This window comes from Rhizobium sp. USDA 3886 (assembly GCF_056279785.1).
Window position 1 is genome coordinate 1131935 of sequence record NZ_JBWCDC010000003.1, and the last position, 55531, is coordinate 1187465.

The window sequence follows — 55531 nt, forward strand, 5'->3', positions numbered from 1 at the left end:
TCGCCCTCGTCGCCCGCCGCGCACCTAGCTGACCCGCATAAACAGCCGTTTCTTGACGGTGCACTCGTCCGGGGTTGCGGTGGGAAGACCGCCGTCGCTGTAAGAGCAAAAGGCGGCAGTCCAATGGTCGTCCGTTACATCCTCCTCAGGTGACGGCCCGCGAAGTGAGTTAGGGTCACAAACTCGTTTTTTTCAAATGACGGAACCCCTGTGGCGAAATAACGATAGGTCGAGTGAGGGTTCGTCAACAGCGCGGCGAGCATCCGAATGTTCGGGGGCCGTTTATTGACCGACCGTCACGTTTTCGACGGCATCAAGGCGCTGACGAGTTGGCGGACTGTGCCGCCAATGACGCGGCGTTCATGAGGATCTCCCTTGAGAAGGGCAGAGGATATGTTGCGCATCTGCTCGAAGCTGATGTGGGGCGGCAGCGGCGGCAACTCCGGGTCGGTTTTGTCCTCCGGTGCAGCCGCTACCGATTCTTCTTAGTCTTGAAAGCGTCAGACACGTTCCTGACCTTAGGATCGTTCAAATTTTCGCCATGCGCGTCGCGGTCGCGTTCAGGGTTATCCTTGGCCGGCAGATATCCGGAGGGCTTTGTCGCGGGAGGGCCTTCCCAGCGTGGCGACTGATCCGTCATGCCTGGCGTACCATTTCTAGGCTTCTTGATTGCCATAACATGTTCCTTTCGTTGCGGAACGAACACGGCAGTCGGGCAATTGTTCCGATTGCTTCACCTCCGGCCGCTATGCACTCAACCAAACTTAATCCAACGCAGGCGGTGTTGAGACGATGCTTCGCTCATCGAGGCTGGTATCGGGCAGTCCCTCGACTCGTTCCTCCGCCCCTTGGCGAGAGCCTTTGCGGTCCGACCTCTTGGAACCCGGGGAACGCTCGTGCGAGGATGGGTCGTGCAAGGTGTCGGAGGAATCGTTCAAACCGCTGTTGCTACCTTGGTCCTCAAGCTCCGTGTCGGTCGGTATCGGCTCCAGATCCATTTCGGGTGGTCTCATGTTTTGCCGACCTTCGACCGCATCGTCTTTATCAGATGGCTTTTGCATTAATTTCCTCCCGGCGACGGTCATTTCATCGGTCTCGATTGGCTGAGCGCTGTCATCGGGAAAACCTTCGGCACTCTGGCCGATCGGCGCGTTTTTAGGTCTGTCATTCAGACCATCAGTGAGCTTCTTATCTGTCATGTCAGCCTCCTCTCGATTAGAGAACTCGCAAACGAGCCTTTTGTGCCCTCGACGAGGCGGAGAAAGGGGCAACATTGAGTCGACGGATTTGGACAAGCTCCCCCCAGCATCTCCTCATATTCGATTTTCTGGAATGGCGAAGCTTGGACCTCATAGCCGGGGAAATACGAAGCCGTAACGCTGGTGCCGGTTGCGGCCGGCTCCTGCTGTTCCTTCCAACTGGAGCGCAATCGGCTCATGATGTTGAGGGAACATTTGAAGCGCTGTGATGTTTGACGGGTCTGTAATTTTAATCGACCAGTGAAGCGGCGAGAACAAGATGAAGAAATTTTACGGCGAGGAAGGCGACAATGCCGAGCTGAAGGCCTGGGCAGCGAAGATGCTGCCGGCGTTGGAGGACCATCTTCAAATGGCGCAGAGTTTGAACAAATAGTGGATGCCTGCTCGCTGCCGGAGGCAGAAAATTGTCCTTGTTCATCCAGCCCGTCGACTATCTGCTTGTTGCCTGGTTTCTCCTCGCGGCTCTGAGCACCGCCTATGTCGCTTGGGACCAGTTCCGAAACAACCCCGAGCCGGCCGTGATGAAGTGGGGTTTCATCCTCGTCACGCTCTACCTCGGTCCGGTCGGGCTTCTGCTCTACGTGCTTACGGACAAGGAACCCCGGCCCTACACCCACGAAGAGTTCGTAAGACCGCTCTGGAAGCAGGGGATCGGCAGCACTATCCACTGCGTCGCCGGCGATGCGACCGGCATCATCATTGCCGCGGTGATCACCGCCGTCGCCGGCCTGCCGATGTGGCTGGACATCATCGTCGAATACATTGCAGGTTTCGCCGTCGGCCTGTTCGTGTTTCAGGCGCTCTTCATGAAGAATATGATGGGCGGAAGCTATTGGCAGAACGTCCGCGATTCCTTCATGCCCGAATTCATCAGCATGAACGCCATGATGGCCGGAATGGCGCCGGTCATGGCGATCCTGATGATGGGTCGCGACATGCGCGCCATGTGGCCGGGAGAGATGCTCTTCTGGGGCGTCATGGCCCTCGGGATAGGAATCGGGTTCGCGGCCGCCTATCCCTTCAACGTCTGGCTGGTTTCCAAGGAGCTGAAGCATGGATTGATGACGGCACGCGGCGACCAGACCGGAGATGCGGCCGGGCAGGAGCCTTCGGAGCATCTCTCCCACCGCATGATCACAGGCCATGGATCGGAAGCCCGCCACGCTCGGCACACGTCTCGCCGGTCACCTGCGTCTCATGAGAGTCATCAGCATGGAAGGAAGCTGCCCTCGGCTCTCGCGCCCACCCGGACCCAGCTTGCGACGATGGCGGGCTTCACCCTGATCATGCTGGTTGGCGGCTACGCGTATCCGTTTACATTGGTCAACATGGGCCTCAGTGCCCACGACGTCGGAAGGTCGATCATGGCGCCTGGGATGATCATGACCTTCGATACGCCTGCAGACGCCATGAAGGACATGGCGGCCGTCGACCCGCGCGGCGTCAGCTTTGAGGCGCCTGCCGACGCCCGTGGCGCTTCCCTCCTGGAGCCCCGGATGGAAGGCGGCGTGAAGGTATTCGACCTCACAGCCTCCGTCATCCGCTGGACGATCCTTCCGGGCGTGACGGTCGAGGCCTACGCCTACAACGACCAGGTGCCGGGTCCAACGCTCCGCCTCACCGAGGGCGACCGCGTCCGGATCAACGTCCGGAACGAGCTGCCCGAGAGCACGACGGTGCATTGGCACGGTCTGATCCTGCCGAACGAAATGGACGGACCTGCGACGATCACGCAGAAGCCGATAGAACCAGGAAGGACGTTCTCGTACGAATACACCGTCGGCCAGCGCGGCACTTATTTCTATCACACGCACGACCACGTCGATCGCCAGCAGGCGCTCGGCCTCTATGGAGCGCTTATCATCGACGCGAAGAATCCGGCCGACGCGCTCGCCGCCGACGCGGAGTACATGGTTCAGCTTCAGGAGTGGATCAAGCGGGATTGGCTCACCTTCCCGTCCATGCCGATGGAGGGGGCGCTTCCCAACTATTTCACGATCAATGGCAAATCGTATCCTGCCACGGAAACGGTCCGCATGAAGGTCGGCCAGACTCTGAAAGTGCGGTTCATCGGATCCAACACGACAGCGATACACCCGATGCACATCCACGGCGGCCCGTTCGAAGTCGTCGCGATCGACGGTGAGACGTTGGCGCCATCCGCAAGGTACCTGGCCGATACGGTCAACATCGCGCCGGGCCAACGGTATGATGTTCTTTGGACTGCGCGAAACCCAGGGAAGTGGCTGATCCACTGCCATATCTCGCATCACACGACGAACAACAACGTCGAGGCGGACGGCGGCGGCGGCCTGATGGTCATCATTGAGGTTGCGGAAGGCAGGTATGGATGAGAGGCTCGTTACGTCTCATTCTCTCCCCTTCATCCATGTCCAGGCCAAAGGCGCGTCCACTAGTCAAGTAGTGCGTCGTGCTCAAGACACTATCATAGCTAGGCTCACAGACCTCGCAGCGCCTGTGCGCTTTTCGAAAGTACGGGCGTTGCTGCCCAATCTGAATCAGAGGCTTGAATGGAAGCGGCGTTACTATCGTTCGATCATGATCACATTGTGAAGCAGCACGATCGGTTGAAACGGAATTTCCAAGCGGCCGCATCCCCGGTTCCTCAGGTGGCATCGCGAGAACTGCTTCAAGCGCTGAAGGCGACGACTGCGGCAAGTCGATCGGATCATCCGGATCGGTCCAGCGAGGCGATGTTCTGGCGGAGCATCCTTGCAAATTTCTTCAGCCCATTTTGCTGAAGCGCCTCGGGAAAACGTATTATGAAGGTCAACCAGGAAATCATCTGGCGACTTGCTCATGACGCCGTAGGGACGCAGGTCTCGTCTCGGGAAATCCTTGAGGTTCCAGGTGACGATGGTAGAAGCTTTTCCAGCAATGGCAGCGGCGAGTACATGCCGATCGTCAAGGTCAGGTAGTTTAAGATCCTCGACCAACGATAATTCACCACGTCCGCCTCCGGGAGGACGCCTACGGTCGCGCGTAAGCTCCAGGCGTTCCCTGGGCAAACCCGGAGTACTAGCGGCGAGACTACACATCCACTCGTCCAGCGCGCCTCGACAAGGCCATCAAAGGCGCACTGGATCAGGACATTCCGCAGATGAAATGGATAGAGGACACAGGCATCATAGACCGCGTCAGGCGGTTTAGAGGCTATGGGTCCCAAATCTGACGCTGTTTTAGTGGCTTCTTGACGCCGACCTTTCGGCCCACGTTCCAAGCCGGTCGTCATGAGAACAGTGATGGGCCGTAAGCTGACAGAAAGGTTTGGAGGCTCAAATTAGTCAGAAGCGGACCTTCAGGCACTCTGCGTGCGTCGTCGCGAGCTGACCCGGTGCGGACCTACGATTTCTCCGCTCAAATGTCCGCCTGCAGATACCCAATCTGCTCTTTCCGGCTCCACTTCGATCGTAACATGCGAGAGCCTATGGATTTCGGCCAGCAGCGCCTTGTAGTGCGACGGTCGTCGCGGCTCCACGGATGCCAGCGCGATGATCGCCGCGTGATGGCCAGGCCCGAGCTGCCTGATAAGCAGATCGGTGATGCGGTCACGGTTACGCTCGATAGCTTCGCGGATTTCGCCAGGGAGATACTCATCGTCGGGCATGCTGTCCATCATTCAGAAGTAGGCTCTCCGGCCGACCGCCAAACCAGCACGACCTTTCGCCGTGCTGTTTCTTTCTCCGCTCCTGAGCCGAATAGATCAGGGTCCTAGTCGGTTCGGCCAGCGTCTGACGCGTCGTTTGACAGGGAGCCGGGGAGGGCAGCAGCCACAAGGCAGCCCTGCCATCCTTTCCATCGCCATACCCGCTCGCATCAGGCCATTCGCCGATTTCTTGGATAGCTGACTGATGGGTTTGTGGGTCAGGCGGCACGCTCTAGTGCAGCCCGGATCTGTGCTTCGGTGGAGGCGATCGCAGCCTTGGCTGCGTCCGGGCTTACGAGTGTTCCTTCCACGCGGACCACTTCGATATCCTTCAGTCCGATAAAACCGAGAAGATGCGCGAGATAGGTGGTCTGGAAGTCGAACGGGGCATTCCTGCCTTCCGAAAAGACGCCGCCAGTTGCCGTCACGAGATAGACTTTCCTGGCTGGCAACAATCCCATCAGACCGGTTGCGTCGTAGCGAAAGGTGACGCCAGGCCAAGTGATGTAGTCAAACCAAGCCTTGAGCTGCGTCGGCGGGCCGAAGTTGATCATGCCCGAGCCAATGACAATCACGTCGGCAGCCTGAACCTCATCAACGAGGCTTTGAGCGAGATTGACGGCTTCGATCTGTTCGGGTGTACGTGTCTCGGGCGGCGCAATGCGGCCGTCGATATAGGCTGCTGTAATATGCGGCAGAGGTGCCGCCCCAAGATCACGTTCGACAATTATGCCGGCAGAACGGGCGTTGAGGCTTTCAGCGATGTCACGGGCAAATCGGGTGGAAAGGCTCTGAGGACCGCGTGGGCTAGAGGTAACGAGGAGGATGTTGGTCATTGGTGGCTCCTTGGGGGTAGTATCAAATTGTGACCAACACTATTAAGGTGACTATTTGACTGTTCGCAAGAAGGCACATCCATGACACTCAGTGACATAGAGTTTCCTACCCCAAGCGAAGACGCCGACTGCCGTCCCGTTCGGGAGATCCTCGATCGCATTGCCGATAAGTGGAGTCTTTACATCTTTGTGGCCCTAAAGGATGGGCCGGTCCGCTTCAATGCATTGCGACGGCAGATCGACGGGATCTCGCAGCGGATGCTCACGATTACGCTTCGTCAATTGGAACGCGACGGTTTGATCAGTCGCACCCACTTTCCGACGATCCCACCGCGCGTGGATTACGAGCTGACTGCGGTCGGCAGGTCGCTTCTCGCCCCAGTCATGGCCTTGGTGACCTGGGCAGATTCAAATCGGGAGGTGATCGAGGAGGCGCGCCGGCAATATGACCACTAGATGGACTTGAGCCGAGCTGGCGCTTGTCGCTCATAACTAGCTCAAGCAGAGGTAAAATCCGTGAAGAAGAACGCACCGGCCGCGTTAGCACCGATCGTCGAAAAACGCATGGACGCTGACAAAGATCAAGGCCGTCCTCCCAATCGTAGCAGCAGCGGAAAACACGACGACGTCGACTTCATCAGGACTGACCCGGCAGCGATAGACTGCCGTCGGACGCCAGCGGCAGCCGCACCAGTTACTGTTCATGGCCTCCCGTGCAATGCGGCGATGTATGTTATACCGGCCTCTATCCCTCAAAGACTGCGAATCCGCCGCAATGCGTCGTTCAGGGCGCTTCTCGCGAGGTTTTGGAAATGGCGCGACTAACGATGTCCAAGGTCGTCTCCGGCAACGTCTGCTATCAGGCGACGGCAAAGATCACCTTAACGGCCGACCTCGGCGCAAAGCGGTCGGCCCAACTACGAATATGCGAACTCTGCCGAGGGCAAAAATACGTCATTCGACCGTTAGCGATTCGAACTTTTTCACCGCCGATCACCGCCGTTACCACGCTTTCTCGCCCCTTGGCTGTTTCCCGCTCTTCGCGGGCGGGTAAACTCCGGGTGCAATTTTCGGCGTTATTGTAGCAAAAATGGCAGATTTGGCGCCCCAGCTTAAATGAAACAGATAACTACGTTTGCGCTGGATCACTCTGATATTGCGACCGCAGGCACGAAAATCTTACCAATCGTATCCGAGGCCCGCCAAAACCACCACGCTCGAGCCCGATGTCCGGCCGGGAGACGCCATGACGAAACTTACCCTTACCCTGTCTGCGCTTTACATGGCCCTTGTCGGGCTGGCGCTGATGCTCTTTCCGATGCAGTTCGGCAGGGGTGCCGTGCCGACGGATGCTGTACCCGAACTGCTTGCGCTGCTGCGACTTCTCGGCGGACCGTTTCTCGGCATCGCCGTGCTTAACTGGCTGTCGAGAAATGCCGAGCACTCCACGCTCCGTGTCGTCCTGCTCGCGAACATCGTCGGTTTCGGCGTCGTCGCGGCCAACGACATTTGGGGCGTCGCCAGCGGTGAAGCGCGGGACATAGCCAAGCTCTTTCTGGTTATCCATCTGCTCTTCACGTTGGCCTTCGTGATGGCGGCTGCTCGCGGAGGTAAATTCTGAGGTTCTGTACCCACGTCCGCTTCACGACCAGTTCCGCTCGGCCTCATTCAAACTGTTGGTCTTCGATACCTTTCGGATAGCGATCGAGCGTCAGGTTCAACTGGATACCGTGCTCGAGCCATGCCTTCAGCCCCGCAAGCAAAAGTGTGAAGCCTTGTGTGGAATCAGCAACGTAGCGCGTGAGCTTATCGGCATCTCCCGTCCATCCGGACTCCTGCACGCGTACAAAAGTCGTGCCATCCGGAATGGATTGGAACGTCCATTCCACAGTCGTTGGGCCGCTGTAGCCAGGCCATTCGATCACGACGCGCTTGTTGGGCTCTATGACCTTTGGCGTGACCTCGATGGAGACGTCGTGGCTCTCCCAATCCCACTTGACGGCCTTACCAGTCTCCAGCCTTCCGCTGCCTTTGCTGAACCAGAATTTCGTCGTGATGTCCGGGTTCACGATCGCTTCGAACACATGCTCGACCGGCTTGCGGACGAGCATTCCGGTCTTGGCGATCGGTATACGCGTGATCTGCGGATTGTTCATCACTCTCTCCTTCTATCTAGTGAAAAACATTATTTCATATGGCTAGCTCCTCTCCGCAGCCAAGGGTCTGTCTTGGGCCGTTATTCAGTGTTGCTCATCGCCCAGCATGTGATCCGCCAGGCTGTAGCAATGGCTCGCCTGATAGGCGTTCCGGCCCCGGTTCATGTGCGTGAGGTTGAACGCCCGGATGGGCTGCAAAACACGGCGCGTCGTCAGGAACTTGCTGATTGAGGAGAAACCGCGGACCTTGATGCCGAACATGTCCTTGCCTCGGGGGAAGAAATAGCTGACGTCTTCCGGCGTCACGACACAGCGGTCAAGAAAAGCTTCGTCCAGCCGGCCGTGATGGAGTGAACGATCGGTGGTGAAATCGGAAAGATGCACCACAAAAAGCGCGCGGATGTCCTCGCCGTCCGCATAGAGCGAAAAAAGCTCCATCCGCGCGCATTGATGCGAACGAGAGCCTTGCCCGGAGTCGAGGGCAGACAGGAAGCGGACCAATAGTATCGCTCGGTCCGGCGCGGGATCGGGATGCAGTCGCGGCCGTAATGCCGGAGAATCTCCGGAACCTCTGGCGCCTGTGGCCGGCGCAGCAGCTTCTCAAATCGCGCGATATACTTGAAACGCAGTTCGAGGGGCTCCAAGCGCTCGTCGGCATCGCGCAGGGTCGTTTTGCCCTCCATCCAATCGTGCTGGAGCTGGAGATCCAGGAATTGGCGCAGACCAGTGCTGCTTGGGCGGCGAGCGGCGCTCATCGGTGGTCCAGCAGTCTCGCCACCGCCTCGCGGACAAGGGCGGGGACGCTTTCGGCATCATCCAGATAGGCACTTTCCAGCAGGCCGTCCGAAAGCGCGACGAGGAGGGAAGCGGTGACGGAAGGAGCGGGATCGCCCTCCTCCGCGAGAAGGTTCTCGAGGCTATTGTGATACCAAACGCGGCGCGCATTGATCGCCTGGCGCACAGGGCTGGCTGGATCGGGGTATTCGGCCGCCGCGTTGAGGAACGGACACCCCCGCCAGCCTCCCGCGGTCACAGCCTCGCTGGTACGCAACATGATAGCCGAGATCATTTTCCGACGCTGTTGCTTCGGAAGCGCCGCCACTGCCCCGCGCCCTAGCCGGTCTATCTCTTCGAGATAGGCGACGATGAGGCGATCCTTCGAGGGAAAGTGATTGTAGAAGGTCGCCTTGGCCACGCCGGCCTCCGCGATGATCGTGCGCGTCCGGGACGGAAAGATCGTCGAGGGTCTGGGGTACGCTGACGTTCCGATCGCGAACGGCGATCCGCGCCGGCCTCAATCCCGAGCCTCAGCATCTTCTCAGCTGTCGCGGGTCCGACACCGTGGAATTTCTTGACGGGCAGGGCCTCGACGAAGGCTGGACCCTGCTTCGGCGTGATGACCGACAATCCGTCGGGCTTGCGCTGGTCGGAGGCCATCTTGGCGAGGACCTTGTTGTAGGAAACGCCGGCCGATGCGGTGGGGCAGCCATCGCATTCCCGCTCCAGCGCGATCAACATGCATTTCCTTTCACTCGAAGACAAAGGATGGGCGAGCGCGCAATCGCTGGGCCGTTACCAGCCTAGATCCGTTTCGGTGAAGTCGTTGCCCTTGTAGGCAATCTTCGTCCGATACGCTTTTGCGCAGGCATAGGAGAAGCAGTCGCCCATATTGAGCTTGGCAGGATGATTGACGACCTTTCCAAACTGCTGGGCTGCGTCGAGAGCTTTCGTACCAACATCGCCGGAAATCATGGTTTCGCGGGCCTCCAGATCGATAATGAACTGATCGACCATAAGGCGGGCCTGCGACAGCATCTCCCGGTTCGCCGGCCTATCGCGGCCTTGGGCCCCGGCCAGACGCCGCGTCAAAGAAAGCGAAGCTTCCATGCGCACAATGGCTGACACGAAAAATTGCCCGTGATGCTTTTCTAGCCGCTCCATTAGGGCGTCCGCATCGTCTTCTTGGGCAAGTATGGCGACAATTACTGATGCGTCGATGAACAGCATCAGTCTTCGCCCCACATTTCATCGGTTTCGCGCTTATGGTCGCCGGGCGCAAATGGTCCCGCTGCGCGGGCCATCGCAAGGGACTTGGCAAGCCGATCTCGAATCGGCAAGCTGCGCTTGCGAGTGGCGATTTCATGTTTGAGAGCCGTTTTAACGGCATCAACCTTGGATGTCTTTGTGAGGCCGATCAGTTCGTCGGTGAGCCTGTCGACTTCTGGATCCTTGATGTAGAGCGGCATATGGGCATATCCTTTCTAGGATATTATAATATCCAAAATCGCATATGCTTGCAACGAGACCCAGCCGCAGGCCTTCACCAACTCATTCGATATGATCTAAATTCTATAAATCGCTGTTATCCCACTTTCAGTCCGTAGATGGTATATCTGTAGTGAAATGCGTGATGCTTCATCACCAACGGAAACGACTGCGATCTTCGCGCGCGGAACACAATCCAGTGCTTCGGCGCTGAAATACTGGAACTTTTCAGGCTGTGATCAGTTAAGAAGCTTGGATCAGGAGAAATCTTGAGAGGGCGTCTGCATGCCGAACCTCCGGAAAATGGATCCAAAGAACAGGAAGTTCGATCCGCGCGACCGGCTGATCGTGGCGCTCTATGCGCAGCTGAAGGCAGAGCGGGAAACGCGCGAAACGCTGGAGTGGGTGATACGCAACGGCGCGCTATCAGACGAAGTGCTCGAGGCGATCGCTTCCGACCCCGTGCGGCCCGTTACCAGCGACGATATCGCTTCCGTCGAAAAGATCATCGCGCTGGATGAGCGCCGCAAGGCAGCGCCGCGCGATGAGGACTAAAGAGAGGACTTGGAATATGGTCGACATCACCTATCAGATCGTGCCGCATGATGCGGGCTGGGCGTACAAGCTCGGCGGCACGCTCTCGGAAACCTATGCGACCGTGGAAGAGGCGATCAATCACGCCAAACACGCAGCGGCCCGCCAGAAGATCGGCAACGGCGACGCCACATTGGCTTTCCCAGCCCCGGACGGCGGGTGGAGCTTCATGCCGCTTGAAACGGACAAGAGCGGAAGCAGGCTCTGACCGGTAGCATAGGAGACGAGCATGGCAGCGCGGGCAAGCTGGAAAGGTCATTTGAAGATCGGCGATCTTGTCTGCGCCGTCGGACTCTATACGGCGATCTCGTCATCGGACCGCCTCTCCTTCAATATCATCAACCGGAAGACCGGCCATCGCGTCGAGCGTCAGTTCTTGGATAGCGAGACGGGCAAGCCTGTGGAGCGCGAGGATCAGGTCAAGGGCTACCGCATGGAGAATGGCGAGTACATCGTCATTGAAGGCGACGAGATCGCCAGCATCATGCCGGAAAGCGACAAGGTAATGGACGTTCAGGGCTTCATTGCCCTCGATGAAATCGACAAGCTCTATTTCGACCGTCCTTACTATCTCGCGCCAGTCGATGAGCATGACGAGGAGGCGCTGCGCCTGATTGCCAGGAGCATGCGCGAGAACAACGTCGCAGCGCTTGCCGAGGCCGTGCTTTTCCGGCGCAACCGGACGCTGCTGATCCGCCCGCGCGACGACTGCGTCGTCGCGACGATGCTGAACTTCGACTACGAGGTTCGTGCTGCCGGTCCCGTCTTCAAGGACATTCCCGATATCAAATTCGACAAGGAAATGCTTGAGCTTGCCGGCCATATCATAGGCACGAAGCAGACTGCATTCGAGCCGGGCGAGTACGAGGACCGCTACGAGGCGGCGCTGACCGAACTGGTGAAGGCCAAGATCGAGGGCAGAGTGCTGCCGAAGAGGAAGCCGAAGCCGGAAGGCAAGGTCGTCGATCTGATGGAGGCGCTGCGCCAGAGCGCCAAGATGAGTGGAAAGAAAGCACCTGCGAAAGGGACGGCGCAACGTAGCGCCTCTGATAGCCGACGCAAGAAGGCTAGCTGACCATGGCGCTCGAAGCCTATCAGGCAAAACGCAATTTCGGGGCCACACCCGAACCGCGCGGCGCCAAAGGCCGCAGTCAGGGAAACAGTTTCGTCATCCAAAAGCACGATGCTACGCGGCTGCATTACGACTTCCGGCTGGAGATGGATGGCGTCTTAAAAAGCTGGGCGGTGACCAGGGGACCGAGCCTCAACCCGGAGGACAAGCGCCTTGCGGTCCATGTCGAGGACCATCCGCTTTCCTATGGCGATTTCGAAGGCATCATCCCGAAGGGCCAATATGGCGGCGGGACGGTGATCGTCTGGGACCACGGTACCTGGACACCGCTCGGCGATGCGACGAAGGCCTATCGAAAGGGCCATATCGAATTCGAGCTTGATGGCGAAAAGCTTAAGGGCCGCTGGCATCTGGTGCGAATGCACGGGCAGCCGGGCGAAAAGCATGAGAACTGGCTGCTGATCAAGGGAGACGACACCGAAGCCCGCCACGACGGCAAGGATATTTTGAAACAACGGCCGGAATCGGCAAAGACCGGACGGCGGATAGAAGAGGTTGCTAAGAACCCGACCGATACCTGGAACTCCAAGCCGAAGGGCGGTGGCAAGGCTGTAGCGGCGAAGACCAAGAAGGCCGGGCGGCAAATACATGATTGGCCCAAAGGCGCCAGGAAGGCGGCGATGCCGGATTTCGTGGAGCCGACGCTTGCCAAGCTGAAGGCCAAGCCGCCGGCCGGCGACGGCTGGATCCACGAGATCAAATTCGATGGTTATCGGCTGCAGATCCGGATCGAAAACGGCGAAGTGAAGATGCTGACCCGTACTGGGCTTGATTGGACGGAAAAGTTCGGCAAGGACATCGCCGATGCTTTCAAGGCATTGCCGATTCAATCGGCGATTATGGACGGCGAGCTTGTCGTCGAGCAAGATAGCGGCGCTTCCGATTTCTCAGCGCTTCAGCAGGACTTGAGCCAGAGGCGCTACGATCGTTTCGTCTTCTACACCTTTGATCTGATCTATCTCGACGGCCATGACCTGAAGGGCGTGCCGCTGATCGAGCGCAAGCGTCTGCTTGAAAAGATGTTGCCTGCCGGGAACGACAAGCTGCGTTACAGCGAGCATTTCAACGAGAACGGCAGCCTGGTTCTGGATCACGTCTGCAGGCTGAGCCTGGAGGGCGTTGTCTCAAAGCAGCGCGATAGCACATATACTTCGGGCCGCAGGGGCGAGTGGATCAAGGCCAAGTGCTCGCAGCGGCAGGAGCTTGTCATCGGTGGTTATGTGCCATCGACCTCGATGAAGAATGCGATCGGCTCATTGGCGATGGGTTTCTACGACAACGGCAAGCTGAAGCATGTCGGGCGCGTCGGCACTGGCTATACGGCGACGGTCGCCCAGGATCTCTATGAGCGGCTTTCGAAAATCGAGCAGGAGGAGAATTCCTTCGACGACAGGCTGACGCCGGAGGAACGCCGGGGGCTTGTTTACGTGAAGCCGGAGCTTGTCGCGGAAGTGGAATTTCGCGCCTGGTCCTCCGATGATAAACTGCGGCATGCCGCGTTCCGCGGTTTGCGCGAGGACAAGCTGGCGAAGGACGTGGTGCGTGAGATGGAAAAGACCACCGCAAAGAACCTGCCGAAATCGACTGTCACGCTGACGCATCCGGATCGCATCTACTGGCCGGATGAAGGGGTGACCAAGGAGGGGCTTGTCAATTATTACGCGCAGGTCTGGCGCTTCATGGAGCCTTACGTCGTCAATCGTCCTCTAGCTCTGCTGCGTCTGCCGGACGGCATCGAGGGGCATCAGCGTTTCTTCCAAAAACACGCCTGGAAGGGCATGAACGAGAATATCGAGCAGATTACCGACCCGAAGGACAGGGGCGGCGAAAAATTCCTGCGCATCACCGATTTCGATGGCGTGGTGGCACTGGTGCAATCGGCCGTCCTGGAAATCCATCCCTGGGGGACGACGACGGATAGCTGGGAGAAGCCGGACATGATTACCATGGATCTCGATCCCGGCGGCGAGGTTCCGTGGGAGAGTGTCATCGCTGCCGCCCTGGAGATTAAAGAGCGCCTGGAAGCGGAAGGACTTGCCGGCTTCGTCAAGACGTCCGGCGGCAAAGGACTGCATGTGGTCACGCCGCTGAAGCCGAAAGCAGGCTGGGCGGAGGTGAAGGCCTTTGCGAAACGGCTGGCGGATAGCATGGCTGCAGAAAATCCGGACCGTTACATCGCCAAGGCGACGAAAGCCGAGCGCACCGGCAAGATCTTCATCGACTACCTGCGCAATGGCCGCGGCAACACCGCAGTCGCCGCCTATTCGACGCGTGCCCGACCAGGAGCGACAGTCTCGATGCCACTTGAATGGAGCGAACTCACCGCCGATATTGGCCCGGCCTACTTCACCGTCGACAACACGCCACCGCGGCTCGACGCGCTGCCGAAGGACCCGTGGGATGGGTTCTTCGCGGCCGCAAAGCCGCTTGAGAAGAGGAAACGGTAGCTCACAGCGCAACCGCTCGCGGCGAATCCCTTCTCCCCAGTGGGGAGAAGGTCCGGCAGACGGATGAGGGGGTCGCAAGTTCGACTTCGCCTCGTTCCGTCGTCGCTCACCCCGCTCCGTTCACGCCGCCTTCGCCACTTCGCCATGCGGGTCGAGCACGAATTTCGTGGCGGCTCCCTGGTCGAAGCTCTCATAGCCTTGCGCGGCATCCTCCAGCGAAATCACCTTCGCGTTGACAATGTCGGCGATCGGCAGGCGGTCGTGGAGGATCGCCTGCATGAGCTGGCGATTGTATTTCAAGACGGGTGTCTGGCCGGTGTGAAAGGATTGCGCCTTTGCCCAACCGAGACCGAAACGGAGCGAGAGGTTGCCATGCTTGGCGGCGTTGTCGGCGGCGCCTGGATCTTCGGTGACGTAGAGGCCCGGAATGCCGATCGAGCCTGCTGCGCGGGTGATCTCCATCATCTGGTTGAGCACGATTGCCGGCTGCTCGCCGCCTGAATGGCCGCGGGCTTCGAAGCCGACCGCATCAATGGCACTGTCGACCTCATTGCTGCCGACGACCTGAGCGATCATGTCGCCGAGACGGTCGCTCTTCGAAAGGTCGATCGGTTCGAAGCCGACCTTGGCGGCATGTGCCAGACGATCCTTGTTGAAATCGCCGACCATGACGACGGCAGCACCGAGGATGCGGGCAGACGCGGCAGCGGCCATTCCGACCGGACCGGCGCCTGCGACATAGACGGTCGAGCCGACGCCGACGCCGGCGCGCACTGCCCCGTGGAAGCCGGTTGGAAGGATGTCGGAAAGCATGGTGAGATCGCGGATCTTCGCCATCGCCTGATCTCGGTCGGGGAGTTTCAGCAGGTTGAAGTCGGCGTAGGGTACCGTCACGTAGCGGGCCTGCCCGCCGATCCAGCCACCCATATCGACGTAGCCATAAGCGCCGCCGGCACGCGCCGGATTGACTGTCAGGCAGACGCCGGTGTCCTGCGATTTGCAGCAGCGGCAGCGGCCGCAGGCGACGTTGAAGGGCACGGAAACGATATCGCCGACGCTCAGCATTTCGACGTCGACGCCCTTTTCGATGATCTCGCCGGTGATTTCGTGGCCGAGAACGAGGCCGGGCATAGCCGTCGTGCGGCCGCGAACCATATGCTGGTCGGAACCGCAGATATTCGTAGAGATTACCTTCAGGATGACGCCGTGCTCGATACGGCGGCCATCCGGCGCTTCCAGTTTCGGATCATCGATGTCGCGGACTTCGACTTTGCCGGGCCTTAGATAGACAACGCCTCGGTTTTTGCTCATTTTCGTCTCCTCCATTGAAAATGTGACCAGCCATGCATGGCTCCTCTCCATGCAGGCCTCTTCGGACAGATTAGTGCAGAACGGCCGGCGCGCCGTTCCGTTTACGACGGTTTGGGGCTGGAAATGGCCGCTACGCTCAGCGGGATCTCGGCGACCTCGGCTTTTCGTCCTCCGCGGCCAAGCTCTTCTTCAGGGCATCCATGATATTGATGACGTTGCCGGTCGATTTGACGGCGGGCCGCTTCGTTGCCGATGGAGCCTGCTTGAGGCTCTTCGTTTTGTTGCGGATCATTGTCCTCAGCCGTTTCTGGATTGGATCCTGCACCATGGAGGCACTCCACTCCTTCGTCTCTTCCTTGACAAGGCGCTTCATCATGGCAAGCAGCTTGGTATCGACCTTGGCATCGATATCCAGATGCGAGACCGGCTCTCGCACTTCATTGCCGTAATGCAGCGTCCAGAGAATGATGCCCTTGCCTTGAGGCTCCAGAAGGACGGCCCGTTCGCGGCGATACAGCACCAGCCTTGCGATGCCGACCACATTATTGGCCCTCATCGCCTCGCGAATGACGCAGAAGGCCTCGGTACCGACCTTGTCTTCCGGCGCCAGAAAATGCGGCTTGTCGTACCAGATCCAGTCGATCGAGCCGCGCGGCACGAACGTGTCGATATCGATGGTGCGGGTGCTTTCAAGCCCGACCTCCTCGATCTCCTCGTCTTCGAGTATGACGTAATCGTCCTCACCCTTCGGATAGCCCTTGACCTGCTCCTTCTCGGGCACGGCCTTGTGGGTGACGCTGTCAACGTAGCGGCTTTCGACCCGGTTGCTGGTCTTGCGATTGAGAACATGAAAGCGGACTTTGTTGCTCTCGGTCGTGGCCGGCGTCAGCGAGACGGACGCCGTGACGAGTGACAGCTTGAGATAGCCTTTCCAGAATGTCTGCCGCGCCATGGGCGATCTCCTTAAGCCGCCTTGTCGAGTTCGGGATAGTGCCGGAAGATGCCATCCTCGTTGAAAGGAATGCGCCGCTCCGATTTCAGATAGGCGGCGATGTTCGGACGCCTGGCCACGGCAACATGCAGGGCAGACAGCGCCGGATATGTCGTTTGATAACCCGCCATGCCATTCGGAAACGCGTAGTTCAGGCCTTCGATGATCTGAAAGAGGGAGAGATCCACATAGGTAAGCGCATCGCCGAGGATATGTTGCGAGCCCTTCGGATTCTGCTGCAGCACACGCTCGAAATAGCCAAGGAACTTCGGGACCCGCTCCTTGATGAATTCGGCCGAGCGTGCCTTTGCCTCCTCCTTCTGATCCTCGTAGTAGAGCGAGGTGGCAATCGGATGATGCGTGTCATGAGCTTCGGCGACGAAATCGGTGATCGTGAGTTGCAAGCCGTTCAGCACGTACCGCAAGCCTTCATCCTCAGGCGCCAAATGAAGCTTCGGGCCAAGATAGAGCAGGATATTGGCGACGTGCGGGATGATGAGGTCGCCGTCCTTCAAGAAGGGCGGAGCAAACGGGATATGCGGCTCCGAGCCGCTTCGCATGAGCCTCATCATTGCGCTGGTTCCCCGGCCGCTGCCGGATTCGCGTGTGACGTCGATATAGTCCGCGCCCGCCTCCTCCAGCGACAGTCGGACAAATTCTCCGCGTCCCTGGATGCCATCCCAGTAATAAAGCTCGTAAGCCATCCATTCCCTCAATGCCGGGTTTCGCGGCCGAAATCTTTCCGCAGTTCGTCCTTCGCCTGTTCAAGTGTGTCCTTTTGCTTCTTCGTCAACTGGTCACCGGCGCGATTGATGTAGAAAGTCAGCATCGACATGGCCGAGCGATAGGGGCTTGACTTGCGGCGGTGGCTCGCCTCAGCCGATTGTTTGATCGAGCGGGCGATCTTCTTCGGATCGCTGGATGTGAAGACGCCCTCCTTAAGGTCCATGGCGTCACTGCGCTCGGTAACCTCTTGCGACCATTTCTTCTTCGCCTTGGTCATCGGCAAGCTCCTCGATCCGGGACGGCGCACCTTCGAAGCGCGCCCGTCTAGCGATCAGTGGTGGGTATGATGTTCCTTGCGTTTGCGCGTCGCGGCCGCTTTCTTGGCGGATGCGGAACGTTGGGCTGCCGAGCGCGACGCGGATGCTGCACCACCCTTGCGGCCGCCTTTTTCGGAGGCTTCGTGCGTCTCCTTCTTGCCGCGGCCCGAACCGGACTTCTTCCCGCCGCCGCTTTCCTTGTTGACGGTGGCCCAGGCCCGGCGCTCTGCCTCCTGGTCGGAAACGCCACGTGCCTCGTAGCCTTCCTCGATGTGTTCGGCCTTGCGTTTTTGCTTGTCCGTATAAGCGGATTTGTCACCTCTTGGCATCTCTCTGCCTCCTCTCGTTGCAAAAGAGGTTGAACCGCCAGGAACTTCAAAAGTTCCAGCCTTTAGGCACCGAGTTCGGATATTGAAGCAGAAGCCAGGCGTTTGGTGGAAGCTAAGCGATAGGCCTCTGCCTGACGGCGGTCTTCACCGCCTGGTCGAGGGCCGAACTGCTGAACGGCTTCAGAAGCAGAACCGAGCCTGAGAAGCGGCTTGCATCCGGAAGGTGGTTGTTTCCAGTCGCAAAGACCAATCCCACGGATGGAAATATCTCTCTCGCCTTCGCGGCGAAAGCAGGCCCCGACATTCCCGGCAGGCCGACATCGGCGACGATGATATCGACCGCCGTATGCGTCAGGATCTCGACGGCCTGCTCGCCGCTTTCGGCGTCGATCACATCGTAGCCGAGATCCTGAAGTATCTCGGCCATGTCCATGCGAATGAATGCATCGTCCTCCACCAGCAACAACCTGGTTCTGTCATGCGTGCCTTCGCGCGACGTGGTGCCTGGCGCTTTGCCCGGTCCGGGTGTTGCCTGGCGGCGCGAGGCGCTGTTGGCAAGCACATGGCGGATCTTCCGGGAAAGCGCGTCGCGCGTATAGGGCTTCGAGACAAGTTCGAGGCCGGGATCAAGGCGGCCGCCGTGGACGATCGAGTTCTCCGTATAGCCGGACGTATAGAGAACCGCGATGTTCGGCAGGCGTTCACGGGCCATGCGCGCGAGTTCGGGGGTCTTCAGCGGGCCGGGCATGACGACGTCGGTGAACAGCAAGTCGATATGCGCACCGCTTTCGAGGACGGTGAGCGCACTCTGCCCATCGCGGGCCTTCAGCACGTGATAGCCGAGGTCAGTCAGCATCTCGACGACGGTGGCACGCACGCCCTCGTCGTCCTCTGCAACGAGGATGGTTTCCGTACCGCCGGCCGGTGGCGCCGCCTCGTTATTGGCGACGCGGTCCTCGGTCTGGAACGAACGGGGCAGATAAAGCTTGACCGTTGTACCTTCGCCGACCTCGCTGTAAATCTTCACATGCCCGCCCGATTGCTTGACAAAGCCGTAGACCATCGAAAGCCCAAGGCCGGTGCCCCGGCCCTCGGGTTTGGTGGAGAAGAAGGGTTCGAAGGCTTGCGCCATGGCCTCCGGCGTCATTCCGGATCCGGTGTCGGTGACCGCGAGCACGACATACTGGCCCGCGGTCACCTCCGGATGGGTCCGGCTGTAGGAATCGTCGAGAAACGCATTGCCGACTTCGACCGTCAGCTTACCGGACCCTTCTATTGCGTCCCGCGAATTGATGGCGAGATTGAGAAGAGCATTTTCGATCTGGATCGGATCGGCGAAGGTGTTCCAAAGGCCGCCGGAGACCATGGTCTCGACTTCGATCTCCTCGCCAAGCGCGCGGCGAAGCATGTCATCCATCCCCGCAACGAGGCGGCCTATGTTGACGACCTTCGGCTCCAGCGGCTGACGGCGGCCGAAGGCGAGCAAATGGCTTGCAAGCCGTGAGCCGCGTTCTACAGCGGCAAGCGCATTGGAAATCCGCTCCTTGGCGCGGCCGTCGTTCGAGATGTCCTTCCCGAGGAGCTGGAGATTGCCGGAGATCACCTGCAGCAGATTGTTGAAGTCATGGGCCACCCCGCCCGTGAGCTTGCCGATCGATTCCATCTTCTGTGACTGCTGAAGGGCAGCCTCCGCCTGCTGGCGCTCCGCGATCTCGCTTGCAACACGCATTTCCAGCGTTTCGTTGAGCTTGCGGAGCCTATCTTCGATGCTGCTGCGCCGGGCGATCTCCAATTCGGCTGCGCGCAGCAGCCGGGCGTTGTCGATCGCGACAGCCGCCTGGCCGGCGAGGCTGATCAGACTTGCCTGGGCGGCATCCGTAAAGCGGCCGGGCTGCGCATGGCCGAAGAAGAGGCCGCCGATCACTGCACCGCTTCGGGATTTCACCGGTACAGCGAGATAGCTTCGAACCGGAAGATGACCCATAGGCATACCGGAATACGGAGCGTTCTGTCCGTAGCGTGGATCGAGCAGAATGTCGTCGGAACGCACGACACATTCGCCGCTAAAGGTCGGCGCGAAGACCTTGGTATTGCGCGGCATCGGGAACTTGTCGAAGTTCTTGCGGTCGACACCCGAAAGTGCATAGAGCATGTAGCTCCCGCCTTCGCCGTCATCGACATTGTAAAAGAACGCGCCGAATTCCGCGCCCGTCAGCGCGACGCCGGCATCGACCGCAATCTTTGTTAAACGGTCGACATTGAGTTCGGCCGTGATTGCAGCACCTGCTGCATTGACGATCGAAAGCGCCTCGGATTTCAACCGCAATTCCTCGAGCGCGTGACGCTCGCGCCGTTTCGCGATGACTTGCGTCGAAACTTCCATGGTTGCACAAAGCAGGCCTGCAATAGCTCCTGCTTCGTCGCGAAGCGGCGTGTAGGAGAAGGTGAACCACGTGTCTTCGATGCGACCGTCCCGGCGCATCGGAATCAGCAATTCCTCGAAGAGCTGGGATTCTCCCTGGAGTGCGGCGCGGACGATCGGCTCGAATTGCGGCCAGATATCGCTCCAGACTTCGGCGAAGGGTTTGCCAAGCGCGCCCGGATGACGTTCAGGGAAAATCGGCACATAGGCGTCATTGTAGATGAAGGCAAGCTCCGGCCCCCAGACGACAAAATTCGCCTGCCGCGAATTCAGAACGAGCTCGACAATATGCCTGAGAGAAGCCGGCCAGCTCTTGACCGGGCCCAGGCTGCAGCCGCTAAAGCCCGAATTCCGCAATATATCGCCGATGCTGCCGCCACCCCTCGGCCAAACGCCGTCTTCGAGCCGGGTCATTCCAACCGCTTTCATGATCAGACCGCAAACGATGTGAATCGCACGGAATTCAGCCCATCTGCGAAAGGCAAAATAGAGGCTTGGGAGATTTCGGGAAGGGCAGGTCGGAAATAAGCTTAACGGCACCGGAGGCCGCCGTTACTTATCCAAACTTTCGCTTTTGCTATTTGCGATGGAGCCATTGAGAGCCGGTGAATGCCTTGCTGAAATTAAAGAAGCGGCTGGAACGGGAACGGGTTTCGGGGAATACAAAACCAACCATGTTGTCGATCGCGACGACGAGGCCGAGGGCCAGAACCAGATAGAGAAAGGCGGCGAGGGATAAGATCAGCATCTCCGCTCTCACATCGGCGTCAAGAACATGTAGCAGCCTGCTACGACAAGGGAAACGAGAATGGCGTCGAAATAACCTCTGCTCATGACAAGCCTCCCACTTTCGCCGTTAACAGCCGAAGCGAAAATTGGTTCCGCCACTCGTGGCCATTTTGCAGCCTTTTTTTCGAAGGTGCCCCGCTATGGTGGTCATTCGGCCCGATCTATTCCTCATGTCAGTGCCATCTGCACTTAATAAACACCATAAAACGCAACTAATTCAAACATATGACAACACTTTCCGAAGGCGCTGCCTTTGCAGCGTCCACACGAGGTAGGAGTTTCGGTATGAATGCGTTCAGACTGACTTGCGGCTGACGGCGCGCTTGGGAGCCGGTTTCACGGTGCCGTTGCTTTTGGTCCCAGCGGCTGCCGTGCGTTTGGTCCTAGTCTTGACTTCCTTGCCGTCCTTGGACGCAGCAGAGCGTTCGAGCTTTTCGCGCTCTTTTCTCGCCTGCTCCCAATGTATGGAATCGCGTCCGGTAGGATGCCCCTCTTCTTCCCAAAGGGCGTATGCACGTTTTTTAATCCACTCTTCCCGAGTTTCTGTCATCGCTGATCTCCAGTCACATCATCCCGCAGCCAAACGCTAGACTGGGGGGATGGTTCCAGAGGAACCGGCGATATTCAAGAAGAATTTTGACACAGTGCAAAATATTATTTGCGCCGCAGCATAAACGCCCGTCAGTTGGTCTGAAATGCCGTGGCATTCGTCAAATCCTTGACGAAATTCGCGCGGCTTACGTTGGCGTCTTCCTCGTCACGAATGCGCAGAAGGTAAGACGGGTGAATGGTCACCAGGACGGGCGGATGGTTTGCCGGCGGCTGAAGAACATGGCCGCGCTCGGCGGTGACCTTCACTTTGGGACCAAGCAGCGAATAAAGTGCTGTAGCGCCCAGCGCGACAACCAGTTTCGGCTGCAGGATCTCAAGCTCGGCGCCGAGCCACCATGCGCAACGCTGGATTTCTCCGGCATTCGGCTTGGAATGCATGCGCCGCTTGCCGCGCGGCTCGAATTTGAAGTGCTTGACGGCATTGGTGACGTAGCAACGGGACCGGTCGATGCCCGCCTCTTCGAGACACTGATCAAGCAGACGTCCGGCGGGGCCGACGAAAGGTTTGCCCGCCAGGTCTTCCCTGTCGCCCGGCTGTTCGCCGACCAGCACAATGTCGGCCGTGCGCGGGCCTTCGCCGAAAACGAGCTGCGTGGCGTTCTTGTAGAGGTCGCAGCGCGTGCAGGTTTCGGCCTGAAGTTTCAGGTCATCGAGGCCTTTGGCGTCTGCAGTTTCCAGTTCGAAGGCCGGGCCAAATTCGGGCGCGATGTTCATAAGTGCTTCCTTCTCCAGTCTTCAGCCTCAACCGATCGGCAAGGCGTTTGTTCCGGCGCGGGGAACAAGCGCAGCATTCATGGATTTGAAGGAGTGTTCGAGACGTCCAAGCCAGTCAGGGGATATGCATGAATCAGGTTTCGAAAGTCGACTCTATTGCAGGAATTCGAAAGAGCTGGGGTGCCGAGATTGGCGCGGATGGCGTCCGTTTTCGCATTTGGGCGCCGCGGCAAAAGGAGATGAGGCTTCGCTGCTCCGGCAAGGATCGGCCGATGAACCGCTCTGACGGCGGCTGGTTCGAGCTGACCGTTGCGGAAGCAAGGGGTGGCGACGCCTACGCCTTCGTCCTTTCGGATGGCAAGTCAGTGCCCGATCCCGCCTCTCGGGCGCAGGCCGGCGATGTGCACGGCCCGTCGCTGATCGTCGATCCTTCCTACCGCTGGATGAATACCGGCTGGAAGGGCAGGCCCTGGGAAGAGGCGGTGATCAGCGAAATCCATATCGGCGCTTTCACCAGGGAGGGCACCTTCAAGGCGGCCGCCGAAAAGCTCGGTCACCTGCCTGGGATGGGTTTCACGGCAATCGAGGTGATGCCCGTCGCGCAATTTTCCGGAAAGCGCGGATGGGGTTATGACGGCGTGCTGCATTATGCGACGCATTCGGCTTACGGTACGCCGGCCGATTTCAAGGCATTCATCGACGCCGCGCATGGCCACGGTCTGGTGGTGCTGCTCGACGTCGTCTACAATCACTTCGGTCCGGATGGAAACTACCTGCACGGCTATGCGCCGGAATTTTTCCACGCCGGTCGCAATACGCCGTGGGGTGCCGCGATCGATTTCGGGCAGGAGCCGGTGCGGCGTTACTTCATCGAAAATGCGCTTTATTGGATCGGCGAATTCCAGCTCGACGGCCTGCGGCTCGATGCCGTAGAGCAGATTTACGATATCTCGAAACACCACATCCTCGCGCAGTTGTCGACGGAAGTACGCGACGCCTTTGTCGATCGCGAAGTGCATCTCGTCGTCGAGGATCAACGCAATCTCGTAAGCCTGCTGGAGCGCGACGACGGCGGGAGAGTGAAGACCTTTACCGCGGAGTGGAACGACGACTTCCACCATGTCGCTCATATCATCGCAACCGGCGAAACAGCCGGCCACTATAAGCCCTTCGCATCCGAGCTCTGGGAAAAGACGAAGCTTTCGATGCTGTACGGCTTCGTCTATCCGGACCGCGCCGATCCGCCTGAGCTGCCGAAGGATGAACGGGTCTATTTGCCACCCGAGGCCTTCATCAATTTTCTCCAGAATCACGATCAGGTGGGTAATCGCGCTTTCGGCGAGCGCTTGATCAGCCTTGCGCATCCCGACATGACAGCGATGCTGACGGCGGTTCTGTTTCTATCGCCGCAGATCCCCTTCCTCTTTATGGGCGAGGATTATGGCGAGACGCAGCCGTTCCACTTCTTCTGCGACTACACCGGCGAACTCGGCGAGATCGTCCGCAAAGGACGGATGGCAGAGGCGGAAGGCTTTGGCGGTTTGAAGGAAGGCAAGACAGCCGGCGATCTGCCGGATCCAAACGCGATCTCCACCTTCGAGCATTCGAAGCTTCGATGGGAGCGTTCCGACAGTGATGAAGGAAGACGACGGAAGGCCTATGTACGAGACCTTATCGGTCTGCGGCAGAAGTATGTCGTGCCGTTGCTGAAGAGACCCGGCCGGGTCACAAGCGCGGCGTTGCAAAGCGTCGATGGCGTGCTGGCTGTCAACTGGACCTTCGGCGGCAGCAAGCTGGAACTTCGAGCCAATCTGAGCGACCGTCGACTTCCGGTACCCCCGTTCGAAGGTGCAGTCATCTTCGATCTGCTGCCTCGCAGCGAGCCGGGGGACTGCAAGCTTGCCGCCCATTCGGTGGTGGTTGCGCTCGATCCCAAGCTGGCAAAATAGCAGCGCGAAAATTTCGCGCTTCGGGTGAGCGGCGGCGAATTGAACGCCGCCGTTTTGCAGCTATATCTTCTTCCAATGTTTTATCTCATATCGACCTACTGGGCGCATATCCTTTTCGTCATTTCGCTCGCGATGGGAGCCGCCGCGGCGATCCATGCCGCCATGACGAAGGAGGAGGTACGCGCTGCAATCGGCTGGGTCGGCGTCATCATCCTCTCGCCGATTGTCGGCGCGGTACTTTATGCGATCGCCGGCATCAATCGCATCCGCCGGAAATCCCTGAGTCTCCGTCGCGATGCCCTGCTGCCGGCAGCCGACCTTGACGAACTCGAAAGTTTCGATGCGGAGCCGGAGAAGATCATCAGCGCTTATGGACGGCGCTTTGCAGCGCTGCAGACGCTTGGCGATCGCGTTGCCCGCTATCCGCTCACCACCGGCAATACGATCGACATGCTGGAAACGGGCGACGATGCCTACGCGGCGATGAAGGCCGCGATCGACGGAGCCGGGCGGAGTGTTCTGCTTGAAACCTATATTTTCGATCGCGACAAGATCGGCATCCAGATTGCCGATGCGCTGATTGCGGCGGCAAAACGTGGCATCGAGGTGCGCGTGCTGATCGACGCCGTCGGGGCGCGCTATTCTGTGCCCAGCATTCTCGGCTACCTCGCTGATGGCGGGGTGACGGTTTCGGTCTTCAACGGCAATGTCATCATGGGCCTCCGGCTGCCTTATGCGAATCTCCGCACTCACCGAAAAATTCTGATCACCGACGGGCGTCTGGCGCTGACGGGCGGCATGAATATCCGACAGGGCTTCAGCCACGCGATGACGGGCGATGATTTTGCACGCGATACGCATTTCTCCGTAACCGGCTCCGTGGTTGCCGATCTCTTTGATGTCGCGGCCGAGGATTGGCGCTTTACGACAGGTGAGATTCTGAGCGCGGACGCGTGGCGGATCGAAGCGCCCGAACGCCAACCGGGCGATCCGGTCTTCATGCGCGTGGTTGCCTCCGGACCGGACCGCAGCGTCGAGACGAACCATAAAGATGCTGATAGGCGCCTTTTCTGTCGCGCGGAAATCGATCCGCATCATGTCACCTTATTTCCTGCCCGATCGTGAACTGATCAGCGCGCTGACAACTGCCGCGCGGCGCGGCGTCGAGGTCGATATCGTCGTGCCGGCCGTCAACAATCTCGTTCTCGTTGACCGGGCGATGACGGCGCAGTTCGACCAGATCCTCAAGAACTACTGCCGCATATGGCGCTCGACCGGCAGCTTCAGCCACTCCAAGCTGATGACGATTGACGGGGTCTGGGCCTATGTCGGTTCGTCCAATCTTGATCCGCGCTCGCTCAGGCTGAACTTCGAGGTGGATCTCGAAGTTCTGAACGAGGGGTTTGCGGCGGAGATCGACGAACATATCGACGGGATGCTGAAATCTGCAGCACCGGTGACCTTGGAGAGCCTCCAGGGGCGGCCCTTCCTGGTGCGGCTTGTCGAAAAATTTCTGTGGCTGGGTTCGCCCTATCTTTGATTTTCTCGGATCGGACATGGCAAGTTTTACCTGTGGGCCTATACTGCCAAATCAGAGCCGATTTCGACCAACGGAGCGCGCGTAAACTCCGATGCTTGCCAGGAAAGACAGCCTGCCCGCCAACATTCTCGCGTCGATCCGTAACCGCAAAAAGCGGTTGGATGCCGTGCTTGCGGCTGCAAAGCCCCGGGCGGAAGGTACACTGATCGCCTCCTACAATGTCCATAAATGCGTCGGTGCCGACAGGCGTTGCGATCCCGAGCGAACAAGCCGGGTGATCCACGAGATCGGCGCCGACGTGATTGCCTTGCAGGAGGCCGACACGCGCTTCGGGGAGCGGACCGGCATCCTCGATCTGGCGCGGCTGGAGCGCGAGACGGCACTTATTCCGGTTCCGGTCTCGGGCATGTCGAAGGCGCATGGCTGGCACGGCAATGTCGTGCTCTTCAAGAAAGGCCTGGTACGCGACGTGCACCAGATCAAACTGCCGGGCCTTGAACCGCGCGGCGCGCTGGTTGCGGAACTCGAACTGGAAAATGGCGGAGAGCTTCGGATCATTGCCGCTCATTTCGGGCTTCTGCGGCACTCACGTGCGCGGCAGGCGCAGATGCTGGTCGATCTGATGGCGGATCGGAGCGAGGTGACGACGGTCCTGCTCGGCGACCTCAACGAATGGCGGCTCGGCGACCGTTCGTCGCTTAACACGCTTCAATCCGCCTTCGAGGCGCAGCCTCTTGCGGTCGCAAGCTTCCCGGCTCGCCTGCCGATCTTGGCGCTCGACCGCATCATGTCGAACCGGAAAGGTGTGCTGACGAACGTCGAGGCGCATGATACGCCACTTGCGCGCGTCGCCTCCGATCACTTGCCGATCAAGGCGGTTCTCAACCTGAAGAGGGTGGAAGAGCTGACGGCGTCCGCCTGATCCCTCATCCACCTGCTCATTTTTGATATCAGCTCCGGGGTTTCAAATTTTCCGGATCGTAGAGCGGCCTATAGCCGACGGCGGCGACGTCGACCGGATAAGTCTCACCGAAATATTCGATGACGAGCTTGCGGCCTTCCTGGGCATGGGACCAGGGCAGATAAGCGAGCGCGATGTTCTTGCCGATCGTCGGGCCATAGGCGATCGACGTCGTGTAGGAGCGGCGGCCGAGCTCGTCGATAAGGGTCTCGCCGGTTTCCGGATCCATGACCGGCAGCGTGCCGACCGGATAGCGGGCAACGCCTTTGCTGTCGATGTTATCGGTCATCACCAGCGTGCAGAGCATCGCCGGCTGGTGCTCGCGGGCCTTATATTCGAGATGCCTGGCCTTGCCGCGGAAATCGGCCTCCTTGACCTTCGGACGAGCGAGGCCGGCTTCGATGAGATTGTACTGCGTGATGAGGTCGGCATTCTGCAGGCGCAGGCTCTTTTCCATGCGACGGCTGTTGGCATAGGTCTCGACGCCGAAGGCCATGACGCCGGTCGCGCGCAGCGCATCCCAGACGGCAAGGCCATCCTCGTACTTCATGTGCAGCTCCCAGCCCTGCTCGCCGACATAGGAGATGCGGAAGGCCGTGACGTGCCTGCCGGCGATCTCGATCGGCTTGATCGCGGCGAAGGCGAAGTTTTCCGGATCGAGGGCCGCCGGATCGGCGACGACCTTCTTCAGCGTGGCGCGGGCGTTCGGCCCCCAGATGCCGATGGTGACGTATTTTTCGGAGACGTCGGTGACGGTAACGTTGAAGCCCTTATCCTCGGCAATCCGCTTGATGTAGTGGAAATCGCGCGGGCCTGCGTCCGCCCCGTCGATCACACGGCAGCGGTCGGCCATACGGATGACCGTCAGATCGGCGCGCACCATGCCCTCGTCGTCGAGGAAGTGCGTGTAGATGCCCTTGCCGATGTTGGCGTCGCCGCCGATCTTTGCGGCGCAGACCCACTCCATCAGCTCGACATGATCGGGCCCTTCGACGTCGAACATGTAGAAGTGGCTTAGGTTGACGATGCCGCAATCCTCGCTCATCGCTAGGTGCTCGGCATTGGAGACGCGCCAGAAGTGACGGCCGTCCCATTCGTTTTCGCGCACCGGCACGCGATCGCCGTACTTCTCAAGCAGGTGCTCGTTGGCTCTGTAGCCATGGGCGCGCTCCCAGCCGCCAAGCTCCATGAAATAGCCGCCGAGCTCGACTTCGCGCTCGTAAAAGGGCGAGCGCTTGACGTCGCGGCTGGTGGCATAGGGCTCGCGCGTATGAACGGCCGGGAAATAGATCTTCTGGGCGGCCTCAAAACAACGGTCCTCGATGAACTGTTCCGTCAGCTGGTGCGCGTAGAAGCGTGAATAGTCGATGCCGGCGTGGTCGATCCCGGTGCGGCCGTCGGTCATCCAGTCGGCGATCAGCTTGCCATAGCCGGGACCATCCTTGACCCAGATGGCGACGCAGTACCAGAGGCCGCGCACCTTCTGGCTCTCGCCGCAGGACGGGCCGCCGGCGGCGGAAACCTGCAGCAGGCCGTTGAAGGAATGGCTTTCGTTATAGCCGAGTTCGCCGAGGATCGGGGTGAGCTCCATGGCGCGCTCGAGCGGCGCGATAATCTCATCCATTTCGAGGTCGCGCTGCGAGGGCGACAGGCGCGCCTCATGCTTTTCGAGCAGCTCGCGGGGATGGCACATGCGCGGACTGGTCTGCTCGTAGTAACCCCATTCGATCTGGCCGCCCTCGGTGGTCTTCGGGTCGCCGGTGTCGCGCATATAGGCGGAGTTGCCCTGGTCGCGCAAAAGCGGGAAGCCGATTTCCTTGCCTGTGCCTTCGAACGCGTTGTAGGGGCCGAAGAAGGTGAGCGGATGGTCGACCGGCATGACCGGTAGGTCCTCGCCGACCATCTCTGCGACCAGACGGCCCCACAGGCCGGCGCAGACGATGACGTGATCGGCCATGATCGTGCCGCGATGAGTTACGACGCCCTTGATGCGGCCGTTCTCGACGATCAGCGACTTGGCCGGCGTATTGGCGAAGGCCTTGAGCTTGCCGGCCTTCTCGCCGGCATCGACCAGCTTGCCGGCAACCGTCTGCGAGCGCGGGATGACAAGGCCAGCGTCGGGATCGAACAGGCCGCCCTGGACCATCTCTTCCTCGATCAGCGGGAACTTTTCCTTGATCTCGGCGGGGCTGACGTAATGGGCGCGTGTGCCGAAGGCCTTGGCCGAGCTCAGCTTGCGTTTGATCTCCTCCATCCAGGTGTCGTCGCCGGTGCGGGCGACTTCGAGGCCGCCGATGCGGGCGTAGTGTCCCATCTGCTCGTAGAAATCGATGGAGTACTGCGTCGTCCAGACCGACAGATAGTCGTGGCTGGTCGTATAGCAGAAGTCGGAAGCATGTGCCGTCGAGCCGATATCGGTCGGGATGCCCGACTTGTCGATGCCGACGATATCGTCCCAGCCGCGCTCGATCAGGTGATGGGCAATCGACGCGCCGACAATGCCGCCCAACCCGATAATTACGACTTTCGCCTTGTCTGGAAATTCTGCCATCACATGCACCCTCGAATTTTGTTGCGCCGAATCTAGTACACGCTATCTCGCAGCTACAGTCGATCCACGACATTAAGATGTAGCGATCCGCCAAAAGCATCCTTCGTTCAGGTTCAGCGTCGCTGGCATCCCCCGTTGGGGACCCGAAGTTATGTAGGCCTTCGCGATCGCCGCGTTAACTGTTTGTTAACCATGTCGGCGATAGACATGGTCAACGATTTCTTAACTCAGATGACCAAAGTGCTAACAGACGCTCGCTCGATCCGAATCAAGGGCCGCTCCTTCCTCGCGGTCATGCTTTCTCCGGACCTCCCTTTCGATGATTGGCTGGCGAGGCTGGATGATCTCGCAGCCCGTTCAGCCGGATTCTTTCTGGGGCGGCCCGTCGTTCTCGATGTCACGGACCTGCAGATCGACAGGTCGCAGCTGAAGGAACTTATCGCGGAACTGACGCGACGCAATGTGAGCATCATGGGTATCGAGGGCGGGCGCCCTTCAATCCTTGGGCCGGGCATGCCGCCTGCGCTTAAGGGCGGTCGTCCTGGTTCCGACTTCGAGCTGCCGAAAGCGGAACCAGTTATCGATCTGCAAAACAAGCCGGCGGCGGCCGAGATTCGTTCGGCACTACAATCCATCGTGATCCGGGAGCCTGTGCGTTCCGGTCAGTCGGTGATCTTCCCGGAAGGCGACGTCACAGTCATCGGATCGGTTGCCTCGGGTTCGGAGATCGTCGCTGGAGGGTCGGTCCATATCTACGGGGCGCTGCGGGGTCGAGTCATGGCAGGGTCGGTTGGAAATGCGTCCGCGCGTATCTTCTGCCGAAAGCTTGAGGCCGAGCTGATTGCGATCGATGGCATTTACAAGACCGCCGAAGACATGGCCTCGCACCTTCGTGGGCAAGCCGTCCAGCTCTGGCTCGAAGGCGATACGATCATGGCAGAGAAACTTATCTGAGCCGAAAGCCGGCTAGGACAAAGGAGAGCAAGATGGGGAAAGTCATCGTCGTCACTTCAGGCAAAGGCGGAGTTGGCAAGACAACCTCGACCGCCGCGCTGGGAGGGGCCTTGGCACAGAGAAACGAGAAAGTGGTCGTCGTCGATTTTGATGTCGGGCTGCGGAATCTCGACCTAGTGATGGGCGCGGAGCGAAGGGTTGTCTACGACCTGATCAACGTCATACAGGGTGACGCCAAGCTCTCGCAGGCGCTGATACGCGACAAGAGGCTCGACACGCTGTTTCTGCTGCCGGCGTCGCAAACGCGGGACAAGGACAACTTGACCCCGGAAGGTGTTGAACGGGTCATGGCTGATCTGAAGCGCCACTTCGACTGGATCATCTGCGATAGTCCGGCGGGCATCGAACGTGGCGCGACCCTTGCAATGCGCCACGCCGATGTCGCGGTCGTCGTCACCAACCCGGAAGTCTCGTCGGTACGCGATTCAGATCGCATCATCGGCCTGCTGGATGCAAAGACCGCCAAGGCCGAACGCGGCGAGCGGATGGAAAAGCACCTGCTCCTGACCCGTTACGACGCCAACCGGGCGGAACGGGGCGATATGCTCAAGGTCGACGACGTCTTGGAGATCCTGTCCATCCCGCTCCTCGGCATTGTTCCCGAAAGCATGGATGTTCTGCGCGCCTCCAATATCGGCGCTCCTGTGACACTCGCCGATAGCCGCAGCGCACCTGCGATGGCTTATTTCGATGCCGCCCGCCGGCTTGCCGGCGAGGATGTGCCAATGACAATTCCGGGCGAAAAGCGAGGCATCTTCGGCAAGATATTCGGACGGAGGGCCGCATGAACATCTTCAGTTTTTTCGGCAGAAAGCAAACCGCACCCGCGGCCCGTGAACGCCTGCAGGTGCTTCTGGCCCACGAACGCTCGTCGGTGGGTACAGACCTCGTGTCGCTGCTGCGCGAGGAGATTCTGGAGGTCATCGCCAAACACGTGCAGCTCGACGCCGACAAGGTGCAGGTAAAGATGGATCGCAACGAGCACGTCTCGATCCTGGAAATCGACGTCGAAATCCCGCTGAAAGTAGCTGCAGAGGCAGCTTGAAGCAGTCCGCTAAGCCGTCTCGCTGGCGCTAGTAAAGACCTGAAGCCGCCCGGTGATATCAAGAGCCGGGCGGCTTTCGTAAGCGAGGATTGTGCCCAGGCAATCGTTTCCTACTCGAACATCCCCCTCGGCGTCTCGCCCTTCAAGAAAGGTTCGATGAAGGCATGCAGCAGGTCGGACTGGTTGATGACGGCGGTGTGTGACGTCGCCGGCATGACGGCAAGACGAGAGGCAGGAAGGGGCTTGCCCATATCACCCATGACGCCGCCGCCGAGCAACCGGAACATGGCAACCGAATGTTCGAGGGTTGCAACATCGGCGTCGCCGGAGATGAGCAGCACCGGTATCTTCAGCGACTTCACGTCCTTTTCCCATGCCATCGGCTCGTGCTCGAGGGCGATCAGTTTCTTGACCAGGGCAGGGAAACCGTCGGGATTGGCGGCAAGCTTGCGGTAGTCCTCGGCGAACGGCATGCCGACAAACATTTCCACCGTCATTTGCGGGATGAAGGCCCTGAACGCCGGCTGCCAGCCCTCGGCATCGTAGGCAACGGAGGCTGCAGCAAGTTTGTTCACTTTCTCCGGATGGCGGACGGCGACTTGCAGCGCAGCGGCCGCACCCATGGAGTAGCCGAACACATCCGCCTTCTTGAGGCCGACCGCGTCCATGAAGGCCGCGACGTCGTCTGCCAGGTTTTGATAGGTAATGGGCCGGTCGATGTCGGTGGTGCGGCCGTGGCCCTGGAATTCGAGCGCGTAGACCTTGTGGCTTTCGGCGAGCTTGGGGATGATCGCGCCCATAGACGGGATGTTCATATAAGCGCCGTGCAGCACGATCAGCGGGTCACCGTCTCCAGACACTTCATAATACATCTGCATGCCGTTGACCTCGACCCGGTCGCCTGTCGGTTTGGGCTCGGCCAAGGCTGATCCTGCGATAAACAAGCCGACTGCGGCAATGAGGGCGGTGTGGAACATGGGGTGTGTCTCCTTTCGTCTCATGCGTTTTCATCAACGCCGACAATAAGACGAAAGGCCGTTCCTCAATCCGACATGGCCGGCTCAAGATTTTCGGCGCCCTACGGCTGCGGTGCATGCTTGCCTTGCGACCTGATCCGCGGACTTTGTAATTGCGAATAAGTCGCACTTGCAAAAATGAATTCCTTTCCTTAAGACTGTAATGCAAGTCATTCGCAGCAAGGAGCGTGAGGATGTTGAAACGGGCAGGGCGCCTATTGGCCGGATTGATAGCGGCAGCAATCGTGTCGGTCGCGGCGATGGGCCCGGCAGCGGCTGAGGAGAAGTTCAAGGCGGTGACAACCTTTACCGTTATTGCAGACATGGCCAAGAACGTGGCGGGTGATGCGGCAATCGTGGAATCGATCACCAAGCCGGGTGCGGAGATTCACAATTACTCCCCGACGCCCGGTGACATACAAAGGGCGCAGGGCGCTCGCCTCATCCTCTGGAACGGGCTTAACCTTGAGCGCTGGTTCGAAAAGTTTTTCGTCAATCTCCATGACGTTCCGGGCGTCGTCGTCTCCGAAGGCATCGAACCGATGAGCATTGCCGAAGGACCTTATTCCGGCAAGCCAAACCCGCATGCCTGGATGTCGCCGAAGAATGCTCTGATCTATGTCGACAACATCCGCGATGCCTTCGTGAAGCACGATCCGGCGAATGCCGCTGCCTACGAGGCCAACGCTGCCGCTTATAAAAAGAAGATCGAGGCGACCATCACGCCGATCCGCGAAAAGCTTGAGCAGATTCCGGACGACAAGCGCTGGTTGGTGTCGAGCGAGGGCGCCTTTTCCTACCTCGCTCGTGACTTTGGCCTGAAGGAACTCTATCTCTGGCCTATCAATGCCGACCAGCAGGGAACACCACAACAGGTCCGCAAGGTGATCGATGCCGTTGAGGCCAACGAGATCGTTGCCGTCTTCAGCGAGAGCACGGTGTCCGACAAGCCGGCCAGGCAGGTCGCACGCGAAACCGGCGTACATTACGGTGGCGTGCTCTATGTCGATTCCCTTAGCGAGGAGGACGGGCCCGTGCCGACCTATATCGATCTGCTCCGCGTAACCTCCGACACGGTCGAAAAGGGCCTGGTCGAAGGCCTGTCGCAATGAATGAGCCGCTTAAAAAGCTTGCCCGTCCCGCGGATGCAGGATCGGGCATTGCGGTGAGCAGTGCGACCGTCACCTATCGCAACGGCCATACCGCCCTTCGCGATGCGAGCTTCCAGATCCCGACGGGCACGATTACGGCGTTGGTCGGGGTCAACGGCTCCGGCAAATCGACACTGTTCAAGGCGATCATGGGCTTCGTGCGCCTTGCCAGGGGCGACATAAGGATACTCGGCATGCCGGTCGGTGAGGCACTGCGCAAGAACCTCGTCGCCTATGTGCCGCAAAGCGAAGAGGTGGATTGGAACTTTCCAGTCCTCGTCGAGGACGTTGTCATGATGGGCCGCTACGGCCACATGGGCATGATGCGCATCCCGAAGGCGGCCGATCACGCTGCCGTGTCAACGGCACTCGCACGCGTCAACATGAGCGAATTGCGCACGCGCCAGATCGGCGAGTTGTCGGGCGGGCAGAAGAAGCGGGTTTTCCTGGCTCGCGCGCTGGCGCAGGACGGCCGCGTCATCCTGCTCGATGAGCCCTTCACCGGCGTCGACGTCAAGACCGAAGACCAGATTACCGTTCTGCTCCGCGAGTTGCGCGACGAAGGCCGGGTCATGCTGGTCTCCACCCACAATCTCGGCTCGGTACCGGAGTTCTGCGACCGCACCGTTCTCATCAAAGGCACCGTCCTCGCCTACGGCACGACTGCCGAAACTTTCACTCCGGCAAACCTCGAGAAGGCTTTTGGCGGCGTGCTGCGCCATTTCATGCTGACCGAGGCTGACGACCGCGGGTTACATCCGATTGATGTGATGACCGACGACGAACGCCCGCTTGTGATGCAAGATGGCCGGGCCGTCGGGCACGAGCCACGGGGTAATGGGGGCCGGCGCTAATGGTCTTCCTTACCGAGCCGTTTACCTATGAATATATGCTCAATGCCATGTGGGTTTCGGCTCTGGTGGGCGGTGTCTGCGCGTTTTTATCCTGCTACCTGATGCTCAAGGGCTGGTCACTCATCGGCGACGCGCTTTCCCATTCCATCGTGCCTGGTGTTGCCGGCGCCTACATGCTGGGCTTGCCTTTCTCGATCGGCGCCTTCTTCTCCGGCGGCCTTGCCGCCGCCGCGATGCTCTTCCTCAACCAACGCACCAAGCTGAAGGAGGATGCCATTATCGGTCTGATCTTCTCCTCCTTTTTCGGTCTCGGCCTCTTCATGGTGTCCCTGTCGCCGACCTCGGTGAACATCCAGACCATCGTGCTCGGCAACATTCTCGCCATCACGCCGGAGGACACGCTCCAGCTCGCCATCATCGGTTTCGTCTCGCTCGCTATCCTTCTCGTCAAATGGAAGGACCTGATGGTCACCTTCTTCGACGAGAGCCATGCACGTTCGATCGGCCTCAACCCCACTGCGCTCAAGATCATGTTCTTCATGCTGCTTTCGGCATCGACGGTGGCCGCCCTCCAGACAGTGGGTGCCTTTCTCGTCATCTGTATGGTGGTGACGCCGGGTGCCACTGCCTATCTCCTGACAGATCGCTTTCCCCGGCTGCTCGCAATCGCAGTCGTCATTGGCGCAGTGACCAGCTTCGTCGGTGCCTATGCGAGTTATTTCCTGGATGGCGCGACCGGCGGCATCATCGTCGTGTTGCAGACCCTCCTCTTCCTCGCCGCATTCCTCCTTGCGCCCAAACATGGAATGCTGGCGGCGCGTCGCAGGGCGGCCGAAGCACAGGAGGCCAGTCAATGAATATCCTTGAGACGCTGCTCATGCCTTTCCAGTTCAGCTTCATGATCAATGCGCTGGTCATCTCAATGCTTGTGGCGGTGCCGACGGCGCTTCTTTCCTGTTTTCTTGTGATCAAAGGCTGGTCGCTGCTCGGCGATGCCATCTCCCATGCGGTTTTTCCCGGCGTAGTCATCGCTTACATCGTCGGCTTCCCTTTTGCGCTCGGCGCCTTCGTCGCCGGCATGTTCTGCGCCGTTGCTACTGGTTTTCTGAAAGACAACAGCCGCATCAAGCAGGACACGGTGATGGGTATCGTGTTTTCCGGCATGTTCGGCCTTGGCCTCGTGCTTTACGTGAAGATCCAGTCCGAGGTGCATCTCGATCACATATTGTTCGGGGACATGCTCGGCGTTGGCTGGCGGGACATCGGCGAAACGGCGATGATCGCGATTTTGACCGCCGGTATCATCTGCATCAAGTGGAAGGATTTCCTGTTGCATGCCTTTGATCCGGCGCAGGCAAAGGCGGTCGGCCTTCGCGTTAACCTGCTGCACTACGGATTGCTCTGCCTGATCTCGCTTACCGTTGTCGGCGCGCTGAAGGCGGTCGGAATCATCCTCGCCATCGCGATGCTCATTGCACCCGGCGCCATCGCCTTCCTGCTGACGCGCAGCTTCGGCATGATGCTGGTCCTGTCTGTGGTTATCGCCATGATCGCCTCGGCTGCCGGAATCTATCTGTCGTTCTTCATCGACAGCGCACCGGCGCCAACCATCGTGTTGTTGCTTTCCATCTTGTTTGCTGCTGCCTTTGCCGCCACCGTCCGAAGGGCGGAGCGATCCGAGACGGCACAGCAATAGATCCTCGGACATTGGAACCTGTGCAGACTGTCAGGGCCTCTTCCGGCACGTCGAAGACACGACGCCTGATGACGGATCGATGACAAAACTGAAAAACAGCTGAAAACCACCGCTGCCTGTTTGACATGGGAGCCTTCTACAGAGGTCGCGAAGAAGCGACGGTCGTTCTGAAGGGCGTTCGGCGCTCCGGCGACTTGGAGAAGCACCCCATGAAAATCATTCAGATCACCGATACCCATTTCAGCCCGAACAAGCCGCATTTCAACGGCAATTGGGCGCCGCTGCTGACATGGATCGAAGAAACGGCTGCCGATCTGATCATCCATACCGGGGATCTTACCGTCGACGGCGCGGACAAGGATGAGGACATCTCCTTTTCGATGGACCTCATGCGTCAGGTTTCCGTCCCGATGCTCATCGTTCCAGGCAATCATGATGTCGGCGATCTCCCAGGCTCACGCCAGCCGGTGAATGCCGAACGGCTTCAGCGCTGGCGGCGGCTGGCCGGCGAGGACCGATGGCTTGAAGACGCGGGCTCCTGGCGCTTCGCCGGTCTCAATTCGCTGCTGCTCGGCCACGAGGATGACGAGGAGGAAGCGCAATTCGAATGGCTCCAGAAGGCGTTGGAAGACCGCGGTGGCCGCCGCGTCGCGCTTTTCGCGCACAAACCGCTTTTCGTCGATGAGCCGCATGAGGGCGATACCGGCTACTGGAGCGTCAAGCCGTCCCAGCGCCGCCGGCTTTATGACCTGATCGCGGCACATGACGTCGCGCTTTTTGCCAGCGGCCATCTGCATTGGGCCTGGCAGGGCCGCTACGAACAGACAGCGCTGACGTGGGGGCCTTCGGCGGCGTTCATCATCGACAAGATGGAGCGCGAGATGCCAGGTGAGCGCCTGATCGGCGCTGTTATCCACGAACTCGGCGATGATGCCGCAAGCCGCATCGTCGCTATTCCCGGCATGACCGCGCATGTGCTCGACCAGGTGGTGCACGAGGTCTATCCGCATGCGGCAAAGACGCAGGAGCCGGTCGAATGAGCGCGCTGTTGCTTCGCGGCATCACGAAGACCTTCGGCGGCAATCTTATCCTCAAGGGCGTGAGCCTCGATGCCGGACCTGGCGAGTTCATTGCGCTTGTCGGTCCCTCCGGCTGCGGCAAGAGCACGCTGCTGCGCATCCTTGCCGGCCTCGACCATGCCGATCAGGGCGAGATCTTGATCGGCGGGCGGGAGATGTCGGCGGTGGCAGCGGCCAACCGCAATATCGCGATGGTTTTTCAATCCTATGCGCTCTATCCGCATCTGACGGCATCGGAAAACATCGCCGTGCCGCTTGCGATGCGCAAGCTTTCGCGGGTGCAGCGTCTACCGTTCGTGGGATCGATGACACCTGGCCAACGCGCGATCCGCGCAGGCATTGCCCACGATGTCAGGGAAATGGCGAAATCGTTGAAGATCGACCATCTGCTTGATCGCAAGCCGGGTCAGATGTCCGGCGGCCAGCGTCAACGCGTGGCGCTCGCTCGCGCCATGGTACGCCACCCAAGCGTCTTCCTGATGGACGAGCCGCTTTCCAACCTCGACGCCAACCTGCGCGTCCATGCCCGCGGCGAGATCGTCGAGCTGCATCGCCGCGCCGGCGTGCCGACGGTCTACGTTACGCACGACCAAGCGGAAGCTCTTTCGATGGCGGACCGTGTCGCCGTGATGATCGGCGGCAATCTCCTGCAGCTCGCGAGCCCGCAGGCAATCTACGACGATCCAGCGCATATCGAGGTTGCCCGCTTCATCGGACAGCCGCGCATCAATCTGCTGCCGGCGATCGCCGAAGCCGGCATCGTCACGTTTGGCGGCATTCGCCTGACGCTTAAAAACATGACCCAGCCGAAAGCTCGTGTCACCGTCGCCATCCGCCCGGAGTTTGTGCACCTTTCAAAGAGCCGGCATGACGGGCTTCCCGCACATATCGAGCGGATCGAATTCCTGGGATCGGAGGTCATCCTCTATTGCCGGCTCGACGCGATCGGCGAGACGATGATCGTCAAGCTGTCGCCTGCGGAGGCCGCCGGTCTTGCAGCTGGCGCCCCCGTCGGACTTCAGCTCTTGCCCGAACGAGCCATGGTTTTTGCCGAAGACGGCTCCCGCCTTGGCAGTGTCGTTGCTGCCGCGGATGCCAAGCGGGAGAAGACGCATGGCTAGCGTCGCCTCCATTGCCATGCCACGCGATCCGGCTGTGGCGCATCGGCGCAGCGAAGCCCGCATCGCCTGGATGCTCGCGCTGCCGGCGATCATGCTGCTTTTCTTCTTCGTGCTGCTGCCGGTCGTTGCCGTCATCATACTCGGCTTCACCAACTTCGAGCTCGGCTATGGACAGTTCCGTTTCGTCGGCTTCGAAAATTACGCGCACCTGATCACCGATCGCACCTTTCGCAAGTCGCTTTGGAACACCTCGATTTACGCGGCGATCGTCGCGCCGGTCTCGATCTTTCTCGGGCTCGCCATTGCCATGCTAATCGAAAGCGAGACGACGGCGCGCAGCTTTTTCCGTACTGCCTATTTCCTGCCGGTCGCCTCGCTGATCGTCGCTATGGCGACCGTCTGGCAATATATGTTCCATCCAACGATCGGGCCGCTCAACGCGCTGCTTTCACTTGCCGGGCTTCCCGGTCCGAACTGGCTCGGCAGTTCCGGCACGGTGCTTTACAGCCTGTCGATCATCGGCGTCTGGCAATCGGCGGGCTTCAATATGGTGCTTTTCCTGGCTGGGCTGACCGCGATCCCGCGTGAACTTTATGCCGCAGCCGAGGTGGACGGTGCCAGATCTGCAGTCGACCGTTTCTTCCTGGTCACGTGGCCGATGCTCGGCCCGACGACGCTCTTTGTTGTCACGATCAGCATCACCAATGCAGTGAAGGTCTTCGAGACGGTCAAGACACTGACCGAGGGCGGTCCGAACAAGGCCTCGGAGGTGCTGCTCTTCACCATCTACCAGGAAGGCTTCGTCTATCTGCGCGTCGGCTATGCCTCGGCGATGACGGTCGTCTTTCTCCTGATCCTCGTCGTGCTGATGTTCCTGCAGTATCGCCTTCTTGATCGCCGGGTGCATTACACATGACAACGAGTGCTCTTTCCCTCGGCAGAATTATCCGCCTGACGCTGCTTTCGCTTGGCGCCATTGTCTTCCTGGCGCCCTACCTCTTCATGATCTCGACCGCCGGCAAGGCGCAGAGCGATATTTTCACCTCATCTCTGTCGCTGATCCCCGAGCACTTCAACTATGTGCAGAATTTCACCAAGGCGCTGAGCCGTGTGCCGATGGGAATGCTGCTCTGGAACGGGGTCGTCGTTTGCGGGTTAATCTTCTTCTTCCAGGTGCTCGTCGCGATCCCTTGCGCCTATGCCATGGCGAAACTCCGCTTCCGCGCCGCACGGATGATGATGGTGCTCGTCATGCTCGGCCTTCTGGTGCCGATCCATGCGACCGCGTTGCCGATCTATGTCGCCTTCGACCGGGTCTCGCTGCTCAACAGCTATGCCGCGCTTGTTGCGCCCTTTACGATTTCGGTTTTCGCGATCTTCATGTTTCTGCAGTTCTTCCGCGCCATGCCGGATGATCTCATCCATGCTGCCCGGCTCGACGGCATGTCGGAACTCGGCATCGTCGCTCGCGTCATCGTCCCGAACGCCTGGCCGGCGGTGACGGCCTTTGCGATCTTCTCGGTCGTCGCACACTGGAACGATCTCTTTTGGCCGCTGGTCGTCATCAGCAAGCAGGACTACGCGACGCCGCCGCTTGGCCTCATGTATTTCCGCGCGGCCGAGGCAGGCGACGATTACGGCGCGCTGATGGCGGCGACGCTCACCATTACCCTTCCCCTCGTTGCCGTCTTCTTGCTTGCGCAGAAGCGTTTCGTCGAGGGCATCACCATGACCGGTCTCAAAGGTTGACCGGTTGCAATCCAGGAGAACGAGCGATGAAACCTATCACCCAGCTTCTCGCCGCAGCGGCTATATCCATGGCAATCTCGTTTCCGGCCTATGCCGAAACGACGCTGACGGTTCACTACCCGATGCCCGGCTTCTTCAAGGACGTGATGGACGCGATCTCGAAGAAGTTCATGGAAGAAAATCCGGATATCAAGATCCAGTTCGCAAGCCCGTCGGCAACCTATGAAGAAGGCATCCAGACGATCCTGCGCCAGGCTGGCACCAGCGAAATGCCAGATGTCACATTCGTCGGCCTCAATCGCCTGCGCATGCTGAATGAGCGCAAGGTCGGCGTCGACCTGAGCCAGCTCGTCCAGAAGGATGGGAACATGACTGAGCAGGGCTTCTCCGACACGATCCTGAAGCTCGCGCAAGTCAACGGCAAGCAAGTCGGTCTCGCTTTCGCGACCTCCAACCCGATCATGTACTACAACGCCGATCTCGTGAAGGCAGCTGGCGGCGATCCTGATAATCCGCCGAAGACCTGGGACGAAGTCATTGCGCTCGGTGGCAAGATCGAGGCGCTTGGCAACGGCGTTGACGGCATCGATTTCCGCTGGCAGGGCGACGACTGGATGTTCTCGGCTCTGCTTTTCGGCGCCGGCGGCAAGATGCTGAACGAAGACGAGAGCAAGGTGGCCTTCAACGGTCCAGAAGGCCAGAAAGCCGTCGAGACGCTGCACCGTATGGTCACGGAAGGCGGCATGCCGGTCTTCACCAAGGCTGCCGGTGAACAGGCCTTTGCCGCCGGCAAGGTCGGTTTTGAATTCCAGACGACCGGCGCGTTGCGCAACACGATCAAGAATGTCGGTAGCAAGTTCGATCTGCGCACGGCCAAGATCCCGCTGATCGATCCGGTCAACGGGCGCCTACCGACGGGCGGCAACGCCGTCGTCATCCTAACGCAAGATGAAGCAAAGCAGGACGCCGCCTGGACGTTCGCCAAGTTCGCCGCCGGCCCCTATGGGGCTTCTGTCGTCGTTCCAGGCACGGGTTATGTTCCCAACAACGAACTTGCGGCCAAGTCGGCCGAATATCTCGGCGACTTCTACAAGCAGAACCCGCTCTTCCAGGCGGGCTTGAGCCAGATGCCGGTGATGGTGCCCTGGTATGCCTTCCCGGGCACCAACGGCGTGAAGGTCACACAGACGATCGTAGACAACCTTTCGCGCATCGTCGACGGCTCTGCCGAGCCGAAGGACGCGATCAACGACGCAGCCGACGAGGTTCAAGGCATGCTCCCGCGCAGCTAAGCGTCCGCCTTTGACGCTTCGAAGCCGCCGCATCGCGAAATGCGGCGGCTTTTTCTATGACGGATCTTTTGTTAGATCGCGCACCGTTCCGCCCTTACGCAACGTGTAGGCAACATCGAGATGGCGGGCAGGGGCGGCGTTCTCGGCCATGTCGAGGAGCAGCGAGGCGGCCGTCGCCCCCATGCTTGCATCCGGCATTTCGATCGTCGTCAGCGGCGGGTCCATCAGCCGCCCGATGGCGATGCCGTCGAAACCGGCGACGGAAATGTCGCGGGGTACCGAGAAGCCCTCGCGCCGAAGCGCGCTGATGACGCCGAAGGCAAGAAGATCATTGGAGGCGATGATCGCTGTCGGCGAAAACGTGGCCATCGCCTGGCTGAGGTCAAGCTGCTCATAGCCGCTGACGAACGGGATCTGCACTGCACGTAGCGGCGCCAGCCCGCTTTCGTTCATGGCGTCAACGTGACCGTCATAGCGAGATCTTGCCCTGTCGGAAGCGGTGAAATCTCCGGAAACAAAGAGAATGCGCCGGTGCCCCATGGCGATCAGGAAGGCGGTGAGCTCACAGCCGGCGCTGCGGTTGTCGGCCGTGACGGCGGCGGGAAATCGTTGCGTCGGCATGTTATTGAGGAGAACCGTCGGCGGCAGGGACGGCAGAAGTGCTGCACTCGTCAATGGATCGCAGACAGTGAGGATCAGGCCAGTTGGACGGTCATTCAGAAGAGATGCAACGGCATCGGTCTCGCGCGCCGGATCATAATTCGATTGGGCAATCAGAACACCGTGTCCGGCGACCAACATGCGATTTTGAATGCCGGAAAGCGATGATGCAAAAACCGGGTTGGTAATGCTCGGTATAAGTACGCCGACAACCGGTCTGCGCCCGAGCTTCCCCGCGGCAAGTCCCGCCGGCCGATAGCCGAGCTCTGCTGCTGCGCGGCGCACCTTGCGCACCATTCCATCGCTGACCGGCCCGTTGCGGCTCAGGACCCGGCTGGCAGTTGCAAGCGAACACCCTGCCCGAAAAGCAACCTGTTGCAGCGTGGCCATAACCTACCTCATCAAAATGATTTCATCGGATAATTCCATAGGCAAGTTTAATGACACTGATCTGAAAGCGCGCCGAAGAGGAGCTTGAGCTTCATCGAGACAGACGACGGTGTGCCGTACCTGGCCTCCTCGGTCAGTCGTCCGCCAGATCGCTGTCAGCTAGTAAAAGGTCGACCGGAAGGGCGCAATCGCGGCTCCCATCGCCGAGGCGTCGCTGCTGATCTTGGAGATGATGAGCTTCGGACGTGGACGATCCACACCATAGCGCGGGCGGCCAAACATCTCGGTCCGATCGATCATCATCTGGGCCAAGCCGGACGGGACTTGTCCGCCGAAGACGATCGCCTGTGGGTCGAAGATCGCCCATATTGCGTTGACAAGACGGTTGTAGGCTGGCGTAATCTCATCCACCCATTCGACGACGCCCGGCCATCGCGGATTGAAATTCTTGCGCATGTAAGTGATGGAAGGAACATCGATGCCGTTGCGGTTGAGTCTCTCGATCAGCAACTGCAGAGCCGGCCGGCGCTGGCTTTCTTCGGTATCGTATATACCAGAAAACTCCCCAGCGTTGCCGTTTCCACCCAGCAGCAGTTCTCCGTCGCTGATCAATCCGCCTCCGAAGCCGTAGTTGAAGCTCAGATAGGCGAAGTGCTTGATGTAGCGACCGACGCCGAACATGGATTCGGCGACGGCACCGGTATTGGCGCCATTGTGTACCCAAACCGGCTTACCGAAGAATTCGGCAAGCAACGGCCCAAGTTCGATCAGCGACCATTCGTGCAGCGGCAGCGGGGCATTATAGCGGGTTCCGCCTACGTCGTAGCCGGCAATGGCAAAACCGATGCCGAAGAAACCATCCGGCAACAGCCCCTTGAGTTTCTGCTGCTCGGCAAGCCGCTCACGGATCAGGTCGAGCGACTGCGCCATCGTTTGCTCGCGCAACGTCACGCTGCTCTCGGCCAGGATGTTGCCTGCCAAATCCATCAGGCAAAGGCCGATGACGTCGGTATTGAGGGATATCCCGCATGAATAGGCATAGCGGCCTTCGAGCCTCAGCGTGGGGCTCGGCTGACCACGGCCGACGCCGGGTTTCGGAGATCCGAAGCCGACGATGCCGCGTTCCGCCAGCTGGTCGATGATGCGGTATACCGATTGCTGGGTGAGGTCGGTATGAGCCGTTACTTCCGAGCGCGACAGCCCGGGATGGCGCCAGATAAGCCGCAAAAGATTGCGCTCGTTGGGTGAGACGACACCTTCCGTCGTAGCCCTTAGAAATTTGGGGGCAATCAGCGCTTCGGGGAAATAGGGCATCTCATACACCGGTTCGGCAATTACTGTGGAAGTGTAATAATTATCGTCACTTGCAACGTTGCATTGAGCTTTCTGTCCTGAATACCGGGAAATTTTGGCTACGGCAAGCTGGCAAACCGTCATTCAATTGTTACACTTTAAGTGTAGAAATCGGCGTGTTCACGGTTCCAGGTCGAATTCGGCCGAATTTTCCAAGGTAGGTGAGGGCGACTATGAAGATTTCCACTCTGGCGGCTGCGACCGCCTTGATGGCGGTTGCGCATGCAGTGCAGGCAGCCGACATAGAATTCTGGTACGGCAACACGGGCAATGTCGAAACTGCCATCAAGGCCGAGTGCGACGCGTTCAATGCCGCTCAGAGCAAGCATCATGTCACCTGTGTCGGCCAGGGTAGTTACGAAGTCTCGATGCAGAAAGCGATCGCCGCCTACCGGTCACATAACCATCCGGTGCTGATCCAGTTCTTCGATGCCGGAACGCTCGACCTGATGCTGTCGGATGCCGTCGTTCCGGTCCAAGACATTCTTCCAGACGTCAAGTGGGACAGCTATATCGCTGGCGCCCGCGCCTATTACGAAACCTCCGGAGGCAAGCTCTTCTCGCAGCCCTACAATGCCTCGACGTTACTCTTCTACACCAACAAGACGGAGCTCGAGAAAGCCGGCATTGCCAAGATCCCGACCACCTGGGAAGAGGTCATCGACGCCGCGCGCAAGCTGAAGGCCGCAGGACATGCTTGCCCTTTCGTCACCGACGGCGACACCTGGCGCGTACTGGAGCAGTTCTCCGCCCGCCATGGTCTGCCGATCGCTTCGAAGCATAACGGCTACGACGGCCTCGACGCAGAATATGTCCTCAACACAACCTTCGTTGCCAGGCACCTCACCAATCTGGTTGAATGGCGCAAGGAAGGCCTGGTCAAGCTCAACGCCGATACCAAGGCCGGTAACTATACGGCAGCCTTCAACGCCGGCGAATGCGCCATGATGGAAGGCTCCTCCGGCTCCTATGCCGCCTCCGCCAAGGCCTTCGAAGGCAAATACGAAATCACTGTCGGCATGGCGCCGATGTATCAGGGCTACGAGCGCCACAACACGCTGGTCGGCGGCGCTTCGATCTATGTCATGAAGGGTCGTGACCAATCGGAGGTCGATGGCGCCAAGGCCTTCCTCGACTTCCTTCGCCAGCCCGAGCAGCAGATGGCCCTCACCGCGGCAACCGGATACGTGCCTGTCACCAACGACGTGCTTGATGCCATCGCCAAGAGCGGCGAGGCCAACTCCCCCAAATATGCGACCGCCGCGATCGGCATTAAATCGATGAACCAACCGCGCACTGAGGACAGTCGCGGCATCCGCCTTGGCTTTTATGTGCAGTTCCGCGAGGTCTTCATGGAAGAAACACAAAAGGCCTTTGCCGGCGAGCAGACCATGCAGGCCGCACTTGATCGTGCCAAGGCTCGCGGCGATGAACTGCTGCGCCGCTTTGAGAAGACTTACAAGGGCGTAAAACTGCCCTGATCCGGCCATCGCCGCCACGGCAGTCGGCCGTGCCTATCCTCATCATTGCAGGCTTTCCCCATGTCCTCGGATTCCAATCTTTTCAGCAATCGCTGGCTGCCGGTGCTCCTGGTGGCGCCTTTCATGCTGCTGATCGCCGTATTCTTCTACGCGCCGGTCTTCCAGGCCTTCTACTGGTCCTTTTTCTTGGAACAGCCTTTTGGCGGCGGCTCGATATTCGTTGGCTGGGAGAATTTTGCCCGGGTGCTTTCCGATACGGAATTCTGGGAAGCAGGTTGGCGTACCATCGTTTTCATGGTGACCGCCTCGTCATTGGCCGTCGCGGTTCCGTTGATCCTGGCGGTTGCCGCCGACCGGAAAATCCACATGTCACTTCCGGCCCGCAACGTGCTGGTCTGGCCGAAGGGCGTTGCCGGAGCTTCGATCGGCGTGGTTTTCGCCTTCATATTCAATCCGTTCGTCGGCGTGCTCGCGCCGCTCAACAATGCCTTTCCCGGCATCTGGGCGCCGGGCATCGATGGTACGGATGCCTTCATTACGCTTGTCGCCGCGCATGTCTGGGGCGGCATCCCGTTCAATTTCGTCATCATCCTGGCGGGATTGCAATCGATCCCGCGCACCATGCACCAGGCCGCAGCGATGGACGGGGCAGGGCCCTGGCGGCGCATCTTCGATGTGCAATTGCCTCTCATCATGCCGCAGCTTTTCCTGACGCTGGTTCTGGAATTCACCGAAAGCGTGACTTCGGCCTTCGCACTCATCGATACAATCACCGATGGCGGTCCGGGCGGAGCGACGACACTGCTCGTCTACAAGATCTATGTCGACGGCTTCAGCGGATACGATCTTTCCGGCGCCTCGACACAGACTGCGATCCTGATGGTCTTCGTCATTATCCTCACTGCCGCCCAGTTCCTATTCCTCGGCCGGCGCATCAACTATGAGCGGTGAACCATGGTCGAAAACGCGCGTTCCCTCAATTTCGCTACGGGCCTTATCCTGTTGATCGGCATGGCCTATATCTTGGGGCCGCTCTATCTGACGCTTGCCACAGCCTCGCAGTCCTACGAATTCATGCTGCGTAACGGACTTGCCTGGTATCCGGGCGATCAGCTTGTGGCCAATATTGCGCGCGTCTTCACTGAGACCCGAATTCCTGTCCAGATGCTCAACAGCTTTCTGGTGGCGCTCGGCAATGCTGCGGCGACCTGCATCCTGTCGGTTCTCTCTGCCTACGCGATCGTTTATTTTCGCGTCCGATGGGCGGGTGTTGCCTTCGCGCTGATCCTTGCCACGATCATGCTGCCGCTGGAAATCCGTGTCATCACCACCTATCAGGTGGCATCGAACGTCTTTTCTCCGCTCAACGCACTGCTTGATGTCACCCGTCTCAACGATCTGATCGCACAAATCGCCGGAGCTCCCCTTCATCTCGAATGGAGCGTGCTCAACACACATTTTGGTTTGATTGCGCCACTCGTTGCGCATGGCACAGGAACCTTCCTCTTCCGGCAGTTCTTCCGCACGCTGCCTGCGGATCTGTTCAAGGCTGCACGCATGGACGGCGCAGGCCCGATCCGTTTTCTTTTCGATATCATCCTGCCTCTCTCACGCACCAGCTTTGCCGCACTTTTCGTGCTGACCTTCCTCAGCGGCTGGACGCAATATCTGTGGCCGCTCGTCGGTGCATCGACACCTGATATGCAGACTGCAGTGGTGGGGCTCGCCCGGCTGGTCCCGGACGCCGAAGGCACCGTGCCCGACTTTCCGATGGTCATGGCCGGTGCCGTGATCGTTTCCATCATTCCCCTGGTGATGATCGCGCTGTTGCAACGCTATCTCGTTCAGGGCCTCGTCCTTTCGGAGAAATAGCGATGAACGCCATCGATACGGCCATCCGCGCCGCAGCTGCCGATATCAAGCTCGCAGGCGTCAACAAAGCTTATGACGCGCAGACCATCGTTATTCCGCCGATGGATGTGGAACTCAAGGCAGGTGAATTCACCGTCGTGCTCGGCCCTTCCGGCTGCGGCAAATCCACGCTTCTGCAGATGATCGCCGGGCTTGAACGGGTAAGCGGCGGGAAGATCGTCATCGGCGGCCGGGAAGTGCAGGACCTCGAGCCGAAGCAGCGCGGCTGCGCCATGGTTTTTCAGAACTATGCGCTCTATCCGCATATGACGGTGTTCGAGAACATGGCCTATAGCCTGAAAGTCGCAGGCCTGGCGAAGGTGGAGCGTGCCGAGCGGGTGGCGGCGGTCGCGAAGATGCTCGGCCTTTCCGACTGTCTCAGTCGGAAGCCGGGGCAACTATCCGGTGGCCAGCGCCAGCGCGTCGCAATCGGCCGTGCCATCGTACGCGAGCCCGGCGTACTGCTCTTCGATGAACCGCTTTCAAACCTCGATGCGCAGCTCAGACACGATATGCGCGTCGAACTTGCCGAGCTGCATCGGCGTATTGGGGCTACCACCGTTTTCGTCACGCACGACCAGATGGAAGCGATGACGCTCGCCGACCGCATCCTGATCCTCAACAGGGGCCGCATCGAACAATTCGATACGCCGAAGGCTATCTACCATCATCCGGCCTCGGTCTTTGTCGCAAGATTCATCGGCGCTCCGCCAATGAACATCCTGCCGGTCACCGCCGACGGTTCCGCATTGTGCCTGGCCGACGGGCAAGTCGTGGCCGACACCCCTTTGACCGGCAGTTTTCAGCTTGGCATTCGTCCTGAAGACATCGTCACCAACGGCAACGGCGCCGGACGGATCCTCAAGGCAATGCTGCGTTTTCGCGAAGACCTCGGCTCCCATTCTGTACTGGCGGCCGATCTGGCCGGATCGGTGATCCGCATTGCGACGCCCTTCGGCGTCGACACTGCCGATCAGCCTGAGCTCTCCCTGAATTTCCCTCCTTCCCGGCTGCATCTCTTTGATGCGGAGACAGGCCGGGTCGTGGCCGATGCCCTCGGCGCTCAATGAAAGAATACCTCATGACTTACAAAGATTTTATCGCCGATCCAGCACGTTCCTGCGCCGTCGTTGCCCATCGCGGTGCTTGGCATGGTGCGCCGGAAAACAGCCTGGCCGCCATTGAAAAGGCCATCGCGCTCGGCTGCGACATAGTGGAACTCGATGTCCGCAAAAGCGCCGACGGGGAGCTTTTCCTGATGCATGACGATACCCTCGAGCGCATGGCCGGCATCGATCGGGTGGCCGAGAGTCTCACGATGGCTGAACTCCAGTCGATTGCTTTGCGTGATGGAGACGGCGGCGAAACCCGTGCGCCCACCGATCAGCGTATTCCCACGCTGAGGCAGGCTCTGGAGGTCATCCGCGGCCGCATCTTCGCCGACCTCGACCTCAAGGATAGGGGCCTCTTCGCTGAGGTTGCGGCCTGCGCGCGCACAGTGGCCGCCAGTAACGATATCGATCTGAAGACCAAGGTCCATACCAGCGCCGATGTCGCATGGGTGCGTGCCCAGAATATTGACGGTGTGCCGTTCATGGGCATGGCGCGGTTTACCGCGGAAGGAACGACAGATACGCTTGCTGTGCTTGCCGAACTTTCGCCCTTCATGTGCGAGATCCGCTTCGACAGTCTGGAGACGATCGCACGCAATCGCGAAGCCTTTGCCAAAGCAGGCATGGCGCTTTGGGTCAACACGCTCGACCAGCCAGGCAGCGGCGAGTGGACCGATAGCGCTGCGCTTGCCGATCCGGATTCTATCTGGGGCCGGTTGATCGATGCCGGCATCAGCGTTATCCAGACCGACCAGCCCGCCGCCCTGAAATCTTACCTGAAAGTTCGCAGCGCATGACCATGATCTCCGATGCCCTGATCTGCGTCCTGATGGAGGATATGCGCCGGGCAGGCGAGGCGGAGATCCTGCCCCGGTTTCTCGGCGTGACTGCAGATGGCATCCGCACGAAAACTACGCCGGACGATCTGGTAACCGATGCCGATATCGGTGCGGAACGCCGATTGTCCGAGGCGTTTTCGGCGCACTTTCCGGATGCACTGCTGCTCGGCGAAGAGGCGGTTTCGGCCGATCCGGCGTTGCTTGCGCGCCTGGCGGATACCGATCTCGCCGTGATCATCGACCCTGTCGACGGGACCTGGAATTTCGCCCATGGCGTCCCGTTGTTCGGCATGATCGTCGCCATCGTATCCGGCGGTGAAACGGTGGCCGGGCTGATCCACTACCCGCTGACCGGCGATTTTCTTGTCGCCCGGCCTGGAAAGGGGGCTTGGCATATCGCTCGCGACGGGGCGCCGACCCGTCTGGCTGTCGCCGCATCCGGACCTATCAGCGAGATGCATGGATTCGTGCCGCTGCACATGTTTATGCCTGAGGAGCAGGCGGCTTTCGCTTCGCGCCAGCTGCGCTTTTGCCGCACGACCACATGGCGCTGCTCGGCTTATGAATACCGGATGATCTCCACCGGCGCGATGAGCTTTTCCTTGAATGCGGACCTGAAACCCTGGGACCATGCGGCCGGCGTGCTGATCCACCGCGAAGCGGGCGGTTATGCAGCTTTGCTAGGCAGTGCCCCCTATCGGCCGGCAATGACGCAGGGGAGGCTGTTGCTGGCGCCGGACCTGCATAGCTGGGAGGCAATTCGAGAGGCGCTGACGAAGGGATGAACCTTCCGCCAAGCCGCGGAACTTCCGTCATGGCGAGGAGGTATCTTCGGCTCCTGCATGAAAATGGCAAGGTGGTGCTCTAGCGAGGAACGGCGCCCACGACGTCGGCGATGCTGAACGCGTCGCGGCAAGCCTTTTATCAACGCAAAACAATTGATTTTATTGCCTTCGCGCCGGCGCCTCCGAAGCTGATCCGGCTTGCACGCATGCTTCAACGGAAGAGGTATTTGACGAGCGCCGCGATCACGAGCGCGACCACAACGAGCCCGAGAATGCCCGCAAGCCCCATGCCCCACATCATTCCGCTGTCCATCATGTGGTTCATCATGGTCGCCACCTCCTTTCATTCTGCAGCCTCGAGGCTACACCCACCTCGGTGGGGATCAGACCAAGGTCCGACGTCAAGTTGCGAAAGACCTGCTACGGTGCGGACTGGAAGTAAGGTCGGCTGCGGCCAAGCGCAGATGGGGAGGGCTCATGTCCCACGGTGTCATCACCGAAATTCGCGAGGCGCGGAAAGTACTATTGACCCTTTCAATCAAGGATCGCGAGCTTCTTGTTCGCCGGATTGTGGACGAAATCCACGCGGTTCGAAATAACGACCTTTCCAACGGCCTGTTTGCCAATAGCGCGGGTTTCGACCACCTTATTGCGCACACTTACGACACGATCCCCAGTATCGCGCGGATGGACGACGAGAACTTCGGAATCGTCCTCGACCAGTTCGCTGAGCTACTCAACACGGTTGCGAGCATCCTTCGCGGGCAGCCGACTGTGCTGCATTAAGGTGAAGTGAAGTATCAGCGCTGACCCCGGTACTTAAACCGTCACTTCGGCATCATTCTAAGATGGGAGTACGCCTTGCGAACGGCAGGCAAATGATCGCGCAGCCCGTGAGGGCAGCGACAGTCATCCATGCCTCGTTGATTGCCTGGACGGCCGCGGCCATTTGGACCAGCGGGTCGAGCATCATCATCGTGGCCGCATCGGCGCTGCCGGTGTCACCGGTGACGGCCGCCAACGGCACGCCGACAAAGGATGCCGCATCGGCATCGCCCGCCTGCAACCGATCCCAAAGCTTCTGTCCGAGCGGTCCGGAGCGCATAAAGATGATCGTATCGATCAGCGCGATGCCGATTGCCCCGCCAAGATTGCGCATTAGGTTAAAGAGGCCACTTGCGTCGGGAATGCGCTCAGGCGCCAGACTGCCGAGGGCCAGCCGCGTGGGCGGCAGAAGGCAAAACATGATGGCAACGCCCCGGATGACCTGAGGCCAGAACATGGCATCGTAGTCGGAGCGCGGGTCCTGGAACGCGCTCATTGCAAGCCCGACCGCAAAGACTGCAAATCCGAGGGCCGAAAGGAGACGGGGGTCGGTCCGCTTTTCCAGCGCAACGGCGATTGGTGCGGTGATGAGCTGGGCGATCCCTGTCACCAACATGGTGGTACCAATCTCCAGCGCGTCATGTCCGCGGATGAAGGCAAGGAACACCGGCATCAGATAGACCGAACCGAACAGGCCCATGCCAAGAACGAAGCTGAGCAACGATCCCGTTAGAAAGTTTCGATCACCGAAATTGCGAAGATCGACGACCGGCCCATTCCGGTGCAGCGACCGCCATATGAACACGCTTGCCGATCCCAGGCACAAAGCAAGCAGGAGCAAAACATAGGGCGATGTCCAACCGCCAGTCGGTGCTTCCTTCAAGCTTAGTTCCAGGCAGATGAGGGCAGTGGCCATCATCAGTAGCGAAAGCGCGTCAAGTCGCCTAAGTTCCGACACGTCGCCCGCTTCCTTCTGCAAGGATCGCCATGCGAGAAATGCAGAAACAATGCCTGGAATGATGTTGATCAGAAACAACCAGTGCCAAGAATATGTCGCCGTCAGAAAACCTCCGACAATTGGTCCGACTGTAGGTGCAAAAACGGCAAGTGCGCCGGCGATCGTCGTCGCGAGGGCTTGCCGTTCAATCGCAAACAGCAAGAAGACGGCCGAAAACACCGACGGAATCAGCGTTCCACCGGAAAAGCCCTGAATGATCCGCCAGGTAACCAGTTCTCCAAAGCTGCCGCTGATGGCGCAGCCTGCAGACGCAATGACGAACAGACCGATGGAAGCGACAAATAACCATCGCATCGTCAAAAGTCGCGTCAGGAAGCCGGTCAATGGAATGGCCACAACCTCGGCAATGAGGTATGCGGTCTGTATCCAGCTCATCTGATCCGGATCGATATCAAGCGCGGCCTGAATGGTCGGAAGCGACGTGGCGACGACCTGGACGTCGAGGATCGCCATAAACATTCCGATGCACATGGCCATAAAGCCCAGCCAGACCACCGCCGGGTGCGCTTGGGGATGAGAAGGCTCTAACCGTTGCGGCATAGGGCAATTCTTCCAGGGAAGCATCTGCTTTGATGCGCACAGTCAAGAGGCGCGCATTGGCAATCGAGACGATCGATGCATAGACCGGCATTCGGGATAACATAGCGGAAGGACTGCGATCTCACCAATCAAAAGAGCGCAGTTCCGGTTGCGCAGGGAGCGATAGCGGCTTCCGAAAACGATTTCGTCCCTCGACAAAACGATGGTGGCGGCGTCGAGCGCCGACCAACATCCTAGGGCCGGGCCAAAATGCTACTGCCGCTGCTCGCCAGGGCGCACCACGGAACTTTCGACTACGAGGCGGAACCTGCATGTCCGACATTCTGCGCCGCCTTGTTCGAATATTCGAATACCAAGACCATCAAGCAGAATGAGAGATAGATCCGACATCGCGAGAAGCGACTTACGTCGGGGAGATGATCAGTGCGCCGCCGGTTTATCGTGCGTGTATTGGAGGCATCGAGAGCGACAAAGCTGCGCCTTGTCGTCGGCTTCCGCCTTGATCTTCAGAGCGCAAGTCTATCAAGAAACGCTGGCGAAACGGCGATCCGCCCTCCTGGGGCAGGAGTTTTCGTAACATCTACGCAATCCACCCGTTCTTCACCAAGCTGACGGGCATCACCGAAGGGATCATAGAGACTGAAGGGATGCCGCTGAAGGATGCCCTTGCGGGATTGATTGCTTCTCCGAGGGCTAGCGTTTCGGGTCGTGGGGACAGGACGAGCTGAACATGATCGCTATCAGCTGATATATCGCGGGCGTTCAGCCATGCATCCCGGCGTACCGGTTCGACAACGCGGTCAAGCTCATGCTTGCGGCGGGGATGCCGGTCGAGGACATAGCAAAGACACCCAGCGACAAGCTTGCCGACTATTATGGCGTCGAGCATCCTCCATTGCAGGGGCATGACGCGCTCGACGATGCCCTCTCCGTTGCGTACGCCCTACAGCATCTCTTGAAGACTGGGAAGTTGCAGGCACAGGTTTTCGACCGTACTTAGCCGCAAAGAGAAAACTGCCCGAGCTGGTTGCTGCTGCCAAGCTATTTCTACAGCAGCGACTGCGCGTGGGCCGAGACGGAGCAAGACCAATTGATGGCCGAAGACGACCCGGAATTGACTGCCCTTTTCAAGGCGGTGGCCGAAAGCCCGAAGCGAGACAACAGCGCCTATCATAAGGCACTTGCCGAGGCTCGCCAGGCTTTCGAAGCCGCCGAGCGGGCATTAGGCGGGGCGGTTCGGGTGCAGACGAAGACCAAAATGAAGCGCAACGGCGATTACGTCGTGAAATGGACTTTCAAGCGGAATACTAGCGAAAAGGCGAAATCGCGATGATTGACGGGAAGTAGGGTGATGGAAATGGTCTTCCGCGATTCCTCCGACGCTCGCTGGGCTAGCTTGTCAAGGATCGGCCAGCTTGATTTAGCATCCGGCTTCGATGTCGCGGCGGTTGCGCGCGTGGCGGTCGGAATGGCTGCCACGGATGGCAAATTGACGAAGGCAACGTTCTTCGGCGTGGCTCCTCGAACATCTGAACTGTCTGCTCGGCTCATTTCGTAACCGCGCATTTACCAGCTTCCTATCTGAGCGCAGCGTCATCTTGGAAGCGTCGGTTGTTTTGCGTATAACGATTTTGCTAACAGGGGTTGTGTTCGTGATCTACATCGCGGTTGGACTTCTTATTGCTCATGTTGTTCTGATCGCCATCGGGTTTGGTCTTCGCAATAGCGAGGAACAATGGGTGCTCGGCCTAATGTTCGGCGGGTATTGCTTCGCCATGCTTGGCTCCTTCACCGCGATATGGGTTCACTATAAAAAGTCCACCCGGCGCGTGGAGCCGTCTTGCTAGATGCAGAGCTATCCAGCTTCTGAGCCAAGCGGCGTCGTGCTCTTCGAGACGGAACATCTCAAAGCCAATATTCGCGCTGCACTGGCGGAAGCGACGCTCAGTCCGTGGCAGCGGAGCTTTCTCTCGGATGTGCTTCACAGGCTGGAGAGATACGGTGGTAGGACGCGCCTGAGCGACAAACAACTGCTGAAACTCAATCAAATTCTCGGGCGCGACGGAACGCAGCACCGAGAAGCGATAGCGACATTCCGTTCGGCCCCATACCCGCGTCGCTCGCGACAATGGAAACCTTGTTCCTGGGACGGCAGGCCAGGTGGTGGGGCAGAAGGTTTGTCCGACACACGGTGATCTTGGCTGCCATCATGATGGTCGGTCTTCTCTACTCACTGTTCGAGACCGGACCGAAGCAATCTATTCTTGGTACGGCTGGCAAGTCGCCGAATGTGGCGGAGCAGGTGCGGTCATCGTTTACGGTGACCGACGGCGATACCGTCCACGTCGCGGGAGAGCGGGCAGGGACGCGCCTTGTGGGCTTCAACACGCCTGAGACCTTCAGTCCTCAGTGTAGGCATGAACGGGACCTCGGCAATCGTGCAAATGAGCGTCTGAAGGAGCTGGTCAGTTCGCCGGACGTTCAGCTCACGAAGGTGGCATGTGCTTGTCCAGCCGGCACCGAGGGAACAGATGCATGCAATTACGGACGGAGTTGCGGTGTCTTGAAGGTCGACGGGCGAGACGTGGGTCAAATCCTGATTGCCGAAGGCCTCGCCGTTCCGTTCATTTGTCGAGGAGACCGCTGTCCAAGAACCCCACGGCCGTGGTGCGGGCAGCAATCATGATCGATTTTCTGATGCGGCCGCTGAGCGGTCTTCGCCTCACGCTTCTGCGAAACGCAGCAATCTCCATGGACATCAATAATGGCAATCTTAACTCGGCTGTTAAGGGTCGCGTTCGTCACTATCCTATGCATCGTCATTTTCGCGGCATTATTCGAATTCCTGAACGCCATCCCGACATACCTTTTTCTCCCGGACCACCATGAGGGCGGTGTCGCATACCGTGGTGGAATGATGTTACTTGGTGCGCTCTGGTGGGGAGCAGTATTCCGTGCGCCGGGCTATCTTTTCTATGGCACCGTTCCGTTGCTGATCGTTCTGGCGGTGACAGAATGGAGATCGATGAAGA

Annotated in this window: 56 protein-coding genes and 5 pseudogenes (1 of these 61 only partly in view); 36 read left to right on the forward strand and 25 right to left on the reverse strand. The window is 59.4% G+C overall.

Going from position 1 to position 55531, the window contains the following annotated elements:
* Nucleotides 1-472 precede the first annotated feature (472 nt).
* On the reverse strand, nucleotides 473-670 hold the full coding sequence (locus ACZ9BX_RS28295; protein WP_476223070.1) for a hypothetical protein: 198 nt from the start codon (nucleotides 668-670) through the stop codon (nucleotides 473-475).
* 94 nt (nucleotides 671-764) lie between these two features.
* Nucleotides 765-1199 carry a hypothetical protein gene (locus tag ACZ9BX_RS28300; RefSeq protein WP_476221499.1) on the reverse strand — a complete coding sequence of 145 codons (435 nt, stop codon included), beginning with the start codon at nucleotides 1197-1199 and terminating at the stop codon, nucleotides 765-767.
* A gap of 325 nt (nucleotides 1200-1524) precedes the next feature.
* On the opposite strand from ACZ9BX_RS28300, the pseudogene ACZ9BX_RS28305 reads away from it, so the two are divergent.
* Nucleotides 1525-1632, forward strand: a pseudogene (locus tag ACZ9BX_RS28305) (DUF4142 domain-containing protein); the annotation flags it as partial.
* A gap of 37 nt (nucleotides 1633-1669) precedes the next feature.
* Nucleotides 1670-3613 (forward strand): multicopper oxidase domain-containing protein, encoded by a 1944-nt coding sequence (locus tag ACZ9BX_RS28310; RefSeq protein ID WP_476223071.1) that lies wholly within the window; start codon nucleotides 1670-1672, stop codon nucleotides 3611-3613.
* A 192-nt stretch (nucleotides 3614-3805) separates the two neighbouring features.
* Here ACZ9BX_RS28310 and ACZ9BX_RS28315 read toward each other — a convergent pair whose 3' ends face one another.
* The 3 genes from ACZ9BX_RS28315 to ACZ9BX_RS28325 form a co-directional block, all read right to left on the reverse strand.
* A complete protein-coding gene (locus tag ACZ9BX_RS28315) occupies nucleotides 3806-4216 on the reverse strand; it encodes a hypothetical protein (RefSeq protein ID WP_476221500.1) in 411 nt (136 codons plus the stop codon).
* A gap of 362 nt (nucleotides 4217-4578) precedes the next feature.
* A complete protein-coding gene (locus ACZ9BX_RS28320) occupies nucleotides 4579-4899 on the reverse strand; it encodes a hypothetical protein (protein ID WP_476221502.1) in 321 nt (106 codons plus the stop codon).
* 245 nt (nucleotides 4900-5144) lie between these two features.
* Nucleotides 5145-5762, reverse strand: coding sequence for an FMN-dependent NADH-azoreductase (locus ACZ9BX_RS28325; RefSeq protein WP_476221503.1), 618 nt, complete (start codon nucleotides 5760-5762; stop codon nucleotides 5145-5147).
* A gap of 81 nt (nucleotides 5763-5843) precedes the next feature.
* Here ACZ9BX_RS28325 and ACZ9BX_RS28330 point away from each other — a divergent pair, with 81 nt between their 5' ends.
* Both ACZ9BX_RS28330 and ACZ9BX_RS28335 read left to right on the forward strand, forming a co-directional pair.
* Nucleotides 5844-6218, forward strand: a complete 375-nt coding sequence (locus ACZ9BX_RS28330; RefSeq protein WP_476221504.1) for a winged helix-turn-helix transcriptional regulator — start codon at nucleotides 5844-5846, stop codon at nucleotides 6216-6218.
* 790 nt (nucleotides 6219-7008) lie between these two features.
* Nucleotides 7009-7383, forward strand: coding sequence for a hypothetical protein (locus tag ACZ9BX_RS28335; RefSeq protein ID WP_476221506.1), 375 nt, complete (start codon nucleotides 7009-7011; stop codon nucleotides 7381-7383).
* Nucleotides 7384-7426: 43 nt separating this feature from the next.
* Here the strand turns inward: ACZ9BX_RS28335 and ACZ9BX_RS28340 are convergent, their stop codons facing one another.
* From ACZ9BX_RS28340 to ACZ9BX_RS28365, 6 genes and pseudogenes are all read right to left on the reverse strand, one after another.
* A complete protein-coding gene (locus ACZ9BX_RS28340) occupies nucleotides 7427-7918 on the reverse strand; it encodes an SRPBCC family protein (protein WP_476221507.1) in 492 nt (163 codons plus the stop codon).
* 84 nt (nucleotides 7919-8002) lie between these two features.
* A pseudogene (locus ACZ9BX_RS28345) lies at nucleotides 8003-8673 on the reverse strand (hypothetical protein).
* On the reverse strand, nucleotides 8670-9113 hold the full coding sequence (locus ACZ9BX_RS28350; protein ID WP_476221508.1) for a TetR/AcrR family transcriptional regulator: 444 nt from the start codon (nucleotides 9111-9113) through the stop codon (nucleotides 8670-8672). Before ACZ9BX_RS28350 ends, ACZ9BX_RS28345 begins: the two are co-directional and overlap by 4 nt.
* Before the next feature lie 74 nt (nucleotides 9114-9187).
* Nucleotides 9188-9397 (reverse strand): annotated as a pseudogene (locus ACZ9BX_RS28355) (DNA polymerase IV); the annotation flags it as partial.
* A gap of 93 nt (nucleotides 9398-9490) precedes the next feature.
* Complete coding sequence (locus ACZ9BX_RS28360) at nucleotides 9491-9925, reverse strand: type II toxin-antitoxin system VapC family toxin (RefSeq protein ID WP_476221510.1); 435 nt, start codon at nucleotides 9923-9925, stop codon at nucleotides 9491-9493.
* Nucleotides 9925-10164 (reverse strand): type II toxin-antitoxin system VapB family antitoxin, encoded by a 240-nt coding sequence (locus ACZ9BX_RS28365; RefSeq protein ID WP_476221511.1) that lies wholly within the window; start codon nucleotides 10162-10164, stop codon nucleotides 9925-9927. The genes ACZ9BX_RS28360 and ACZ9BX_RS28365 overlap by 1 nt, the downstream gene beginning before the upstream one ends.
* A 304-nt stretch (nucleotides 10165-10468) precedes the next feature.
* On the opposite strand from ACZ9BX_RS28365, the gene ACZ9BX_RS28370 reads away from it, so the two are divergent.
* Genes ACZ9BX_RS28370 through ligD form a run of 4 tightly spaced genes read left to right on the forward strand, consistent with a single transcriptional unit; the run spans nucleotide 10469 to nucleotide 14356 of the window.
* Entirely contained in the window at nucleotides 10469-10738 is a 270-nt protein-coding gene (locus ACZ9BX_RS28370; RefSeq protein ID WP_087001792.1) for a hypothetical protein, read from the forward strand.
* 16 nt (nucleotides 10739-10754) lie between these two features.
* The gene (locus tag ACZ9BX_RS28375; protein ID WP_027512517.1) at nucleotides 10755-10985 is read left to right on the forward strand and encodes a DUF2188 domain-containing protein; all 231 of its coding nucleotides are present in this window, start codon (nucleotides 10755-10757) and stop codon (nucleotides 10983-10985) included.
* Between the two features lie 21 nt (nucleotides 10986-11006).
* Nucleotides 11007-11852, forward strand: a complete 846-nt coding sequence (gene ku, locus ACZ9BX_RS28380) for a non-homologous end joining protein Ku (protein WP_476221513.1) — start codon at nucleotides 11007-11009, stop codon at nucleotides 11850-11852.
* Nucleotides 11853-11854: 2 nt separating this feature from the next.
* Nucleotides 11855-14356, forward strand: a complete 2502-nt coding sequence (gene ligD / locus ACZ9BX_RS28385) for a DNA ligase D (protein ID WP_476221515.1) — start codon at nucleotides 11855-11857, stop codon at nucleotides 14354-14356.
* Between the two features lie 120 nt (nucleotides 14357-14476).
* On the opposite strand, the gene fdhA is transcribed toward ligD, so the two are convergent.
* From fdhA to ACZ9BX_RS28430, 9 genes are all read right to left on the reverse strand, one after another.
* The gene (gene fdhA / locus ACZ9BX_RS28390) at nucleotides 14477-15667 is read right to left on the reverse strand and encodes a formaldehyde dehydrogenase, glutathione-independent (protein WP_027512520.1); all 1191 of its coding nucleotides are present in this window, start codon (nucleotides 15665-15667) and stop codon (nucleotides 14477-14479) included.
* 136 nt (nucleotides 15668-15803) lie between these two features.
* Nucleotides 15804-16619, reverse strand: a complete 816-nt coding sequence (gene ku / locus ACZ9BX_RS28395) for a non-homologous end joining protein Ku (protein ID WP_476221517.1) — start codon at nucleotides 16617-16619, stop codon at nucleotides 15804-15806.
* Between the two features lie 11 nt (nucleotides 16620-16630).
* Nucleotides 16631-17362, reverse strand: coding sequence for a glutathione S-transferase (locus ACZ9BX_RS28400; protein ID WP_027512522.1), 732 nt, complete (start codon nucleotides 17360-17362; stop codon nucleotides 16631-16633).
* Between the two features lie 8 nt (nucleotides 17363-17370).
* The gene (locus ACZ9BX_RS28405; protein WP_027512523.1) at nucleotides 17371-17661 is read right to left on the reverse strand and encodes a DUF3175 domain-containing protein; all 291 of its coding nucleotides are present in this window, start codon (nucleotides 17659-17661) and stop codon (nucleotides 17371-17373) included.
* Nucleotides 17662-17715: 54 nt separating this feature from the next.
* On the reverse strand, nucleotides 17716-18030 hold the full coding sequence (locus ACZ9BX_RS28410; protein WP_476221519.1) for a plasmid stabilization protein: 315 nt from the start codon (nucleotides 18028-18030) through the stop codon (nucleotides 17716-17718).
* 112 nt (nucleotides 18031-18142) lie between these two features.
* A complete protein-coding gene (locus ACZ9BX_RS28415; RefSeq protein ID WP_476221520.1) occupies nucleotides 18143-20866 on the reverse strand; it encodes a hybrid sensor histidine kinase/response regulator in 2724 nt (907 codons plus the stop codon).
* Between the two features lie 163 nt (nucleotides 20867-21029).
* Complete coding sequence (locus ACZ9BX_RS28420) at nucleotides 21030-21200, reverse strand: hypothetical protein (protein ID WP_165928306.1); 171 nt, start codon at nucleotides 21198-21200, stop codon at nucleotides 21030-21032.
* Nucleotides 21201-21536: 336 nt separating this feature from the next.
* Nucleotides 21537-21791: a DUF2934 domain-containing protein gene (locus ACZ9BX_RS28425; RefSeq protein ID WP_027512527.1), complete on the reverse strand. Its 255-nt coding sequence runs from the start codon at nucleotides 21789-21791 to the stop codon at nucleotides 21537-21539.
* 131 nt (nucleotides 21792-21922) lie between these two features.
* Nucleotides 21923-22567, reverse strand: coding sequence for a UdgX family uracil-DNA binding protein (locus ACZ9BX_RS28430; RefSeq protein WP_476221522.1), 645 nt, complete (start codon nucleotides 22565-22567; stop codon nucleotides 21923-21925).
* 128 nt (nucleotides 22568-22695) lie between these two features.
* Between ACZ9BX_RS28430 and treZ the strand changes: the two genes are divergently transcribed.
* From treZ to ACZ9BX_RS28445, 3 genes and pseudogenes are all read left to right on the forward strand, one after another.
* A complete protein-coding gene (treZ, locus tag ACZ9BX_RS28435; RefSeq protein ID WP_476221524.1) occupies nucleotides 22696-24516 on the forward strand; it encodes a malto-oligosyltrehalose trehalohydrolase in 1821 nt (606 codons plus the stop codon).
* A gap of 75 nt (nucleotides 24517-24591) precedes the next feature.
* Nucleotides 24592-26056, forward strand: a pseudogene (locus ACZ9BX_RS28440) (phospholipase D-like domain-containing protein).
* Nucleotides 26057-26147: 91 nt separating this feature from the next.
* Nucleotides 26148-26978: an endonuclease/exonuclease/phosphatase family protein gene (locus ACZ9BX_RS28445; RefSeq protein WP_027512531.1), complete on the forward strand. Its 831-nt coding sequence runs from the start codon at nucleotides 26148-26150 to the stop codon at nucleotides 26976-26978.
* Nucleotides 26979-27006: 28 nt separating this feature from the next.
* Here the strand turns inward: ACZ9BX_RS28445 and ACZ9BX_RS28450 are convergent, their stop codons facing one another.
* A complete protein-coding gene (locus ACZ9BX_RS28450) occupies nucleotides 27007-29568 on the reverse strand; it encodes a GcvT family protein (protein ID WP_476221525.1) in 2562 nt (853 codons plus the stop codon).
* 231 nt (nucleotides 29569-29799) lie between these two features.
* On the opposite strand from ACZ9BX_RS28450, the gene minC reads away from it, so the two are divergent.
* Genes minC through minE form a run of 3 tightly spaced genes read left to right on the forward strand, consistent with a single transcriptional unit; the run spans nucleotide 29800 to nucleotide 31627 of the window.
* The gene (gene minC / locus ACZ9BX_RS28455; protein ID WP_027512533.1) at nucleotides 29800-30522 is read left to right on the forward strand and encodes a septum site-determining protein MinC; all 723 of its coding nucleotides are present in this window, start codon (nucleotides 29800-29802) and stop codon (nucleotides 30520-30522) included.
* A gap of 32 nt (nucleotides 30523-30554) precedes the next feature.
* On the forward strand, nucleotides 30555-31370 hold the full coding sequence (gene minD, locus ACZ9BX_RS28460; RefSeq protein WP_476221527.1) for a septum site-determining protein MinD: 816 nt from the start codon (nucleotides 30555-30557) through the stop codon (nucleotides 31368-31370).
* The gene (gene minE / locus ACZ9BX_RS28465; protein WP_476221528.1) at nucleotides 31367-31627 is read left to right on the forward strand and encodes a cell division topological specificity factor MinE; all 261 of its coding nucleotides are present in this window, start codon (nucleotides 31367-31369) and stop codon (nucleotides 31625-31627) included. The genes minD and minE overlap by 4 nt, the downstream gene beginning before the upstream one ends.
* 110 nt (nucleotides 31628-31737) lie before the next feature.
* Here the strand turns inward: minE and ACZ9BX_RS28470 are convergent, their stop codons facing one another.
* Nucleotides 31738-32604, reverse strand: a complete 867-nt coding sequence (locus ACZ9BX_RS28470; RefSeq protein WP_476221529.1) for an alpha/beta fold hydrolase — start codon at nucleotides 32602-32604, stop codon at nucleotides 31738-31740.
* 233 nt (nucleotides 32605-32837) lie between these two features.
* Between ACZ9BX_RS28470 and ACZ9BX_RS28475 the strand changes: the two genes are divergently transcribed.
* The 9 genes from ACZ9BX_RS28475 to ACZ9BX_RS28515 all read left to right on the forward strand — a co-directional run bounded on the left by ACZ9BX_RS28475 (nucleotide 32838) and on the right by ACZ9BX_RS28515 (nucleotide 41585).
* Nucleotides 32838-33755, forward strand: coding sequence for a metal ABC transporter substrate-binding protein (locus ACZ9BX_RS28475; RefSeq protein ID WP_476221531.1), 918 nt, complete (start codon nucleotides 32838-32840; stop codon nucleotides 33753-33755).
* On the forward strand, nucleotides 33752-34648 hold the full coding sequence (locus tag ACZ9BX_RS28480) for a manganese/iron ABC transporter ATP-binding protein (RefSeq protein ID WP_476221532.1): 897 nt from the start codon (nucleotides 33752-33754) through the stop codon (nucleotides 34646-34648). Before ACZ9BX_RS28475 ends, ACZ9BX_RS28480 begins: the two co-directional genes overlap by 4 nt.
* Nucleotides 34648-35505 carry an iron/manganese ABC transporter permease subunit SitC gene (gene sitC / locus ACZ9BX_RS28485; protein ID WP_476221534.1) on the forward strand — a complete coding sequence of 286 codons (858 nt, stop codon included), beginning with the start codon at nucleotides 34648-34650 and terminating at the stop codon, nucleotides 35503-35505. The genes ACZ9BX_RS28480 and sitC overlap by 1 nt, the downstream gene beginning before the upstream one ends.
* Entirely contained in the window at nucleotides 35502-36344 is an 843-nt protein-coding gene (locus tag ACZ9BX_RS28490; protein WP_476221535.1) for a metal ABC transporter permease, read from the forward strand. Before sitC ends, ACZ9BX_RS28490 begins: the two co-directional genes overlap by 4 nt.
* Nucleotides 36345-36553: 209 nt before the next feature.
* The gene (locus ACZ9BX_RS28495; protein WP_476221536.1) at nucleotides 36554-37384 is read left to right on the forward strand and encodes a metallophosphoesterase family protein; all 831 of its coding nucleotides are present in this window, start codon (nucleotides 36554-36556) and stop codon (nucleotides 37382-37384) included.
* Nucleotides 37381-38544: an ABC transporter ATP-binding protein gene (locus ACZ9BX_RS28500; protein WP_476221537.1), complete on the forward strand. Its 1164-nt coding sequence runs from the start codon at nucleotides 37381-37383 to the stop codon at nucleotides 38542-38544. Before ACZ9BX_RS28495 ends, ACZ9BX_RS28500 begins: the two co-directional genes overlap by 4 nt.
* Entirely contained in the window at nucleotides 38537-39460 is a 924-nt protein-coding gene (locus ACZ9BX_RS28505) for a carbohydrate ABC transporter permease (RefSeq protein WP_476221538.1), read from the forward strand. Before ACZ9BX_RS28500 ends, ACZ9BX_RS28505 begins: the two co-directional genes overlap by 8 nt.
* On the forward strand, nucleotides 39457-40293 hold the full coding sequence (locus ACZ9BX_RS28510; RefSeq protein ID WP_132568167.1) for a carbohydrate ABC transporter permease: 837 nt from the start codon (nucleotides 39457-39459) through the stop codon (nucleotides 40291-40293). The genes ACZ9BX_RS28505 and ACZ9BX_RS28510 overlap by 4 nt, the downstream gene beginning before the upstream one ends.
* 26 nt (nucleotides 40294-40319) lie before the next feature.
* Complete coding sequence (locus ACZ9BX_RS28515; protein WP_476221540.1) at nucleotides 40320-41585, forward strand: ABC transporter substrate-binding protein; 1266 nt, start codon at nucleotides 40320-40322, stop codon at nucleotides 41583-41585.
* 54 nt (nucleotides 41586-41639) lie between these two features.
* Here ACZ9BX_RS28515 and ACZ9BX_RS28520 read toward each other — a convergent pair whose 3' ends face one another.
* Nucleotides 41640-42635, reverse strand: a complete 996-nt coding sequence (locus ACZ9BX_RS28520) for a substrate-binding domain-containing protein (protein WP_476221541.1) — start codon at nucleotides 42633-42635, stop codon at nucleotides 41640-41642.
* A 159-nt stretch (nucleotides 42636-42794) separates the two neighbouring features.
* Nucleotides 42795-43949 carry an ROK family protein gene (locus ACZ9BX_RS28525; RefSeq protein WP_476221542.1) on the reverse strand — a complete coding sequence of 385 codons (1155 nt, stop codon included), beginning with the start codon at nucleotides 43947-43949 and terminating at the stop codon, nucleotides 42795-42797.
* A gap of 212 nt (nucleotides 43950-44161) precedes the next feature.
* Here ACZ9BX_RS28525 and ACZ9BX_RS28530 point away from each other — a divergent pair, with 212 nt between their 5' ends.
* From ACZ9BX_RS28530 to ACZ9BX_RS28560, 7 genes are all read left to right on the forward strand, one after another.
* Nucleotides 44162-45469, forward strand: a complete 1308-nt coding sequence (locus ACZ9BX_RS28530; RefSeq protein ID WP_476221543.1) for an extracellular solute-binding protein — start codon at nucleotides 44162-44164, stop codon at nucleotides 45467-45469.
* Nucleotides 45470-45529: 60 nt separating this feature from the next.
* A complete protein-coding gene (locus ACZ9BX_RS28535; protein WP_476221544.1) occupies nucleotides 45530-46420 on the forward strand; it encodes a carbohydrate ABC transporter permease in 891 nt (296 codons plus the stop codon).
* Nucleotides 46421-46423: 3 nt separating this feature from the next.
* Nucleotides 46424-47341, forward strand: a complete 918-nt coding sequence (locus tag ACZ9BX_RS28540) for an ABC transporter permease subunit (RefSeq protein ID WP_476221546.1) — start codon at nucleotides 46424-46426, stop codon at nucleotides 47339-47341.
* 2 nt (nucleotides 47342-47343) lie between these two features.
* A complete protein-coding gene (locus tag ACZ9BX_RS28545) occupies nucleotides 47344-48450 on the forward strand; it encodes an ABC transporter ATP-binding protein (protein ID WP_476221547.1) in 1107 nt (368 codons plus the stop codon).
* An 11-nt stretch (nucleotides 48451-48461) separates the two neighbouring features.
* Complete coding sequence (locus ACZ9BX_RS28550; RefSeq protein WP_476221549.1) at nucleotides 48462-49289, forward strand: glycerophosphodiester phosphodiesterase family protein; 828 nt, start codon at nucleotides 48462-48464, stop codon at nucleotides 49287-49289.
* On the forward strand, nucleotides 49286-50116 hold the full coding sequence (locus ACZ9BX_RS28555; RefSeq protein WP_476221551.1) for an inositol monophosphatase family protein: 831 nt from the start codon (nucleotides 49286-49288) through the stop codon (nucleotides 50114-50116). Before ACZ9BX_RS28550 ends, ACZ9BX_RS28555 begins: the two co-directional genes overlap by 4 nt.
* Before the next feature lie 477 nt (nucleotides 50117-50593).
* On the forward strand, nucleotides 50594-50902 hold the full coding sequence (locus ACZ9BX_RS28560) for a hypothetical protein (protein WP_087001771.1): 309 nt from the start codon (nucleotides 50594-50596) through the stop codon (nucleotides 50900-50902).
* Between the two features lie 52 nt (nucleotides 50903-50954).
* Here the strand turns inward: ACZ9BX_RS28560 and ACZ9BX_RS28565 are convergent, their stop codons facing one another.
* Complete coding sequence (locus ACZ9BX_RS28565; RefSeq protein ID WP_476221553.1) at nucleotides 50955-52499, reverse strand: DHA2 family efflux MFS transporter permease subunit; 1545 nt, start codon at nucleotides 52497-52499, stop codon at nucleotides 50955-50957.
* A gap of 521 nt (nucleotides 52500-53020) precedes the next feature.
* On the opposite strand from ACZ9BX_RS28565, the pseudogene ACZ9BX_RS28570 reads away from it, so the two are divergent.
* From ACZ9BX_RS28570 to ACZ9BX_RS28595, 6 genes and pseudogenes are all read left to right on the forward strand, one after another.
* Nucleotides 53021-53499, forward strand: a pseudogene (locus tag ACZ9BX_RS28570) (3'-5' exonuclease family protein).
* 93 nt (nucleotides 53500-53592) lie between these two features.
* Complete coding sequence (locus ACZ9BX_RS28575; RefSeq protein ID WP_132568145.1) at nucleotides 53593-53832, forward strand: hypothetical protein; 240 nt, start codon at nucleotides 53593-53595, stop codon at nucleotides 53830-53832.
* 18 nt (nucleotides 53833-53850) lie between these two features.
* Nucleotides 53851-54057 (forward strand): hypothetical protein, encoded by a 207-nt coding sequence (locus ACZ9BX_RS28580; protein ID WP_476221556.1) that lies wholly within the window; start codon nucleotides 53851-53853, stop codon nucleotides 54055-54057.
* A 94-nt stretch (nucleotides 54058-54151) separates the two neighbouring features.
* Complete coding sequence (locus tag ACZ9BX_RS28585) at nucleotides 54152-54346, forward strand: hypothetical protein (protein ID WP_476221557.1); 195 nt, start codon at nucleotides 54152-54154, stop codon at nucleotides 54344-54346.
* 365 nt (nucleotides 54347-54711) lie between these two features.
* The gene (locus tag ACZ9BX_RS28590; RefSeq protein WP_476223072.1) at nucleotides 54712-55185 is read left to right on the forward strand and encodes a thermonuclease family protein; all 474 of its coding nucleotides are present in this window, start codon (nucleotides 54712-54714) and stop codon (nucleotides 55183-55185) included.
* Nucleotides 55186-55263: 78 nt separating this feature from the next.
* Nucleotides 55264-55531 carry the 5' portion of a hypothetical protein gene (locus tag ACZ9BX_RS28595; protein WP_476221559.1) on the forward strand. 926 nt of this gene lie beyond the right edge of the window, so the window shows 268 of its 1194 coding nt (coding positions 1-268); the start codon lies at nucleotides 55264-55266; its stop codon lies off the right edge, out of view.

Coding starts and splice junctions, on each gene's coding strand:
- ACZ9BX_RS28300 (WP_476221499.1), bottom strand. CDS start 1,199: ATGACAGATAAGAAGCTCACTGATGGTCTGAATGACAGACCTAAAAAC.
- ACZ9BX_RS28320 (WP_476221502.1), bottom strand. CDS start 4,899: ATGATGGACAGCATGCCCGACGATGAGTATCTCCCTGGCGAAATCCGC.
- ACZ9BX_RS28325 (WP_476221503.1), bottom strand. CDS start 5,762: ATGACCAACATCCTCCTCGTTACCTCTAGCCCACGCGGTCCTCAGAGC.
- ACZ9BX_RS28330 (WP_476221504.1), top strand. CDS start 5,844: ATGACACTCAGTGACATAGAGTTTCCTACCCCAAGCGAAGACGCCGAC.
- ACZ9BX_RS28335 (WP_476221506.1), top strand. CDS start 7,009: ATGACGAAACTTACCCTTACCCTGTCTGCGCTTTACATGGCCCTTGTC.
- ACZ9BX_RS28340 (WP_476221507.1), bottom strand. CDS start 7,918: ATGAACAATCCGCAGATCACGCGTATACCGATCGCCAAGACCGGAATG.
- ACZ9BX_RS28360 (WP_476221510.1), bottom strand. CDS start 9,925: ATGCTGTTCATCGACGCATCAGTAATTGTCGCCATACTTGCCCAAGAA.
- ACZ9BX_RS28365 (WP_476221511.1), bottom strand. CDS start 10,164: ATGCCGCTCTACATCAAGGATCCAGAAGTCGACAGGCTCACCGACGAA.
- ACZ9BX_RS28370 (WP_087001792.1), top strand. CDS start 10,469: ATGCCGAACCTCCGGAAAATGGATCCAAAGAACAGGAAGTTCGATCCG.
- ACZ9BX_RS28375 (WP_027512517.1), top strand. CDS start 10,755: ATGGTCGACATCACCTATCAGATCGTGCCGCATGATGCGGGCTGGGCG.
- ku (WP_476221513.1), top strand. CDS start 11,007: ATGGCAGCGCGGGCAAGCTGGAAAGGTCATTTGAAGATCGGCGATCTT.
- ligD (WP_476221515.1), top strand. CDS start 11,855: ATGGCGCTCGAAGCCTATCAGGCAAAACGCAATTTCGGGGCCACACCC.
- fdhA (WP_027512520.1), bottom strand. CDS start 15,667: ATGAGCAAAAACCGAGGCGTTGTCTATCTAAGGCCCGGCAAAGTCGAA.
- ku (WP_476221517.1), bottom strand. CDS start 16,619: ATGGCGCGGCAGACATTCTGGAAAGGCTATCTCAAGCTGTCACTCGTC.
- ACZ9BX_RS28400 (WP_027512522.1), bottom strand. CDS start 17,362: ATGGCTTACGAGCTTTATTACTGGGATGGCATCCAGGGACGCGGAGAA.
- ACZ9BX_RS28405 (WP_027512523.1), bottom strand. CDS start 17,661: ATGACCAAGGCGAAGAAGAAATGGTCGCAAGAGGTTACCGAGCGCAGT.
- ACZ9BX_RS28410 (WP_476221519.1), bottom strand. CDS start 18,030: ATGCCAAGAGGTGACAAATCCGCTTATACGGACAAGCAAAAACGCAAG.
- ACZ9BX_RS28415 (WP_476221520.1), bottom strand. CDS start 20,866: ATGACCCGGCTCGAAGACGGCGTTTGGCCGAGGGGTGGCGGCAGCATC.
- ACZ9BX_RS28420 (WP_165928306.1), bottom strand. CDS start 21,200: ATGCTGATCTTATCCCTCGCCGCCTTTCTCTATCTGGTTCTGGCCCTC.
- ACZ9BX_RS28425 (WP_027512527.1), bottom strand. CDS start 21,791: ATGACAGAAACTCGGGAAGAGTGGATTAAAAAACGTGCATACGCCCTT.
- ACZ9BX_RS28430 (WP_476221522.1), bottom strand. CDS start 22,567: ATGAACATCGCGCCCGAATTTGGCCCGGCCTTCGAACTGGAAACTGCA.
- treZ (WP_476221524.1), top strand. CDS start 22,696: ATGAATCAGGTTTCGAAAGTCGACTCTATTGCAGGAATTCGAAAGAGC.
- ACZ9BX_RS28445 (WP_027512531.1), top strand. CDS start 26,148: ATGCTTGCCAGGAAAGACAGCCTGCCCGCCAACATTCTCGCGTCGATC.
- ACZ9BX_RS28450 (WP_476221525.1), bottom strand. CDS start 29,568: ATGGCAGAATTTCCAGACAAGGCGAAAGTCGTAATTATCGGGTTGGGC.
- minC (WP_027512533.1), top strand. CDS start 29,800: ATGACCAAAGTGCTAACAGACGCTCGCTCGATCCGAATCAAGGGCCGC.
- minD (WP_476221527.1), top strand. CDS start 30,555: ATGGGGAAAGTCATCGTCGTCACTTCAGGCAAAGGCGGAGTTGGCAAG.
- minE (WP_476221528.1), top strand. CDS start 31,367: ATGAACATCTTCAGTTTTTTCGGCAGAAAGCAAACCGCACCCGCGGCC.
- ACZ9BX_RS28470 (WP_476221529.1), bottom strand. CDS start 32,604: ATGTTCCACACCGCCCTCATTGCCGCAGTCGGCTTGTTTATCGCAGGA.
- ACZ9BX_RS28475 (WP_476221531.1), top strand. CDS start 32,838: ATGTTGAAACGGGCAGGGCGCCTATTGGCCGGATTGATAGCGGCAGCA.
- ACZ9BX_RS28480 (WP_476221532.1), top strand. CDS start 33,752: ATGAATGAGCCGCTTAAAAAGCTTGCCCGTCCCGCGGATGCAGGATCG.
- sitC (WP_476221534.1), top strand. CDS start 34,648: ATGGTCTTCCTTACCGAGCCGTTTACCTATGAATATATGCTCAATGCC.
- ACZ9BX_RS28490 (WP_476221535.1), top strand. CDS start 35,502: ATGAATATCCTTGAGACGCTGCTCATGCCTTTCCAGTTCAGCTTCATG.
- ACZ9BX_RS28495 (WP_476221536.1), top strand. CDS start 36,554: ATGAAAATCATTCAGATCACCGATACCCATTTCAGCCCGAACAAGCCG.
- ACZ9BX_RS28500 (WP_476221537.1), top strand. CDS start 37,381: ATGAGCGCGCTGTTGCTTCGCGGCATCACGAAGACCTTCGGCGGCAAT.
- ACZ9BX_RS28505 (WP_476221538.1), top strand. CDS start 38,537: ATGGCTAGCGTCGCCTCCATTGCCATGCCACGCGATCCGGCTGTGGCG.
- ACZ9BX_RS28510 (WP_132568167.1), top strand. CDS start 39,457: ATGACAACGAGTGCTCTTTCCCTCGGCAGAATTATCCGCCTGACGCTG.
- ACZ9BX_RS28515 (WP_476221540.1), top strand. CDS start 40,320: ATGAAACCTATCACCCAGCTTCTCGCCGCAGCGGCTATATCCATGGCA.
- ACZ9BX_RS28520 (WP_476221541.1), bottom strand. CDS start 42,635: ATGGCCACGCTGCAACAGGTTGCTTTTCGGGCAGGGTGTTCGCTTGCA.
- ACZ9BX_RS28525 (WP_476221542.1), bottom strand. CDS start 43,949: ATGCCCTATTTCCCCGAAGCGCTGATTGCCCCCAAATTTCTAAGGGCT.
- ACZ9BX_RS28530 (WP_476221543.1), top strand. CDS start 44,162: ATGAAGATTTCCACTCTGGCGGCTGCGACCGCCTTGATGGCGGTTGCG.
- ACZ9BX_RS28535 (WP_476221544.1), top strand. CDS start 45,530: ATGTCCTCGGATTCCAATCTTTTCAGCAATCGCTGGCTGCCGGTGCTC.
- ACZ9BX_RS28540 (WP_476221546.1), top strand. CDS start 46,424: ATGGTCGAAAACGCGCGTTCCCTCAATTTCGCTACGGGCCTTATCCTG.
- ACZ9BX_RS28545 (WP_476221547.1), top strand. CDS start 47,344: ATGAACGCCATCGATACGGCCATCCGCGCCGCAGCTGCCGATATCAAG.
- ACZ9BX_RS28550 (WP_476221549.1), top strand. CDS start 48,462: ATGACTTACAAAGATTTTATCGCCGATCCAGCACGTTCCTGCGCCGTC.
- ACZ9BX_RS28555 (WP_476221551.1), top strand. CDS start 49,286: ATGACCATGATCTCCGATGCCCTGATCTGCGTCCTGATGGAGGATATG.
- ACZ9BX_RS28560 (WP_087001771.1), top strand. CDS start 50,594: ATGTCCCACGGTGTCATCACCGAAATTCGCGAGGCGCGGAAAGTACTA.
- ACZ9BX_RS28565 (WP_476221553.1), bottom strand. CDS start 52,499: ATGCCGCAACGGTTAGAGCCTTCTCATCCCCAAGCGCACCCGGCGGTG.
- ACZ9BX_RS28575 (WP_132568145.1), top strand. CDS start 53,593: ATGGCCGAAGACGACCCGGAATTGACTGCCCTTTTCAAGGCGGTGGCC.
- ACZ9BX_RS28580 (WP_476221556.1), top strand. CDS start 53,851: ATGGAAATGGTCTTCCGCGATTCCTCCGACGCTCGCTGGGCTAGCTTG.
- ACZ9BX_RS28590 (WP_476223072.1), top strand. CDS start 54,712: ATGGTCGGTCTTCTCTACTCACTGTTCGAGACCGGACCGAAGCAATCT.